Consider the following 57,671-nt stretch of genomic DNA (forward strand, 5'->3'; position numbering starts at 1 on the left):
ATGGGTGAAGTGCTGCTTTCACGCTACGAACTTTTCTTAAAAACAAAAGGAAAGATAAAAACCCACGCCACTACGAATCTAAATGCCGAGGAACTGGAAGAACGCTATGGTAATCGTGTTCGCAGCAGGATGCGGGAGCTCTTTAATTTGATTGCTTTTGATAAAGGGGCGGGTGATAAGAGGAAGTGAGTCAGCTTCGTAAACGTTTGTTCAGTAGTTTTTGTCGAATGTTTCTTATGCGACTAATCGAATCATAATCAAGGCCAAGCGAGGTGTTTAAAATTTTGTTATCGTTTATGTTTAATACATCCTCAATCCTTTCTTTTTTCTCAAATTTTCTTACATATCGTATAAATTCATTCGTGTCAATATCGATGTAAGGAAGTGGCAAGCCCTTAAATTCACTTGGTGTTAATTCAAGTACACCCCCTCCATAATATCTACCGTTTGTCTCAGAAAACAATAACGTTAGCGAATTATAAAAAGAAAAGATGAAACTGTCCAGGTTATATCCCTCATTCATCTCAATCTTGTAGGCGGAATCAGTCACAAAAGCCCGTGAAGTATTTTTCAAGATTTTCGGATATAAGTGACTTCTCTTAAAAAAAAGTCCTTTCGGTTTGGTTGCGATATTTGGTATAACGTACCAGTTATTTCTTGACTTACATTTGTATCTCTCAGGTATTTCAAGCTCTTTGCCGATTTCAAGATATTGCTTTAAGCTATCTGAAATTTCATCATCATCATTCAATTGTAATAATCTAGTAGGACGATTGGATCTTTCCAAATCCTGAAAGTCCTTTTCACCGAATACTACGCTGCCGTTTACAAAGAGACCCTTTTGAATAATCGGCTTAGTGTATTCTTCAAGATTAAATTTTGCCTCCGTTTCCTTATCAATAATGAAAAACTTGTTTGCCGCCGTAACGATACCAGGCTTTGATTCAGAATAGTGGCTGACTTGTTTAAGATTACTCTTGATATTTTCAAGAAATGTCACTTCATCCGATGATAGAAAATGATGGGTCCATTTGATTTTGGACTCAACTAAGATGTCGTTCCTTCTAAGGCCGAAGCTTTCATCCATTAGAACGGTCTGGTTTTCAATGTTAGCAAAGAACTCACCTTTGACTGTGTGTTTTTTGTATGCAAAAAGAACTATTGTGTCCTGACCTTTGCACTCAAACATTAAGTCATTGAATGTGAAAACTTCTATTCGGTCGAATGCTTTCTTTAGATATTCCCTTATTTCTTCGGCAAATTGGACTTGCAAGAGCTCCGATGGCAGCACGAAGGCTAGAACACCATTATTTTTTAATAATCCTATTGATTTGATTAGAAATGTAACCCAAATATTTTTAGATGTTGCCTCCGATAATTTAGCTTGTTCGTGTATTTGTCTGGACATTTCAATTTGATCATCAGACAAAAAGTTTTTCTTAATATAGGGCGGATTTCCTACGACCGCAGAGTATCGGTTTTTTGTATCGAATTCAAGAAAATCAATCTCTGTAAAACTAGAATTTCTTTTCTTCCATCTGTTTGCCGCTTTGCTCAATTCCTTATCGTTAATATCAATCGCATCTAACTTAATCGACAGATATTTGCAACATTTTAATGAATCAACAAATGCCCCGTCCCCCACACTAGGTTCAAATACGGAAATACGCTTTCTATCCTTAAAAAAGGACAAGACCCTCTTGGTGATAAAGTCTGCCAAGTACGAGGGTGTGTAGTAAGAGCCCGTATTTTTTTTACTGTAATCCAACTTCACTTAATTGTTGTGCATATTTTCTAAATGCCCTGTAACATTCTAATAGTTTATCCTTTAAATCTTCACCTGAATTTGGGTTTCCATCCAAAACTTGTTCTATTTCGTCAATAAGATTATTCATTTCCTCCATCTTCCAAATTATCTCGTGCTGTGGCTTATAGAGTTTTAATTCATTATAAATCCATTCGCCTAATCTAGTATCTGGCAGTATTCTACCTGTATCGGTTCTTTTAAACTGATTCGCATATTCCTCATCGCACGGGTCTATGAAACCCTCATCATTGACATTGTGGATTTTTTCGTCCATTGATGGCCATTTGGCTCTTTTAGCATTATTGCAAGATCGACAGGCATATACTAGGTTAAAATAATCTGTATCCTTGATTGTCTTTAAATACTTTTGTGGCACGAAATGGTCAATCTCAAACCAAACGAACCTCCAAGTATCAATACTGTTACAATAGCCACACCGGTCGAAATAATCTTTTCTTAAATCATCCCTGTGTTTACGATAATTGGACACCTCTTTGGTGATATTTCGCCTTTTGGGATGCTCATTGCGAAACACACTCATTCTTTACTTTGTTTTTTTAGTTCGTCCAATATTTCCCTGGTCTGAGCAACAAACGTATTCAGCTTTGTAATTGCCTCTTTTTCTACAAGATTTGCCGGCATTTCCTTTCCTTCAGGTTCTAATTCGTCCATCACAATGAAAAGCTTGGTCAATTCTTCTTCTTCGTTTGGTTCAAGTGAATCTTCGTTTCTCTTTCTCACAAGCTCTTCTATTCTGGTTTGTGTATTCGCTATCATTTCGTAGTATCTGTCGATGTTGGATTTGATTTTAACTTTGAGAATGGCCAATCGTTTTTCATTTTCGCCATCAAGAATATCTTTGCCATTGATAATATTGACATCTTCAGTATGATTTATGGCTTGCGGTTCGTGAGCGGTAAGCATTAACGCAGGAAAATATGGTTTATAGTCTCTTATGGCATCAATTACCTGATTGCCATTAAACTCAACTTCTCCCGTTTCATCCAATAGATAGTCTGTAATGACTCCATCCATCTCCTTTTCAAAAATCGTGCTTACAATGTCATCCAATGTGGTATTTACATCGGCCTTGATTTTGAGAATTTCAAAGTCGCTTTTGAAAGTATGGTAGAATTGATTTAGCCAACCATCATCTTCATCGATGTATGCAATTTTGTACTTCATTTTATTTATCTTTTCTAACCTGAAATTCAATTTTCAAAGTCAACCCATCTTCGATGTTCATTATGCTTACCGATGAATTGTTATAACCGTCGATTATAGATTGTACAATATATAGCCCAAGGCCGGTGCCTATAACTTCGCCCTTCTTGTCTTTCTTTGAAGATTCCAATAACTTGAAAATATCTTCAGGACTGTTTTTATATTGTTGGTCTAGACCTTTCCCATTATCTGAAAAAAGTATCTCGATTTTACTATCCAAACGTTTCCAACTTATCTCAATTAACTTTTTGCCTTTCTTTGACCCCTTAAGCGCATTCAAGGAATTGGATAAAAGGTTATTGAAGATTGAATCCATATCGACTTCAAAGGCCCTGATTACATTTTCATCATCCTTACTTCCATTTAGGGTGATAGATACGTTACGCTGTTCCAAAGCTTTTTTCCAGTTTGCTTTAAAGCTTTCAAAATATCTACCAAAATTAAGGTTGCTCCTTTCTCGTTTGTCACGGGTTAATGAGTTCAATGAGTATTCCAGCCAATGCTTCAATTTTGTATCCTCTTCCTGAATAAGCTTAATCATATAGAAAGGATTGTCGTCCTTATCGAGATGCTGTAAGTCTTTTTCATCAAGATGGGTAGCAAGTTCCTTTAATAAAAATGAGGTGCGAGGAATCAATCTGGACCTAAGACTTTTAACTTCGTGTGCGAAGGATGATATAATAAGGCCTACACTAGCAAAATTTCTTAATAGCCTGATTTCCTCATCTTTGTCATCAATTTCTTGGGAAAGGATTTTAATACCCTTGGCCAAAGACTTTTCTGTTTCAGTCGCACTATCCTTTGACGGCTCCCCAGGTTCTCCGTCTTCATCTCCCGAAGTCTTGTCCGAATCCTCCGGTTCTTGGTCACTTTCCGACTCACCGTCCCTTTGGCTTTGTTCTTCCTCTTCCTGCTCCTTATTTATCCTATCCGCTTCTTCTTTAGCCTTACGCTTTGCCTCTTCCTCGTCATTTCGTTTTTTGAAAAGTTCGGAAAGATGATACATAATCATATTTCTATCATTCTCAAAAAAACCGATAATCTCTATCAATAAATTTTTGAACAAATCGAATACGTCGTTCTCACGTATCCCTTCTCGTCCTGACTTATCCTGAAAACTTGCATTATGGATTCTAGAAATATTAATTGTTCCGGCAACCTGGTTGGGCCTAATACGATAGCCGCCCAATTTTTGTCCCGCTCCACCAGGGCTTTGAGCTTGTCGCTCACCTAGTTTCAACCAGTCTTCACCTTTTTCACCATAGGGCCTTATCCTAAAATCATCTCGAAAGATTTTTACGCCTCCAAATTTTTTAAGCCAAGCCCTTCGGTTTGAGCTGTTGAAACTTTTATATGGATATTTTTTAGTGTCACCTTCTTGTTTATCGTCGGAAATTGTATTTTTCAGAAAATAAAAGGTAAACGTAAACTTTCCTATCTGCTCGATTAAATTAGAATCTACATCTGAGGAAAACACCTCATTCAAAGTCGTCTTAATTTGAATGGTTTTGGCTTTTATATCTTCGAGTCGATATGGGAATTTTTGCATTTTCTCATATTCGAAGAGCTCGGTATATCTATTCGCTAGAACATCGACATCTAATTCGTTTCGAGTAATATCTACAATGAGTGATTTATCTTCATCATCAAGGTATTTAGCACTAACCTTATAATCAAAGTCATCGTAATATGCTCCTTTTACTTGCCCGAATTCCTCGGCATCGGACATAGAAAAAAAATGTAGCTCAAAGTCATTTTGCTCTTTTGGTGGCAAGAGCATTTCTAAATTTCCAAATAATCGTTGTAGCTGTTCAAACTCCCAATTATCATTTAGCTTCGAGATTTTAATAACCGTACCATTTTCAAAGGAATTGTGGGTTATGAGTTCGTCTATTCTATTGTTATTATTAAATTTATTAGTAAGCAACCCTTTTAAATCCAGTTCAGGTTTATCTATAAGGTCTGCGTTTACTTTTGAAACAACTGCACCAGCTTCATCGAAATCATTCCACTCAACTTTCCAGTAATGTCCCTTATTTGTTTCCTTAGAAATTGTATAAAGTTCTGTTGTTGTTCCCAATCTGTTCAGGGCAAAGCGTCCAATACCCTTTGCACCCGTTTTTACACGTCCTCCATCTGAGGTGTGGCTATAGAGTTTATCATCCGTCCCAATAGTCATCCATTGGTTAGTTATAATGCTTTGGGTCATTCCCACCCCATTATCTATAACATAAATATTGCTCTTGCCTCTATCTATTTTCTCATTTCCCTCTTCATCCTTTACATAAATCAAATCATAAACAGCGATACAGATTTTCGCATCGGCATCATAAGTGTTCTTAATCAGTTCAATTATGGCACCCTCGGCATTGGAAAAATTTTCCAAGCCAATAAGTTTAGCTGTTCTAGCCGATACTTTAAAAGGAATTTTAGCCATTATGCTATATTCTTCAATTTTACATTTTTAAAAATCTCATCAAAAACTTCTGATGGATCTGCATCTATTGCCAAAGCAATCAGATAGAGTTCCTCTGCGGTCAATCTAGCGTACTCCTTTAAACATAAATCGCTAAGCCTTGATGTTGATATATCCGTTCGTCTCGATATTTCGGCCTTATTGACTGATTTTTTGTTTAAAAACTTCCCAAGCTCTGTCATTTTCTTGTTCTTGAAATCTCAAATACAAATCTAATGAATTCGGATAACTGTCCTATTTGTTAGGATTTTTTCTTATTACTATTTTCTAAAAATCTAAGAATCAGTTTAAATAATTCGATTATTATACTTTTCATATTGCTGAATACTTCAATCCCCAACCCTCTCATAACTATTTATATTTTTATTTAAACATTCCCAAATCACCAGTGCCAATGCTTTCAGGGAATCAGGCTTTAAAAAATAACTGGTCTCATCACTATTACTCAAAAATCCCAATTCCAAAAGAACAGAAGGCATAAAGGCAGTCGTTTCCCGAAGCACTTGAAAATTGGCAAACTTTACACCGCGACTCTCAAAACCGAGCTTCTCATTTAATTCAGATTGCAACCGAAATGCCAGCCAAGTAGCTTCTTCCGAAAGCTTGGAATTTGGATTGGCAACAAAAACTTCAACACCACGTGCATTTGGATTAACTGAATGATTGCAATGCAAGGACAGAAACAAATCTGCTTTTATTACTTTGGCTAGTTTGGTTCTATCCGATAGCGAAATAAGCGTATCAGTATATTTAGTCAAATGAATATCCAATGGTGACCCTGACTTTTCATTAAGCTCAGAGATGGCTTTTGCTACATTCAGTACAACTTCCTTTTCGCGAACATTATTAATACCTATTGCCCCTGAATCTTTTCCACCGTGGCCAGGGTCAATAATAACGATCTTTTTTGCAACCAAATCCTGACCCAATAGAATGCAGCTTCTAAGTAGCAAAATCACAAAACTGACGTTTTTGAGCCACTTTTTCATTTTCAGTTTTTGGGTTTTCAACAGTTCCACTTCCTAATTTCATAGAATTTGATGCCATATAATAGCATCGAAAACCAAACGGTAACAAATAATATTTTATTCACAAATATTTGATTTTCAGTTATTTATATTCAAATATATGTAAATTTCAGATAACGAAAATGAACTAAAATTTTAATCCATTCCGTTATGAAAAAAACATATCATTTGGCAGGCGTTCTCTCGCTGTTATCCACTTCACTTTTTGCACAGATTGGAGGTATTGAAGATTCGGTCAACGATGTTTCCGATACCATCAGAGCCATTTTCCCAATCATCCTAGGGGTAATTTTCCTTATCGGCTTTCTATTTAATGCAGGACACTTTTTTGGTGAGAATGCCGACCTAAAAAAAGGGATTACCCGCGTGCTGGTGTTCGTCCTAATCGCAGGTGCGGTTGTGGGCATCTTCACCTATTTAATTGGTATTGTGGTATAAGATGAAGCGATACGAGGTCTATAGAAATATGCGAAAACGTGCGGTGATTTTTGGCTTGCCCATTTCACTATTTGCACTGATGATGGTTTCCATTTTGGCATCATTGCTCATTATCATCTTTTCGTTCAGTTTTTTGGTGATCATCGGACTGATGGTATTCAATGGTGGACTTTTCATTGCCCTAATCCGCATAGCCAACAACCCGCAGCTATTTCAATTGGCCAACCCCTTTCCTAGAATTATCAGCAGCAAAAGATATTCATCCATAGATTATGAATAAGCTAACCCTGTCGGCATATCATCCTATTGCAGATATTCAGGACAATATCATCTTCGCAAATAATGGCAATATCGTTCTCTGTTACAAAGGAGAACTTCCAGAAATCTACTCCCTTTCCGAAAAGGATTTCGAGGATATCCACGGTGCTTGGTTTCAGGCGCTAAAATCATTACCTGTTGGAACGGTGGTTCACAAGCAGGACATCTATTTAAAGAAATCATATTCCTCAGAACAACTCCCCAATAAATCGTTTTTGGAAAAGGCGACACATAATCATTTTAAAGGTCGAGGATACATCGATCACCAGTGCTATTTATTCTTCATTTTGACCAAAAACAAGGCCTTGAACAACTCCAAGTATGTAAATCCTTTTCGAAAGGTTTCCAAGGGAATTGTTCAGCAGATGGATGACAATATCAAAGTATTTATCAATGCCGTTAGCGATTCCATTTCCTTCATCAACAACAGTAGAAAGATGAAGTTTGATTTAGTTGAAGCGAAAGAAATACAACGGCTCACAATCAATTATTTCAATGGGTTTAATGAGGGGTGCGATACCGATATCCTTCTTGAAAGGAAAAACTTCACCATAGGCGACAATTATTTTGATGCCCTTGCCATAAATAATGAACTATGCTTCGGCGATAGTGTACAGAGTAGCAAGACCAATGAAAGGTTCACTTCGGACGATTTTGTTTTCCATCAAGGTTTTATTGATGGTTTGGGCCTTACGCTAAATGAAAACCATATCGTCAACCAGATTCTCTATCTCGATGACAAACAAAAGTGGCGAAAGCTACTGGACAAAAAAATTGAGGAACTGAACAAGAGCTCCAATTTCGGTTCCCAGAACAAAGTGGTGCTTGGAAAAATCCAGCATATTCTCGACCAGATAAATGCCGATGAAAATGCACGCATTATCCGAGGACACCTCAATATCATTTATTGGGCAAAAGATCCCAAGTCACTTGACAAGATCACCTCCCAGATTAAGACCGAGTTTAAGGAACTGGATATTATTCCCTATTATCCGAGAGGTGAGGAACGGAAGAATTATATCCTGAACAGTTATTGCTGTTTCTCTTCCAACTTCTCGAATGACGATCTGTACGTCACGGATTTGAAACACGCTCTATGCCTCTTCATCAACAATTCTAACTACAAGTCTGACGACACAGGGATTATCTTCAATGACCGAGAGCATAATATTCCAGTATTAAAGGATGTCTGGGACGAACGAAAGAAACGTATCAAGGCCCGTAACTTCGCTATTTTTGCGCCAACGGGAGAAGGAAAGTCCTTTTTGGCAAATAACATTCTGCGTCAATATTTCGAAAGTGGCGTTCGGCTCGTCATAATCGACTTAGGGGGATCCTATACGAAATTCGCAAAACTTTATCCTGGGAAATATACCATCCTACGGTATGAGAGTGGCAAGAACTTGGGCATCAATCCGTTCTTTATCAGTAACCAAAGTGATCTCACACCAGAACGGCTAGAAGACCTATCCATTTTCCTCTTTGAGCTATTCGTATCTGACTTAAAGGTGACCAAAGCGCAATCGGTTTCTATAAAGAAAATACTTCGCCATTACTACGACAGCACTTCCGAAAACCACTCACTTCAGGACTTCTACAGTTTTATAGAAAGCCATCAGAAAGAAATTCTGGGCCAACTCAAAATCCATCCCGACTACTTTGATATCACAAGTTTCCTGCACGTGATGTCTGAGTATGTCGGAGATGGTCTATATAGCTTTTTGTTTGAGACCAGTGAAGATCAAACCTATAAAATTGAAGACAAGAGGCTGATTGTGTTCGAGTTGGATGAAGTCAAGGATAATAAAGAGATTCTGTCAGTAATGCTCAAGCTTATAAAGTCCGCCATTCAACGGACGATTTGGCGCAATCGGGCCGAAAAGGGCATTATCCTATTCGATGAATTTGCAAAGCAATTGAAGTTTGAAAATGTATTGGAAAGCGTTGAGTTCTATTACCAGGCCATCCGCAAACAAAACGGTGCTATTGGGATTATCCTACAGTCCATCAACCAGCTGCCGAATACTTCAACATCCGCCAGCATTCTTGAGAATACACAAGTCATTTATAGCCTCAACAATGAGAAGGGCTATGATGAACTGGTCCAGCGACTCAACCTATCCAGTCACGACCTAAACCAACTAAAATCCATTAAGAACAACCTTTCCGGACCTCGTAAATACACTGAAATGTTCATCAAGATCGGGAAGGACAGCAACATCTTTCGCCTTGAGGTCCCAAAAGAGGTGTACGCCGCCTATTTGACGGATGGAAAGGAAAACGAGGATATAATGGAGCTATATGAAAAGTATAACGACATGGAAAAAGCAATAACTGAATATTCATCTAAAACCTAAAAACATGAAAACAAAGATCATCCTATTTGCAATGGCATTAACCTTCCTATTCCCCCTTCGCGCGATAAGTCAAGGGATGCCGGTTTACGACAATACCAACTTCATCAGTCTGGCCAAGTCCCTATTGGAATCAGCCAAGCAGACCACCCAACTCCTAAAGACCGTGGATTTTTTAAAACAACAAAAGGAAAACCTTGAGAAGGTGGCGGAAGTGGTCCAACAATTAAATGCGGTTCAGCAGATCGCACAAAATAATCAGCACCTATATAGCATCGTACAGAATGACCTATCGGATATTTTGAATTCTCCCTTTATCAAGGCAGAGGAAATCGATCTAATTACTGAATCCTTTACGAAGCTATTGGATAATTCGCTCGATACTGCAGCATACATAGACGAGATCCTATCAAGTGACTACCTGAGAATGACGGATGCCGAAAGAGCGGGTATTATCCGTGCCAAGGAAAAAGAGTCAAAGGAAATGATATCACAGGTAGAGATTAAGACAAAACGTTATCGTGATATTATTTCATTTCGAAAAATGCAGGACAAGGTAAACAACCGAGAAACCGATTATTAGAAATGACAGCAACGGTAATTTTAGGGATCGGGCTGGAATACGTTGACACCATCTTCCAAACCATTCAGGACAGCAGCTTTTCGCAATATACCATTGCGGGCATGAAAGTGTTGGCAGTGCTGTTCTTTTTGGTCAATATCCTTAAAAAATACAGTGAGGGCGTTGCAGAAAAAGATGGCTATACCTGGGGCCTGAGTCCAGGGGAACTCGTTAAGAATTTTGCTGTTGTTTTATTGGTAATTTTCTCCACTCAGGCCCTCGGTTTTTTCGATGGGATATTGGTCGCCATCGAAACCCAATATAGGGGCACCGCTCCTGCCCTTCTTCCATTGCAGCTTCAGGATTTCCCCCTGGAAGAGGAAGTCGGCCTACTGGATGCCGCAAGTATGGCAATGAGCTTGCTTTATGAGGCATTGGTTACCCCATTGTACGGTTTTAAGATCCTTGCCTTTGTTCTAAGTTTGATTCTCTGGATCCTAGATCTGTTTATATATCCTTTGTTCCTAGCGGAGCGGTTTTTCCTTTTAGGCATAATGCAAGCATTTTTTCCTTTGGTCATCAGTCTTGCTGTATTTGAAAAATTCAGGTCACTTGCCTATACATTCTTTAAGCTTTATGCTGCCGTGTACATGCTCGTACCCGCCTTCTTTTTGGTCAATGTTTTTATCAATGCCATCTACACCGAGATCAATACCAACTTTTGGACTACACTTTTCGGCACCGATCAGGGGCAGGGATTCTTTGCCCCGGTAGTCCAGTTGGGTTCCGTTGGATTCATTGTTTTCCTAAAGTTCAAGTTATATAGGCGAGCCACTTCCTTTACCCTTCGATTATTTACCAATTAATTTAAATAAGAATGAAAACCAAGTACAAGAATATTTATGATGTCTTAAGGCTAAATCGGTATATAGTTCTCGCCGTAGTTATGTGTGCCTTTTTATCGATAACATTTTCTGTCTGGACTTCCTATAGAACCAATAAAATCCTGTTGAATAGTGCCTTCGCCATTAACAACGATGGCAGTATCATCCCGTTAAAGCTGATAACCCAAAAGGAAAACTTCAAAGTGGAGGCCTTGGCACATTTAGAGCTTTTCCATAGGTACTTCTATAACATAGATGCCAGCAACTATGAAAGGAATATTGAGAAAGCCCTTTGGTTGGGAAACAGTTCGGTAGACAATCTATATCGGCAAAAAAAAGCAGACGGAGTGTATAACAGGCTATTACAATATTCCTTGGTACAGAAGGTGCTGACCATCACATCCGAGTTAACCGAAGGGAAGGATACCTATGGATTCAGGACTGTTACCATATTCGAAATAAATCGGGGAACCGTCGTGGACACCTACGAGCTTGTCTCAACTGGCAATCTTGTTATCGTGGATCGAAACTTCCCCAACAATCCCCATGGATTATTAATAACGGAATATTTTGAAAAAACCCTGAAAAAACTCGATTATGAAAATTGAAAAGAACAAGATTGTTTTCATATCTGTACTGCTGGTACTTTTCACTTTTATTATCTCCTACGCCGTAATGATGATGGGTGAGGAAGAAAATAAGAGCGACACCCTACATCAGACCTTAATACCGGAGTTGGATGAAAACCAAAAGGAATATGACTCCAAATTGGATGCTATCAATGATTTGAAGGAAGTACGGGAAAGTACCGCACCGAGTATCTATGACGAAAAGCTGTTGGACTCAACAGGATTGTACAACCCCAATTTGCCTGAACAGGAAAAAGAACGAATCGTGGATAGCATCTATAAGGCCAATAGAATTCATTATTCCGGGAAAAGTACGAGCCAGATCAATCGAAATCAGGTCCCAAAAAAACAGATTGTAAAAATTGATTCTTCCGAATCAAGAAGTGAACAGGGAATCAAAACCCAGGAAATAGGATTGGAACACCAGCTATTCTTTGCAGCCGCGCCGAAAGTGAACGAATCCAAACCCATTGGAAAAACGGATGAAACAATCCTTGTATTGGTAGATGGCGATCAGGTGGTAAAAGCCAATAGTCGCTTACGGATGCGATTGGCCCAAAACGCTAAAATCAATGGGAAGCTTATCCCCAAGAACACATCCATTTTCGGGTTTATCAGCTTTCAGCCCAATCGCGCCTTGATTGAAATTGAAAACATTAATCATCAACCGACAAAATTAAAGGCTTTCGATCTACAGGATGGTAGTGAAGGCATTTATGTAGAAAACAACTTCCGTGCAGAGGCTACTGACGAAATCGTGGATGATGTGGTCGATCAAGTCAATATCCCGAGCCTACCCCAAATAAGTGGCATCACTAAAGTATTCAGACGTAACAACCGAAAGGTAAAAATAACCGTAGTCAATAATTACCGCCTTATTTTAAAACCAAGATTATGAAGCTATATTTCACTTTAAGCTTAATGCTTCTCACTCTATCAATATCCAATGGTCAAAACGGGTTACCCCTCGATACCATTTATGCAAATGATACCAAAAATGTAGCATTGTTCTTTCCCGAACCTATTCGCCAAGGCATAACGGGTTCAGAAAACTTTGTATTTACCTTCAACCGGGAAAAGGAACAGCATTTAGGACTGCTTCAGGCAAAGCCTGGACAGGAAAGCAATCTATTAGTTATCAGTAATAACGGAGCGATTTTCTCATATATCATTAAATACTGCACTAAGCCTTTAAAGCTGAATTACTTTATTTCGGAATCCAACAGTATCGGGAACGAAAATAGGGTTAGTGAGGATGAACCTGAGATAGAAGATATTCCAAAACAACCACTCGGTAAGCATCAATATTATGAAAGGTTTTGCTCATATCTATTGAACAGGCAAGAGCACATCTCCCTAAGGAGAAAGCGAAAGTCGGGTATTGTGTTGCATCTAGGGAAAATCGTTTTTGATAAAGAGGAGCTTTATTTTGTGATTCAAATTGAGAACAATTCGTCTATGGACTATGATTTGAATTTCTTGGACATTTTCGTGGAAACTCGGAAAAAAGGTAAAAAGAAGTCTTTACAGCGTATTGACCCAGAACCGCTTTATTCGTATCAAGTGCCATCCAAAGTTCAGGAAGGAACACAAGTTTGGCTTGTTTACGTGTTGCCCAAGTTTTCAATATCCAATGAGCGTCGGGTGGTCTTGGAGCTGAATGAAAAGAATGGCGAACGTGATTTAAAACTTAAATTGTCTCATCGATATATAAACAATCCACATTAAAAAATCTCATCATAAATTATTTCTGAGTTATTGAAGTTTTTACAATATTCAAAGCATATCTTTCTTCAGAAAGTTCTCCTATATTTTTTGACACAAAACCATATTAACCAACTCAAAAGCCTGAATATCAACATTTAATTTGGATGTTGTTTAAAAAATGTTTTAATTTATATTCAAAGACGATTATACTCTCCCAATTTTTCTATTTAATAGTCTTATAGTTTCATTTTTTTGAAACGATTTTAAGCTAATATTTGCTATTACTCCCCTTTTCGTCAATTATAGGTTAGATTATTTATTTCTGTTATAGTCTTTTAAATGATAAATTCACTATTTATCGTAATTGAAAAGGGAATCAGTCTTACTGAGTTCTTAATCTCTTTTAGCATAGTTATGCTTATGCTAAGCTTTGTTGCGGAACGTGTCTCCAATTTTCTAAAACTTCATTTTCAGAATAAAACTATACGCATACCAGTTTTTAGAATATTTAAAACAAGAAATGGAAAATATCCATTTTGGTTAAAAGCAAAGCTTAAAGTACTTGCGCATAAGCAGCCCACTGAGAGACTAGAAAAAGAGCGTGAATATCGAGTACTTACCATAAATATAATCTGTGGATTAGGCATTGCCACATTTTCTAATGCAAATTTTTTCCAATTGGTAGAGCGTATATCTTCAATCCCAGATGCTTCAGATAATGTAAATCTTGCTATAATTACCGGTTGGAATATGGGACAGTTCACTCCTGGAAACTGGGAATTTATTGTTATGGGTGCGTTTGTCCTTTCATATGTGATTTGGTCCTTAAGTATTATCCTTTTTAATGACTTGATTGAATTGTCAGATAACGACAAGGTTAACAGCAGTAAAGTCCGGTATCCATTTTACATTGGGACACTGATACTTGGCCTGTTAATGCTTATTTCAAATTCAATGGGATGGGGTGAAATTTCTACAGTTTTCGAGCATGCCATGGGATTTATTATCACTGGTCTTTTTTTAAGCTTGGGCTCCAAATTTTGGCATGATTTGTTGGATACTTTGTTTAGCTTGAAAAAATCACAACAACATGTAAATACTAAAGCCACATATTTGGAAACCTATGAAGCCTCACAGGTGGAAACATTGGCAAACATATCTCAATTTGAAATTGCTTCCGAATTATTGAATCGATATCAGAAAGACCTAGAAAAAATAGATGGTGTTTTATCGGTAGGGCTAAATACTATCATAAATTCTACATCGGGGCTATATCAAAGGGTAATTGAGGTAGAGGTTGATAGTCCTATGGCCCAGAAAGAAGTTGAAAAAATTATGAATGAGGGGGTCTATACTCGAGACTTAAATAGATTTCACCTAAAAAACTACGTAAAAATAGTCGTGTCTGCTTATCTCAAGGCGTTAAGCTACAGTCTTAATAATGTATTGAAAGAAAAACCCATATTTCACGCAAAAAACGATGTCGAAAATTCTTATGGCACTTTTTATCTGGTCGAGGAGGACAATAAGGTTTATGCTATTAGCAATTTTCATGTATTTGCATCCAAAGCTGACTTATTAGACCACCATAATGGCCCCATAAAAAAGCTTCAAGATGTTGATATCACTTTAACCATAGGCAATAAAGAATTTAACGCAAGGATCACGGATTTTAGATTTAACCACAATGAAGATTTTGCCAAGGCTGAGATAGAGTCAGGCAATTCGGATGTATTAAAGGAGTACCACAAATTAATTGATAACGAATGGCTGATATCTCCTGAGGGGGACCTAAGAATTGTAGGGTCTTACACTAAAAAAATCCGATTTAGAAATAAATGGGAAAGCACTTATTGTGAGATAGATTTTGGAGAATTTAAAAAAGAAATGTGGCTATTCAAAATATTCGCTATGACTCCTGGACTACCAAATTTTGGAGATAGCGGTTCACTTATATTCTATAAAAACAATCCAGATGACCAGAAACTATCCTGCGGGATGTTGGTTGCAGTAAGTCAAAATTACGCCTACATGTACAAACTATAATATCCAACTATGAAAAATCTATTCTTCATCCTATTAACTGTATTTATTACAAAAGAATTCCAAGCACAAACAACCAATGATATTTTCATTAAGGATTCGACGATAACATCGTCGCATGGGGATTTTAATGGCCAGTATAAGGATGTAATACTACATGATAGCGATGATCCAAAAACATCTAAGGATGCAGAAAAAGCAACATTGGCTGATAAAATGATAATAGGCAAATGTACTGACTCGGATAGACCCGAAAAATGGGGAGATCTATATTTTGAAATCGATTGCGACCAGCATGTTGTAACAATCTCAGCTAAAAAGGATAAAAAGGAATACAAATTTTATTATTGCTCCAATGACTCCACATTTTATGGAAATCAGATAAAGTTTGAATCCGCATGCAAGCAATTAACTACAACCTCTAAAATTGGTAAATTCACTCTGATTTCTGAAATTCCATTTCCGACATTCGAATATAATACCAATGACTCAGAGGAGAATAAATTAGGCCGAAAACTATATATCGATGGCACCCCCTATCCTTTATCTAACTCTGTTACTAGATTGAAAAAAATAAAAAGGTTAAAAAATGGCACTCTTGAGGAAAAAATGGCTTTTGCATTACCCACCAAAGGCAGTCTAATGGTTTATCTTGAGAACTACAACATTAATGAATTAAAAAAAATAGAAGTAAATGTCGCAGGGAAAGAATACACATACAATACCGGGTTGGATCAAGTTTTTGGAAAAAAAACGACCACCCAAGCTGAAAATCAAAGTTCAAAAAATAATGACTATGGACATGCAGCGAACACGCCTGATGAATCCTTTCAAACAGATAGTGATATTAAAACGTATTTAAATACTGTACAAGATTATTACAATAAGAAAGAGGCACTCTCATTAAATGACATTAAATTATTGGAGGATTATAAAGCTCAATTATACCAGGTTTATTCCAACAATAGGAAATCAAATATATTGGCACCTCAAGAATTCCAGACCCTATCTGAAATTTTATCATGGTTTCCCAATTATATTGCGCTCAGCCCTATTCCATTGTCTATCGAGAACAAGGATGAAATCGACCTTAGCGTAGTAATCCAGCACGAGGGATCTCCTGAGAAAAGTTATAAAGTCGGAAGTTATTATACCACTCGTGGCCTAAGTGTAGATTTTGGAGGAACTTTATTTATAACCGGGCTCCGAAATAATAAGGTTTATCTACGCGAAACGGAAATGGATAGTCAACAAGAAATTCGTGCCACGCTAGAAGAAAACAACCAAATGTCCCTAGGTTATGGCCTCAATGGTGAGGTATCTTACCGTACTGGTGGAATTCTTCGACCAACTTTTAATATAGGTGCATTTGTTCCATTCGATGAAGAGATTACTGCTTTTGCCTCTACAGGTATAGGTTTTGGCCTATTCACTGAAAAAGTGAAGATTAGTTCATTTTTCGGTCTTGCTTTTGGAAAGGTAAATTCCATTAATGAAAAATATATTGATCAAGACTTAACGGACTTATCCAACATACTTACCAATTCTGATTATACTACAAAAGTGTGGGAGTCGGGTTGGGTTGTTGGTTTGGGCATAAGATTTTATTTCAAAGATAAAAATAGTACCGACAAATGAGATATTAGATGAGAATTTCAGAATTTATTTTGATAAGATATAACTCAATTAGATTCTAAATTGAACTTCCTGATATCAGCAATGTCCATTCTCTATAGCGATACCGCAAAAATTCAAAAGCACATTCAATGTTTACAATGGTAATAAAGAATGAGAGAGTTTGAAGATGCCAGAGATGCCATGGATTGTGCATCGTATTATTTGCAAGAAGCCCTTACCTATTTAAATGCTGGGTCAATTAAATTAATGTGTAGAAATAATCCTGTTGCACAGGAAGAGTTACGAAAACGTTCCTCCTCAAAATGTATTTTCTCTAAAAAGGAAATATCGTTTTTCCAACTGTCTTATACTGCGCTTCTGGAAATTCCTGGGATTATAGAGCAGTTTCCAAAGGAAACCAAAACATTTCAGAAAGATCTTGAAATAACCAAATCCCATTTAGAAGAGCTTGAAAATATTGATTACCAATCTTCTACTCCTGACCTCTTATTGCACAAATTCATCGAGCTATTTTTCTCCTTAAGAAAGTTGATACAATCCCATTTCTATTCACATGCTGGGCGCACGCGAAGAATCGCTTCACAAGTTTTTGAAAATATTTTTGCAGAAAGAGAGAAAATGTTGCGTCAAATATTTAACGAGGAAATTAAAGCGTTACCTTCTCCCGAATCCCGCTTCGACTGGAACATCATATCTATGGTTACATATTACAGAGATAGAAGAATAAGTAGATATTTAAAGCATAAAGAAAGAGAGGAAAATAAAAAGCCTTCCAACAAGTACAAAAGAAATAAACTTAAAGAAAAGCTATTATTATCGAAAAAAGCAATCGAAAATTGGAATTATGGTTTGTCCCTATCAAAAAAAGTAATTGGTTATTTTATCGGTTTTCTGTCACCATTCCTAGCAATTAGCTGGCTATTATCCACCATAAGCTTTACTTGGGAACTTATCGATTGTTTACCAAAGATTGAAAACTGGGACTCGGTTTATAATTTTCAAAAAAACTTACTTTTGGGATATCGCACTTATATTAGACCTATCCCTTCGCTTCCTCTCTCTGTCATGAATATAGATTTTCAAATATCAAATGCGACGAAAGATATAATTGTCGGGCTGACGCTCTCATATGGCGTAGCATCAAGGCGGACAAAATGGGAAATGGAAAAGTACATAACTGAGCCAGAAGATCAACTTCGTACACTATGGGGTTGGTTCATTAAAAGTCCTCTTAAAAATTACCGTTTAATTCCTCAGTTGACGAAAAAGGGTTGTGTTTTTGTAGCCTCTCTCTTTGATGTAATATTAGTTGCGATATATAAACCTTTAAGAAAGGTATATGAAAAGCCTTTATCAAGGTTGATGAAAGCAATTGTTAGAGAATATGAAGATGCTGGTTGCGATTTAAGATCGCGTTATGCATATACAAGCAGAAGATATGTTAGAACAGTATTTCTTTGGCTATTTATTTTTCCAAGTGTATTTGTTGCCAATATACTGCTATTAGTTTCAATTTGGGGCGTAGGCTTATTTTTTTGCATAAGCTAATCACTTTTTAATTTTTATTTTAAAATGATATTTTAATTGAATATCGACCTTGCCTCTGAGTAAATCCGCTCAAAATTAACTATTAAATCTACTTTAGAATACCTATTGGTTTCCAGCGGAAGTTTTCTTTGAATTTTAGATCGTTTAAAACGTACTTTTCTATCCTTCCCATCTGCAAAAGTCACAAATTCTCCCTGCCGAAGCCTAAAAAAGGCATCAGCCCTGCGTTTGGCAACTTCCCTTTCACCCTTTGTGATACGTGTATCCAAACGGAAGGGATCCTGGGCCTTACTGATGCTTTTCGTTGGTTGTTTTACCAGTTCAAAAAATCGTTCATAATATTTGGCGGTATCGGGATCATTGACCTTTCCAAAGAATTGATAGGAAAGGTTGCTAAGGATAGCCTTGCTCATCTTGTCCCCGTACATCATATCATTCTGTATTTTATCCTGCATAATATGGATGGTAGCGATATCATAGCTACGTAGGGTGGCAGGAATACGGTGCATGTTTAATAGACGGATGGTAGGTGCCTCTTCCATCAGTAAAAATGAGGGTTGTGAATTCCTAACGCTCATCTGTTTCGTTATCATGTGTACAATGGTTGCAATGATCGGGGAATAGGATGATTCATATTTAGGATTGTTAACTACGGATACTACTGCCGGATTACGTGGGTCATTTATATTCAACGGTACTTCATCCGCCGAAAGGGCCATAAAAATACGCCGTGTACTTATTCGCTTTAGGGCATTTGCCAGGGTACTCCTCACTCCTGCTGTCTGTCTTTCGGAATCAGTACCGCTAAGAAATGCATCGGCCATTGCTCGGGAGGTATTGTTCGTCTTCAGGAATGCAGCAAGGCTCTCCGTGTCGAGATACTGATAGACGGCGATAAGGTGCGGAAGGGTACAGAATTCAGGATAGGAAGACTTTAGTTTCCATATCAAACCACCGATCAATCCTTCCGCGGCATCATTAAAAAATTTGGTCGTACCGGTTGCACCGGACTCCCGCTGTTCCAAAAGGTTTTCAATTAATACCCTGGACACCTCATTTACGCTTTCCTCATTTTCCAGATATCTTGGTGCAATCGGGTTTACCCTATGAACGATTTTATCGAAAGAAATTATCTTGAATGGTATCTCGGAGTCCTCAAATAATGGATATGCCATCTCGGTAATCTCAAAGTCCTTGTAATCATGTATCACCCCACAAAAGCCGTATTTCCGGAAATGCTTCAAAAACCCATATACCACACTTTCTGTCTTCCCGCTACCTGCGGATCCAATTATGGAAACCCCACGCCTGATATTATCCAGTTTTATCCTCCCCTGCGCGGTCCGAAGGGATACCTTATATTGCTTTTGCAACCTATCGGGATCACCGGATCGAGGGATAAAAACAAACAGCAGAGTGCTCAGCAAAGAAAGCGGGCATATCAAATAAACTAGAACGCTTAAGGGCTGGAATACAAAGCAACTTACGATGGCAATAATAATTACCAAACATAGGTTAATAAAGAATGCCTTCGTTGAGAATCTATATATCAAGTAAAAAGTTACCGTACCGATAAGGTACATTGTTACAAGAATATATAGGCTTATAGGTTCCATTGTGAATGTTCATATTCCTATGGAACTTGATTTTATAGCTGTGTCCAGGCCTCGCCTTAGCCGTTTGAAGATCCGAAGTGCCAATTGCGCTTGGTTGGTCGGGATATTGGGCATAATGGGTGCTCCTGATTTTCCGATAAGCTTTAGCGCTGCTGAACGCTCATTTGGGGGCAGCTTCATCAAGGCTGCAAAATATAGGGATGGATTCCGTACAAATTCCTTTCTTGCTCGGTATGTTTCGGCATAGTTGCGCTTATAGCTAAATACGGTGTCAAAAGTTTTTTCTGCCCGTTCATAGAACTGATCCCGATCAAACCCACGCCTTACTATCTTACCGTGCATCTTAACTTCTGAGGATTTGTGCTTGCTTCCCGGGGAAAGACTGAAGGAATTCGAGGCATCCTTTCGACTAACAATGATGTGTATGTGGGATTGGCTTCCTGGTTTTTTCATTCCTTGGACAATACGCTTTCCGTCTTGCTGATGTGGGGCTTCCCGTTCGAGTCTTTCTATTTCCTTTTTCTTTTCCCGGATATCACCCTGTATGTATCCATTCTTAATATTTTGGATTTCATTTTTAAGGTTTAGTATCTTGGTGGCAAAAGGTTGGTTTTCCCTAATTTGTCTATCGGTTCCCTTAAAGTTCCGCTGGTGTTCAATCTTGGCAAAATAGACTATATCCCTCACCGAAACTTCGCGATCATTGATGGTACGGTTGAAGCATTTAGCATACTCCTTCATAAGAAGGCGTGTGTATTCCCTTAGTTGTTTACTCTCATTCTCCAATTTTTTCAATTCATATTTTGAGGGGTTAACCGTAATAGAATAGAATTTTGGCTCCGCTTTTTTGAGTTTTGCAGTGTTGCCGTCGATATTGGAAATCACCTCCTTAGCCGATATTTCATCGCCATATTGGTTAAAGAAATGCTCCATTTCGTCAACCTTCAGTCCTTCGTTTTCCTTCTCCAGGTATTCAACGAAACTTGCCGAGCTCTGGCTATAGGTCTTGCCTATCTTCTGTGGTGAAATGGTAATATACATGGTTCATATTTTTATTCATTGATATTTTTATTGGGGATAGTTCTGAGGGTTTTTTCCGGCATTTCTTTTTTCTAGGATGAGCGATTTATTTGTCACGGCATCCGCTTCGAACAGGGTTTGTAACATAGCGTTGGTCGGCTTGGTTTGGTTTTTCTCAATATCGCGAATGATGGCTATAACCGCATTGATCCGTTTTAGGATCTTTTTCTCGATGGTACGGCCCGTTGGTCCCAACCTTTCCTTTGGGGAGATCTCATTGTACAGGAAAAAATCGAGCATTGCTTCCATTGCTTCGGTGTGGGTACCAAAGTGTGCCCTCGAGAATTCCCGAAAGCGCCTGGCTGTTTCCTGTTTGATACTTATGGTCTGGAATGGCTCCATTTCATTTCGATTTATGGGTTTAGAGTAAATCAACCCTTGTTTTACTGACCTTTCGGTACCATTTCCGTTATATCGACCAAGAAGCAATTATATACATAGGTTTTAAAATATTGAAAATCAATTGTTTAAAAATAATCGTTATTGAATAACACCGCGGAGCGTGTTACCCTCTTGCTATTCATTTTTGTCCCGCGGGCGGGACCAAATTCCATACCTATAGCTCTGGGAGCTATAAGCAAGGCTTGGGATTTCAGTAAATAAAACAAAGTTGTTATTGGCTATCAGCGAAAGTCAAAAATTGGACAGCCATGTAAAATAATGGGTGCTGGTTCACAGCAGTTTAAAGATATGGAAAATTACCCTATTCATGAACCTACATAACAAAAAAAGCACTCGGTTTAGGAGTGCTTTTCAATTGTATGGGAATATTAGATCATTCCATTATCGGCAAAACTAAAGTAGTCCCCATCTGGTGTCAGGATCAAGTGGTCGAGGAGCTTGATATCGAAAAGATTCGAGGCATCCCGGATTTTTGATGTGATCCGCTTATCGTTCTCACTCGGCCTCAGCTTTCCACTGGGGTGGTTGTGGGACAGGATAATGGCGACGGATAGGGATTTCAGTACCACGGCAAAAAGAATCCGTAGGTCCACCAATGTCCCGGTGATGCCGCCCTGTGAGAGCTGGAAGATGCCCTTTACCTTATTGCTGTTGTTGAGCAGCACCACCTTAAAGGTTTCATAGATTCCGATGGTGTCCTTATCCCAATCCCCGAATATCAGTTCGGCTGCATCCTGGGAGTTCCCGATCTTCTGCCAAAGGTCGGACTTAAGCCCACCCTTATAGCTAATTCTGATTTCATTGACTTGTACCTTCATAGTTCCAGTATTAAAAGTTTGACAATCCCCTTCCTAGTTCAGCGTGAAATTTTAAGGGGTGTTTGTTTGGATTTCCCTACGTGCACCAGCACAATGGATAAAGTGGGTTTTGTCAAGACTTTTGGGAAACAAATCAGGAGTGTATGCGACGTGGTAAAACCGTGGCCCTTTCGTTGGGAAGGGCAATTGGTTTTCAAGGAAGTAGAGACCTTATTTTTTGTCAAAACCTGCTTGGTCTTGACAAGTTCCATTAGGGTGTTAGCAATTCCTTTGAAGCGAATCGTGAAATTGGCGTACCGGGGTTAAGCGTATAGAACGGTGAGTATCAAAGAAGAATTGGTTACACCGTTCCAGTTTTTCGATGTCCCGAAAAACGACAAGGGCTTTATCCATTATAAACCCCTTAAAATGTGTAAGACATCGATTCGGTTTTTAGGGATTTGACCGCGTCGAAAATCCTGTTAAGAAAACAGAAGTGATGGCTTTCCGATGAAAAGCAAACTTAATTCAATTTTGGCTCTGGAATGTAATATTGCTTCCCAGCCTTAGCGGTGAGGTGAGCGAAATGGAAAGTTGAAATTGGGAATTGTATCCAAGATCTTTGTAGTGAAGATCTTTTCCGGAAATGAAGTGATAGCCCGCATTTTTCAGCAGACGAGCATGGAATGTATGTAAAATGTGCTGAGTGTATTGAAAGTAATCGGAAGGAAGCTAAAATCTCAGCTCAAAAGGAAACGGAATAAATGAGTAGGGTCAGAAGCGATGGCTTCATGCCGTAGTCTTTTGATGAAAGTATTTTACGAGCTTAACTTTCGGCAATATGTATGATAATGAACCCTTTTAGCAACTTCAATTACCAGTCCAATCCTCTTATTCTTTTTTGTAATTGTGTAAGACGTTTTAGCATAGCATCCCAAGTTTTAGATTCGCCAACAAACATATTTTCTCGCATCACATCATAATCATTTTCGTAATCCGCAATTACTTTATCAGGTGGGACTATCTGAATTAAGCTAGGTTTATGATTGTTGTAATCTATACCTCTTAATGGCGAAAAGGCACTTCGATGTTCGGCAATATGGTAAAACAATTTTCCATTTTCAAGAGCTTTGTCTGCGTGGTCTGTATCCATCAACTTTTCCAAATCATAAAGATGACGGCTCAATCTATCAATTCTTATATTTTGCTTTTGCCATTCCTCGTGTAGCAAGAATATTTTTTCTAAAAAAGTTCTTTGCGGTTCAACAGTCCTCACATTAAAAGTTGGATTTGCAAAATCCGCCGACTCAAATTCTCTATCTACTATGGACTGTATAGGAACATCCTCACAGGGTTCACGAAGTGACCTGCAACTAATTTCCAAAAGCACCCTCGGCTCTATGTACTCGCTCTTTTTTGTCAACGGCTCATAGGTAATGTAAATTTGCAAAGGGTCAGTGTCAGAATCTTCAAAAGGTTCAATGCCTATCGAAGAAATAGATAACTTACTTTTCTCGATCGCTTCTGTTATATCGGTCAGTAGCTCTGTGCTTATAAATTTGGCACTTTTCTTTCTTAGTTTCTTTATTTGCGAACGGGACAAATCCCCTTCCATATTAAAATATGCACGGTCAATGGCCAAGTCTATATCTTCTGAAAATCGATTTATCAAATCATAGCCTTTGCTTAGCGAAGTACCACCTTTAAACACAAAGGCTTCTGCATACGGCAAGGAAAAAACGATGCGAAGCATTTCTGTGACCCACCAATCTTTTTCAACTGCAAATGCAGGAAGATTTGCCCTTACACCAGCTTGGGTAAATATTCTTGTTTTCTGTTCGTTGGTTAGGTTTATAAAATCACTCATAATAATACATTAATAAATCCCCGAAAATATCGGCTATCCAAGAAGGTGCCAGCTTCATATCTTGGTATATGTTCTCAGGGTCTTCTTTTTTTAGTTGATCTTTAATCTTGGCAATTTCTTCTTTGGTCACCTTTTCTTTTCCAATCTCTTTTAATGCCTGTATTGCAAGACCGCTCAATCTACCCTTGGCTGACAAATTTTTCGGGCTGGCCTTCTTAAATTTTATTTTTCGCTTGCCTATTGTAATGGTTCGTGGTGAACCATCTGTTAAAAAAACTGCATTCAGCGGAACTTGTGTTGAAAGTCCAAGTAAATTCAAAGCTTGTATTCCCGTTGGAATTATCCGAGCATTATCACGAAGTGCTATTTCCTCTGCAATGGTCTCTATGTCTGGATAGAGCACCCCTAATAATTCATCTCTTTCAGGATAGAGATATATACCACGTGCCATACGTTCCAAAAAACCCTCATTGGTAAGTCGCAATAGAGACTTCTTGGTATTTTCTACACCATACTTTATTTCAAAGTCTGATGGCATTACTATCCTCCCCTTTTTCCCAGCTTGGATTTCGTTTCTTATTTTTTCTTTTACTGACATCAATTTTTTTTTAATTTGTCCCAAATATATGCTTTTTTTGGGACAATTAAGACGCAAAAAACATAAAACAGTTAAGGCAAGATGCAGGGCTATCCCAACAGCAATTTGCTGAATATACAGGGTTTTCAGTTTCATATATCCAAAAATTCGAAGAAGGAAAAAGGGAAATGAAAAACAATCATTTGATACGTTTTTCTAAGGTTTTAGAATTGAAGCCATTCTATAGGAGTATTAAACCATTCACTTTATTATAATTTATAATCCAAATTTATGCTTAGGTAAGCTACTATTATTTAGTTGTAATTTCAAATTCCTCATATCATTGCTTATTTTTTCTTCTAGAACCCTCGCATATACCTGTGTTGTGGTAATCTTGGTGTGTCCAAGCATCTTTGAGACTGTTTCTATTGGAACCCCATTTGACAGGGTTACGGTTGTTGCGAATGTATGTCTTGCGGAATGAAAGGTAAGGTGCTTATGAATGCCTAACTGGTCTGCAATCTCCTTAATATATTGATTGATTTTTTGATTTGTAAACACTGGCAGCAACGAATCCGATACTGCGGGATGTTCTTTATAGAAGTCCAAAATATCCAAGGCCTTCGGTAGCAATGGAACTTTATAGGGTTGCCCATTCTTGCCCCTTGTCGAAAAAATCCAGTAATCCCCATCGATGCCACGGTGGATCTCGTTTTCAGTGAGATTCTTGACATCGGTGTAGGAGAGTCCGGTATAACAGCTAAATAAAAAAAGGTCCCTAACAATACTCCAACTCTCGTTTTGAATCTCTGCACCTTCCCACAACCTCAAATCCTCCCTTGAAAGGTATTCCTTCGTGTTTTTGATAAACTTGAGCTTGTATCGGCCAAAGGGATTCTTGTCAAGCCATTCAAGATCTAAGGCTAGGTTCATCAATTTTCGTAGGCGCTCCAGATGTTTCATAATACCGTTATTCGTCAATGATCTTGATTTTTGTAATGGTTCACCCTTGCGGAGAAACTGTTCAAAATCAATAATGAAGCTATAAGAAAGCTGTTTCAGAAATATATCGTTGGTTTTCAGCTTTTGGGAAAGAAACCTTTTGAGATAATTCTCCGTGGCATAATAGTTTTTTAAGGTTCCTGGTCGAAGCACTCCCACCATATTTTCGTTGTGATATTGTATCAGATCGAGTAAGGATTTGTGGTCGTCGTCATGCCCGACGAACCTAGCCTTTATAGTTTTCGCCGTAATAAGCTTATATTCAGACTGTAACTCCTTATGACAAGCAAGTAGTTTGGTATACACTTGATCCAAATAATCGTTCAATTCCTTCGCTTCATACGATTTTTGGGTACTTCTCTTGGATTTGGTATCCCAATAGGTAACCGAAGTAGACCTCTGTAAACTGATTTCTGAACGTTTTCCATCAACGGTAATTCGGGCATAGATTGGAGCAAATCCATCTTTTTCCTTCGCTAGATTTATCCAAAAATGGATACTGAAAGTTCTTGAATTCTGCATGATTACTGGTTTTAGGTGAAACTCGTGTTTTATGCAGAAAGTCAAATCGAAAAGTATGTCAACCCAGGTTGATACTACAATGTAGTGAAAAAATATCGTAAAAAACAGGTAACCGAATAGGTAACTTTTGAAACCAAAAAAAAGCTAATCAAATGAAATCAACAAAAATGAAAAATGCTGATAATCATAAGATTAGCTTTTGAAAGGTATCCACTGATACCCATTTCGTCGGGATGACAGGATTTGAACCTGCGACCCCACGCCCCCCAGGCGTGTGCGCTAACCGGGCTGCGCCACATCCCGAAAAATTGGAAGGCAAAAATACACATTGTATCACCATTTGCAAACTAATTGCAGCAATCAACTTTAAAATTGGGTAGGGTATTTCAAGTTGTAGCTGTTATATTTTTGAACACCTATTCTTATTCTCAAAAAAGTTGTACTTTTCAAAAAACTAAGGAATTACTGTGACAAAAACTGTGCATACCCTCTATGTCGGCACCATGGCCGCAATCGTTTTGGCCGTTTTCGCTTATCTCTCTTATACCGGTTATACCTATTATACAACTCCTTTGGAAGAACGCTTCTACCACCCAAGGCACGATTGGTTCAAGCCAAGCGGACTATATGGACAAGGGCTAGGAATTATAGGAACCTTTCTCATCCTTTTCGGAGTAAGCATCTATATCGCTCGAAAGCGCTATAATTTTATGTCGAAATACCTTAAATTGAAATATCTCCTAGAGTTTCACATCTTCCTATGTACACTTGGTCCCATTATGGTGTTGTTCCATACCGCCTTTAAATTTGGAGGTATTGTATCCATCGCATTCTGGAGCATGGTTGCCGTGGTGGCCAGTGGTGTCATCGGTCGGTTTATCTACATTCAAATACCAAGAACTATTGAAGGACGCGAACTGAGCCTACAAGAGGTGAAAGGGATGAAGACCAACCTAACCGGAATCCTCAGTTCAAAATATGACCTTGATGGCGGGCAAATACAATCTTTTTTAGACTATACCGATACCGAAAGTAGCAAAAAACCTTCCCTGCGTTCGCTCCGCAGCATGTTAGCGAAAGAAAGTGTTCCAAAGGAGGATCAAAAACAAGTATTGAAATTGGTTAAGGACGAGCGTAGGCTCAATAAACGAATTGGCCGATTAGAGTTGATGAAGCGCTTATTCAAATATTGGCACGTGGCACATATGCCGTTTGCCCTCATTATGCTAGTAATTGTGGTAATCCATGTGGGTGTTGCCATCGCCTTCGGATATCGTTGGATATTTTAAATATGAGTGAAGTAGTTTTAGAAGAAATCATCATTTACGGCATCGTAGCCCTATTTTGCCTAACTATTGTAATATTCTATCTTCGGAAGATAAAAACCACCTCCGAAACCACACGAAAAAAAGTTGAAACGGCGAAAGAGGAAGGGTTACATGAACCGGTTTCGCTTCATCCTTTTATCAACCTCAACACCTGTATAGGAAGTGCCGCCTGTGTTGCTGCCTGTCCCGAACAGGACATATTGGGCATAGTCGATGGAAAGGCTACCGTCATCAATGCATCGAACTGCGTCGGCCACGGGGCTTGTTTTCATGCCTGTCCCGTAGAAGCAATTTCCCTTCGTATCGGAACCGAAAAACGCGGTGTGGATCTTCCCCATATCAATGAAAATTTTGAAACCAATGTAAAGGGCATTTATATCGCTGGCGAATTGGGGGGAATGGGACTAATTAAAAACTCCGTAGAACAAGGCCAGCAGGCAGTTCAATATATGGTAAAGGCAAAAAAGCCCAAAAAAGAAGGGATTATCGATGTCGCAATAGTAGGAGCTGGCCCCGCTGGAATTTCCGCAACCCTTGAAGCAAAAAAGCAAGGATTAAAAAGCCTGACCTTCGAACAAGAATCGCTGGGTGGTACCGTTTTCACCTTTCCGCGCTCGAAGGTGGTTATGACCAACCCAATGGAATTGCCCTTACACGGAAAAGTAAAGCTCTACGATACTTCAAAAAAAGAATTGCTTTCCCTTTGGAAAAAAGTAATAAACGAACACGATTTAGAAATTAGGGAACAAACAAAAATAGAACAGGTAATTCCACAAGAAAACAAAACCTTCAAATTGATTACCAATAAAGGAGAAGAGCATTTCGCTAACAATGTGCTGCTTTCCATAGGAAGAAGGGGTAGCCCAAGAAAATTAGATGTCCCCGGTGAAGAATCCAAGAAGGTGGCATACAGACTCTTAGAACCCGAGCGTATCGCTAATGAAAAAATTTTGGTTGTCGGAGGTGGGGATTCTGCCATCGAAGCTGTTCTATTATTGAAAGACGAAAACGAGGTCATTCTTTCCTATCGAAAAGATAAGTTCTCTCGCTTGAAACCGAAGAACAAGGAAAAAATAAAACAGGCAGCCGAAAATGAAGAGATCAAGATTATTTACAGTTCGAATTGTGTGGCTATAAATGAAGATTCTGTTTTGTTGAAAGTAGAAGGTGAAGAAGATACACGCCAACTTAAAAATGATCGTGTATACATTTTCGCCGGTGGTGAAATGCCCACCAATTTTTTACAGAAAGCAGGGATCGAGATTACGAAGCGATTTGGATATATTTTGAAAAAACATAAGTGAAAAAGAAAAATTCATACCTTTAATACACCTAGCCTATAACATCCTGAAACGATTCATAGCAAATAGCATATTGTTTCTGGCCATGCTCAGCAACATGATACTACTCGGTCAAATATCACCGGGCGACCTAACGCAAGCCCATTCGCAACTGGAAGGCATCTCCAATTGTACTGAATGCCACGTACTTGGGGAGCGCGTATCGGATCAAAAGTGTTTAGCCTGCCACACAGAAATTCAAACGTTATTGCGCAGGGATGAAGGCTATCATGCCAACTCCTCTGTTCGCAACCAAAACTGTTTTGAGTGTCATAGCGAACACCACGGTCGGAAGTTCGATATGATTCGTTTCGATGAAAACAATTTCGACCACACCCTTGCCGGCTACGAATTAGAAGGCGCTCATGCTTCAGTCGACTGCCGCGAATGCCATAAACCAAGCAACATTCAAAATAGTGAATTGCGGAAGCGGGAGGACACCTTCTTAGGCCTGGACACAAAATGCCTTTCCTGCCACGACGATTACCATCAAGAAACCCTTACCAACGATTGTATGTCCTGCCATACTATGGAAGCATGGTCGCCAGCGCCCAAATTCGATCATAGCACCTCCAATTTTCCATTGCGAGGAGAACATATAAATGTGGATTGTAAGGAATGCCACCAAGAAACAACTCGAAATGGCGAACCCTTCACCTTATTCGAAGGAATTGCGTTTGAAGACTGTAAAGCATGTCACGACGATGTTCATAACGGTCAACTTCCCGGAACCTGTGCCAGTTGCCATACCGAAACATCCTTTTCAACATTTGCGGGAAGGGGGAGTTTCAACCACGCTGTTACCGGCTTCACCTTAAAAGGAAGTCATAAAAATATTGACTGTTTCAGCTGCCACAAAACGGTCTCTTCTCCTACCTCCGTATTTCAGGATAATATTAATATCGAAGAAACCAGCTGTATTTCATGCCATGAAGACCAACACGACGGAAAGTACGGCACCAATTGTAATAAATGTCATCAGGAAAGCAGTTTCCTAGCGTTACGCGACATGGACTTTTTCGACCATAGCACTACCGATTATCCCTTGGAAGGGCAACATGTTGGAGTAGATTGTCGGGAATGCCATGCCGAACGCTTCAGCAATCCGATCGATTTTTCGGCTTGCATGAATTGTCATGAGGATTATCACAATGGTGAATTTGCCGAGAATGGTGTTTCGCCAGACTGTAAAGAATGCCATTCTTTGGAAAAAGGTTTTGAGTATACCCTCTTCACTTTGGAAGATCACCAAAAATCTGATTTTCCTTTGGAAGGTGCCCATATAGCGACACCTTGTTTTGCTTGCCATGTAGATGAAGGTGAAGAACGCTGGTCGTTTGCCAATCTCGGAAATGATTGTATTGACTGCCACACCGATTTTCATGAAGGCTACTTAGCTTCAGAATTTTACCCACAACAAGACTGTGAAGCATGCCATATTAGCGATACTTGGGCGGCTGTTTCATTCGACCACACACGAACCGATTGGCCATTAACGGGAGCGCACCAAACCGTTAATTGTCGTGAGTGTCATTTTGAAATTGATAACGAAAAAACAGTTATTTCGCAGAATTTCAGTAATTTGAATACCGATTGCACCACTTGTCACGAAAATGTGCATGGAGATGACTTTGCCGTTAATGGCGTTACAGACTGTATGAGGTGTCATGTAACCAACAGTTGGATGCCTGAAAAATTTGACCATAGCAATACGCGTTTTCCCTTAGAAGGAAAACATGCTAGCCTAACCTGCAATGCGTGTCATGCTATAGAAAGTGCCACTGGTGAAACCGAAATCGTTTATCAACTAAACAAATTGGAATGCACAGACTGTCATCTATAATATTGGTATTCCTCTTAGGAACCGCACTCCTACTAGGGCAATCGCCGCACGGAGAAAATTTACAGATAGACTGTGCCCAATGCCATAATCCCGAGGGTTGGGAAATCGATTTTGAAACGCTTCAATTCGATCATGCTACTACTGATTTTGAACTGGAAGGTGCCCACGAATTGACCGACTGTGCATCATGTCATAGCGATTTGGTCTTTGAAAATGCGCCAAAGGATTGTATTTCTTGTCATTTAGATATTCATTCCCAAACCGTTGGAAACGATTGTATGCGTTGTCATGATACGCAATCATGGCTGGTTGATGAAATTCCAGAGCTTCATGAACAAAACGGATTCCCTTTAATCGGTGTACATGCCAATGTTAGTTGTGTTGAATGTCATACAGGCGATGTACGCATCATATTCAATAGAATTGGAAACGAATGTATCGAATGTCACCGTCAGGATTATTTGGCAACCCAGAATCCTAATCACGTGGCGGCTGGCTACAGCACCGATTGTACCGAATGCCATAACCCATTTGGGTTTGGTTGGGAAGCGGAAGGCATCAATCATGACTTCTTCCCACTAACGTTAGGGCACGATATTCAAGACTGTAATCAGTGTCATACCTCAGGAACGTTTTCCGGGCTTTCCCCTGAATGTGTGAATTGCCATTTGGACGACTTTAATCAAACCAGTAATCCAAATCATACCGCTACTGGCTTTTCTACCGATTGTATAGAGTGCCATACTACCGATCCGGGATGGATGCCTGCTACTTTCGACCACGATGACCAATTTTTCCCTATTTATAGCGGTGAACATGAAGGCGTTTGGAGCGATTGTGTGGAATGCCACCCCAATCCTAGTAATTATGCTGTTTTCACCTGTACCACCTGTCATACTGCAGGAGAAACAAACGACGAACACGAAGGTATCTCGGGTTATGTGTATGAAAGTACCGCCTGCCTTGCGTGTCATCCTACGGGTAATGAAAGCGAAGGCTTCGATCATTCCGCCACCAATTTTCCATTAATGGGCGGACATATGGGGGTGGATTGTATACAATGTCATGCCGATGGTTATCAAGGTACTCCTACCGATTGTGAGTCTTGCCACTTAACGGATTTTAACCAAACCACTAATCCAAATCATTCAGCCGCCAATTTTCCTACAGATTGCACGCAATGTCATACCGTGAATGCCTGGGAGCCTGCCGATTTTGATCATGATGGAATGTATTTCCCGATTTATAGCGGTGAACACCAAGGCGAATGGAACAACTGCATCGATTGTCATACCGATCCTAACAATTATTCAATTTTTGATTGCTTAAACTGTCATCCAGCAGGTGAAACAAATGACGACCACGAGGATGTACCCGATTATCAATATACTAGCAACGCCTGTTTCCAATGTCACCCCACAGGCGAAGAACTTTAAATATGAAGCGGTACCAACGCATCTTATCCATATTCCTACTGCTTTTCATTTGGCAGCAATCGAGGGCCCAGCAAACGCAACAGGGACAAGTTTCCTTTGTTACTTCGCAAAATGTATATGTGAAATTTGACAATACTGAAGTAATTAAGGTTGGTGATTCGCTTCGCATAGGAGCGGATAATAAGCCATGCTTATTGGTGGATGATAAATCGTCTACTTCAGCAGTCTGTACCGTTATTAATGATTGTACGGTCGCCAAAGGAGATGAAGTCGTACATACCACAAAGAAAAGTACCCAATCCAAAGATGTGGACGTTGTCGAAACACCCCAGCCCACTCGTCCGAAGCCAGTACGTTCAACTTCAGAGAACACAAATGAAACATCTGGCCCCTTTCAAGAGAAAATACGCGGCCGCATTTCTGCAAGCAGCTATAACCAGTTTTCGGATGTTCGGGAAGACAGACATCGTATTATGAGTCGGTTTTCGATGACAGCCGATAATATCGGCGATTCCCGCTTTTCTACTGAAGCCTATCTGAATTATCGAAACGTAATTTTACCCGAAGACAGCAATTTCACTGGAAGAACAAGTATGCTTAACATCTTCAACCTTTCAGTACGTTACGATATCGACACCACCTTTACAGCAACGCTAGGAAGAAAGATTAATCCAAAAGCTCCTTCTTTGGGTGCTAACGATGGCCTTCAATTGGAAAAATACTTCGGAAATTTTTATGTCGGTGCGATGGGCGGTTTCCGTCCCGACTTTTTCGATTTTGGGTTTAATTCCGACTTACTTCAATATGGCGGATATCTGGGAATTGAAACAAAAGGGGACGACACCTATTCGCAAACAACTGTTGGGGTGAAGCAGCAGACCAATAACGGTGCCACAGACAGGATGTACACCTATTTACAACACAATAGTTTTATTGGAGACTTAAATCTTTTCGGCTCTATGGAACTGGATTTATACGGAAATCAAGGAAGTGAAACGCGACTGACCAACATGTATGTTTCTGCGCGGTATCGCTTTAGCCGCGCGTTTGATTTGATGGTATCGTACGATACCCGAAAAAGAGTAATATTTTACGAAACTTTCAAAACAGAAATCGAGCAACTCTTGGATGATGATTTCGCCAGGCAAGGTGTTCGAATCCGGGCCAACATTCGTCCACTGAAATATGTACGCTTCGGGGGAAGCTACGCTACCCGGTTTCAGGAAAACGACCTAAATAAATCGGATAATATAAACGGCTATATCAGTTGGTCCAAAATTCCCGCAATCGACGGACGGTTCAACTTCAACTATAATCGAAACGAATCGAATTATTTGGAAAGTTCCATACTATCATTCCGCTATTCAAGAGAAATTATCGACCGTAAGCTTGACGGTGAATTATACTATCGAATGGCCGATTATACCTATGCTAGTTCCACACAGGAGCGACAACAAAGTTATTATGGCGCTAGTATTTCATGGAATATCTCACGAACGTGGCTATTTTCGATAAATGGTGAATTGTCGCAATTCGAAGAAGAAAACAATTACCGCTTCTATACACGTTTAATAAAGCGATTTTATAGCAAGTGAAAAAATAATATCTTTCCACAATGAAAAAAACAGTCCTTACCCTAGCCACATTAAGTATACTTTTCGCCTGTAATGACGGGCCAAAAGTTATTAGTGCCAAGGAAAAAGAAGTATCCAAAACGGCTAGCAATATCTTTTCAGAAGAAAATACAAATACGGAGACAACGCATAACCACACTACTGAACCCAACGAATCGGTATCTGATGGTATCCATAAAGTAACGGTAAAGGAAGTTTTACCCACCACAAAATATGTGTACTTGAATGTTTCTGAAAACGGAGAGACCTTTTGGATAGCCACTGCCAAGCAACCGATTGAAGTTGGAAAGACCTATTTCTATCGTGGCGGTTTGCTGAAAACCAATTTTGAGAGTAAGGAGCATAATCGTGTGTTCGACCGCATGATCCTAATTAATAATCTGGTACCAGAAGACCATGCAATGCATACTAATATGCAAGGTCAAGGAGATGTTACGCGTTCGCAAACCACTCCCGTTAAGGAAGATATTGAAATGCACGGTGAAAAGATTTCACAACAAAAAGGTTCTATGTCCATTGCCGATTTATTAAAAGAACCGAATCGCTATGAGGGCAAGGTCGTTCAACTATCCGGGAAAGTCGCTAAAGTGAACCCCAATATTATGAATCGCAATTGGATTCATCTACAAGATGGTACACAAGACGATTTTGATATGGTACTAACCAGCAAACAATTTGTACAGGAAGGAGAAACGGTTACAATGAAGGGAACCGTAGTTCTAAACCGCGATTTTGGCGCTGGCTATACCTACGATCTTATCATCGAGAATGCCGAAGTAGTGAAGTAATAAACTTTAGGATATTTCTACAAACTTTCGCTTTCGCCAAAAGGCTAGCAAGCTTATCACCACTAAAATTATAACAACAATATACACCCACGTCGGAATTGGGATGGGATCGCCCGTGGCATAACTATGCAAGCCCGAAAGGTAATAGTTCACTCCATAATAGGTCATGATTACCGAGGCCAATCCGAAGATGGTAGCCACATTATAGGCATATAATCCACGAAACTTAGGGATAAATCGCATGTGCAAGATAAAGGCATACACCAAAATGGTAACCAAGGCCCAGGTTTCCTTAGCATCCCATCCCCAATAGCGTCCCCAGGATTCGTTTGCCCAAACACCGCCCAGATAGGTGCCAATACTCATCATAAACAAACCGCCTATGAGGGTAAGCTCACTGATATACGACAATTCTTGAACGATTTGCTTTACTCGTTTTTTGTTCTTTTCTGTAATAAAGATCAGCAGTATCAAATTGATAATCCCGATGATCGCTCCAAGCATCAAGAAACCATAACTTCCCGCTTCCAATGAAACGTGAATCGTGAGCCAATACGATTTCAATACTGGAACCAAAGGTGTAATCTGAGGGTCTAAAAAGCTCAGCGTGGCCACAAAAAGAATTGTTCCTGCCAATACCATGGTTGCCGCCAAACCACCAAACGATTTTCGTGTAAACAGCACTCCCGCCAAGGTTGTGGTCCACGCAATGTAGATCATCGATTCGTACCCATTACTCCAAGGAGCGCGTCCAGAAACGTACCAACGCAGTCCTAATCCAAGTGTATGAAATAGAAAACCTAATGCCACAAGCCCGAAAAGGATATAGTAAATCTTTTTAAGCTTCCAATTCGGTTTAAAAACCGAAATAAACAGGAATACCAAGAACACGACGCCCAAGAGCATATAGTAGCCTGCAAGCCTGTTGAAGACGTTTAATTTATTCAGCCAAATTTCTGCCTTTAATTCAGAATCTGAAGGAATAACGCCTTGCCCTTCTTTCTTCTGATATGTTTTCAGCTCTTCAAGTAAATGCCCGGCATGTTCGTAATTTCCTGAAACGGTAGCTTGTTTTAGCGCTGTGCCATAAGCATTGAAAAATTTATCGGCTACCGTATTATGATTGTGACCATCGTTGCTACTATGACCATGATTGTTATACGCAACCCACGTATTGTTGGGATCGTTGGCAAGGGGAATGATTTTCAGCAAGCTTCCCGAAAACGCCATACTCAAAATATTGAGGCGTTCATCAATCTTCAACAATTCCTTCGCATAGGTACCTCGGTCGATAGGTTCCAAACCGTACACCCTACGAACCTCATCACGAAGTTTATATTGGCCTTTTGCATCAAAGAAATCCTTATACGAAGCAAAATCGTTGTTCACTCCTAATAACTTCTTCACATCTGGATGTTTCCCCAATTTTATTAATGGAACCTCATACCATTGTTCCTTGTTTACAAAAAGGCTGAGAAAGACTTGATCGGCATTCAGGCCGTCGACCGTTTCACTACGATGAATTTTACGTAATAATTCCCGAGACAAGGTATGCATCGGTTTCATTCGGCCTTTAAAGTCCTGAACGACTAAGGTGCTAAATGCTTCGGCATGATCTTCAGCGACAGCATGGTCTACGTGCGAATGTTGGGCCGAAACTGAAGAAAAGGTCAACATGAGGAGCAACGGTATTAAAAAGGTGCCCCGTTTGTTTCTAAGGTTTCCAATTTTCTTCCGAAGGGAATAAAAACGCGTATTCTTACTGAATAACGTCCATATCATACCTAAGGTCAGCAATGCATATCCGATATAGGAAATCAGTGTCCCCCAAAAATCGCTATTGACACTTAAATACGTTCCTTTTTCATCTTTATCGAAAGACGATTGAAAGAACCGATAGCCACCGTAGTTCAAGATGTTGTTCATATAAATGCGATAGTCCATATCGACGCCTTCCGCCGGATCGCGTAAGGTCACTTCACTGGCATAGGAAGAAGCGCTGTTGGTTCCGGGATATTTTTCAAGAATGAATTCATTCAATCGAATGGCAAACGGCACGGACACCTCTCTGGCTCCGTATGATATGGTTACCCGCATATCATCGAATGGAATGGTCGTAGGTCGACCGGGAATTCCTTTATTGCCATATACCAAGGTTTGCTTCGTTTCCTTATTTGCCGTAACTGCAACTTCAACCGCGGTCGTACTTTGATTTTCAACTTTGGGTTTTTCTGAAGATAACTCAAGTATTGCGTTCGGCTGAAACTGAGCAAATACAAAACTGCTGCTTCCGTCCGAATATAACGAACGAAGTTTTAAGGGGTAGTATTCACCAGTCGGTTCCAGCGTTGACCGTTCTTGGGTTGCCATTACGGTTTGACTAAGTGGTTTGTCATGCTGAAGGAAGATGCCTTCTGAAGAATAGCGAATATTTACCGCACCATCTATGGGTGTTTCCTTGAAGTTGAAAAGCACATTTCGAATGCGACGGACCTGCCCTTGCTCTATGAAGTATTCTTCCCGACCATTCATACCTCCCATCACTATTTGAAGTATAGGTTTTCCATCGGATGAAGGCACTAAGGATTGTATTGGATTCGGAATGAAATCGGTTACCGCTATGTCTATTTGGGTTCCATCGATAAGGTAGCTTTCCTCGAAATCGTTATTACCTATACTTGCAAACAATACCGGCTCCTCAAATTCGTAGGTTTCACCATCCTTTTGTACTGAAAATTTTAAAAAGGTTTCAGCACTCAAAAACGTATTAGCCGCATCGTTTTCGCGAATGTGCATCACCCCTTCAAACCCAAAATAACGGGTAACCCCCGCGCCCAATAGAATGATAATAATGGAGGCGTGAAATAACAGCAGCGCCCATTTTTTTTGCTGCACCATTCGGTACCGAATGATATTAACGAAAATAGTGGCTGCAAATAAGAAGAGTAATAGTTCAAACCACCACGTTTGGTACACCACCTTTTGGGCGGCACTCGTTCCGTAATCGTTTTCAATAAAGGTAGCTACCGCAATAGCGATAGCAAAAAGAATAAAATAAAGACCCGCAGCTCGCGTATCAAAAAAACGGAGTAGCACGGACTTCATTTTCGAAAAAAGGTGCTTCATAGGATTTGGCAAAAATTGCTGCCGTAATTTAAGGAAATATAGTTTTCAATCCTTATAACAGCCTTCAAAACAATTACCCTACCCTATTTTCAATTTTAAATTTTACAATTTTTATAGAGGAATATTGCCGTGTTTTCGTTTTGGTCCTTCTACATTCTTTGTTTCCAGCATCGCAAAAGCCTTCATCAGTTTTCGTCTAGAATCCTTAGGTTGGATAACCTCATCGATAAACCCGCGTTGCGCAGCTTTAAAAGGATTCGCAAAGGCTTCTGCATATTCGGCTTCCTTTTCGGAAAGCTTGAGTTCTGGATCTTCTGCAGCAGCGATCTCCCTTCTAAAGATAATTTCACTGGCACCTTTCGCACCCATAACCGCAATTTCAGCCGTCGGCCACGCAAAATTCATATCGGCACCAATATGCTTACTGTTCATCACGTCATAGGCACCTCCATAGGCTTTTCGTGTAATAAGGGTAACTCTCGGCACGGTTGCTTCACTTAAGGCATACAGCAATTTGGCACCATTCAGAATAATTCCGTTCCATTCCTGATCGGTTCCCGGTAAGAATCCTGGCACATCTACCAACACCAATAACGGAATATTGAAGGCATCACAGAAACGCACAAATCGTGCTCCTTTCTTACTGCTATCAACGTCCAAAACGCCCGCCAAACTCATCGGTTGATTGGCGACAATTCCGATACTTCTTCCCCCTAAACGGGCAAACCCAACAATAATATTATCGGCGTAATCTTTATGAACTTCAAAAAAACTTTCCTCGTCAATAATCCCAGAAATCACCGAATGCATGTCATACGGTTTGTTTGAGCTGTCCGGTACAACCGCTTCCAGTTCTTCGCGCAGTTCTTCACTCAACTCATACGGAAGCATTTCAGGTTTGGACTGATTGTTTTGTGGAAGATAGCTCAACAATTGTTTCACCTGTTCCAAACATACAATATCATTACTAGCGGTGAAATGCGTCACCCCACTTTTAGTCGCATGGGTCCGTGCGCCCCCTAATTCCTCTGAAGTAACATTCTCATTTGTAACGGTCTTCACTACATTCGGACCCGTAACAAACATATAACTGCTATCCTGAACCATTAAGGTGAAGTCGGTCATGGCCGGCGAATATACCGCACCCCCGGCGCAGGGTCCCATAATAGCTGAAATTTGTGGCACTACGCCTGAAGCCTGCACATTTCTGTAGAAAATATCGGCATAACCACCCAAACTACGAACGCCTTCCTGAATTCGGGCGCCTCCTGAATCGTTTAAGCCAATAACAGGAGCTCCAACGCGCATGGCGTGATCCATAATCTTACAGATCTTTTCTGCATGCGTTTCTGAAAGCGAACCTCCAAATACGGTAAAATCCTGAGCGAAGACGTATACTAATCGCTCGTCGATGGTTCCGTAACCGGTAACCACGCCATCGCCATAGAATTTCTGTGTATCCATTCCGAACTCTGTTGTCCGGTGGGTTACGAGGATTCCCATTTCTTCGAAGGAACCTTCATCCAATAGATATTCGATGCGTTCCCGTGCGGTTAATTTCTTCTTTTCGTGTTGTTTATCGATGCGCTTTTGACCGCCGCCCAATTTTGCTTGGGCAATCTTCTCTTGTAATTGTTTGTTGGTGTCGCTCATAATATTTCCTGCGAAGACAGGAATCGTTTTAAGGATTAACAAATTTTTTATCTATGCTTTGGAACGCGTAACTTTTCTACATCCTTCAAATACTCTTGTATTGCAATAGTTGCAGCGATTTCTGCTTCCGCTTTACGCTCCCCCTTCAATTTTTCTTCCGAATAGTAATTTTTTACGAAATGTGTGTCGAAGTCGCCAGACTGAAAGGCTTCATGATCCATCACAAAGGCTCCAAACGGCAACGTAGTCGCTACGCCTTCCACTTCATACTGATCGATGGCTTCCTTCATCCGTTGAATGGCTTCCATACGGTCTTTCCCATAGGTAATCAATTTTGAAAGCATTGGATCGTACTGAATGGGCACTTCCATTCCTTCCAAAAAGCCATCGTCTACCCGAATGTTATTGCCAGAGGGCGGACGGTACACGTCCAAGGTTCCAACGCTCGGCATAAAATTGTCTAGTGAATCTTCAGCATATACACGAAGTTCCATGGCGTGACCCGTAATGGTCAGATCTTCTTGTTTGAAGGATAGTTCGGCTCCTTCCGCTACCTTAATTTGTTGTTCCACCAAATCGATACCGGTAATCCATTCCGTAACGGGATGCTCTACCTGCAACCGAGTATTCATCTCAAGAAAGTAGAAATTATGTTTTTCATCCAAAAGGAACTCGACTGTGCCAGCGCCGATATAATCGCAAGATTTAGCCACATTTACGGCTGCTTCCCCCATTTCCTGGCGTAATTTAGGTGACAATACTGAAGAAGGTGCTTCCTCGACTACTTTTTGGTGGCGTCGCTGAATACTGCATTCGCGTTCAAAAAGGTGCACTACATTTCCATGGGTGTCGGCCAGTACTTGAATTTCGATATGGCGTGGAGAGCCCACGTATTTTTCGATAAAGACAGAACCATCGCCAAAGGCAGATTTAGCCTCGCTGATGGCGCGTTTCATCTGTTCTTCCAGTTCGCTTTCCTTTTCAACCACACGCATTCCCTTACCACCGCCACCGGCAGATGCTTTGATCAAAATTGGGAATCCAATATCCTTCGCAATTTGTTTTGCTTTCTCGGTGTCTGTAATCGCTTCATCAATACCGGGTACCATTGGCACATCATACTTCTTTACGGTTTCCTTGGCGGCCAATTTACTTCCCATCACACTGATGGCATGGGCTTTGGGTCCGATAAAAATCAATCCGGCTTTCGCAACCGCTTCAGAAAAATCGGCATTTTCACTTAAGAAACCGTAACCAGGGTGAATAGCGTCCACACCAAGTTTTTTAGCCGTTTCGATGATCGTATCTCCTTTTAAATACGATTCTGAAGATGGTGCTGGTCCGATACATACGGCTTCATCTGCAAAGGTAACATGGGGTGCATGCCGATCGACTTCCGAAAACACGGCCACCGTTTTAATGCCCATATTTCGTGCTGTTTTCATAACACGTAGGGCGATTTCACCTCTATTCGCTACAAGTATTTTCTTTATTTTCATCAGTCTTCCAGTTCAATTAGCAATGCATTTTTATCGACCGTATCGCCATTGGCAATATGAACCGCTTTCACGGTTGCATTCTTCGAGGCTGTTAGGGCGTTTTCCATTTTCATGGCTTCCAAGACGCAGAGTGTATCACCTTCCGAAACGGAATCGCCTTCGGAAATGTTCACTTCAAGAATAACGCCTGGCATAGGCGCATGGATTTCATTTTCAACGGCATCGCTACCGAGTGAAAGTCCCATTTCTTCAATAAGCGCGTCCAATTCACTTTCAATAGAAACGGTATATCTATTACCATTCACCTTAATGGTATACGTCCTTGTGTGAAAATCGCTCGCAACGATTTCCGCAGCAACGGAGGTATTATCTTTTAAAATGTGGGTTTTGGAATTGTGTTGTGTGATGCTATCTAAGCTGTCGATTTCAGATTGTTTCATCGTAAATTCGAAGGAGTCGTTTACGATGGCTTTGTAGGTTTTCTCCATAAAAAAAGCGTTTCGGTAAAGATACGGGTTTGCAACAAAGCTGTCAACCCCTTTCCTTTCAGAAAACTTTATGAAAGCAGTAGTTGAAAAATTTCAGAAAAAAGCATAAGTTATTCGGAAGCTAACATTCGAAAAACAGAAACATGGCAGGACACAGTAAATGGTCGAACATAAAACACCGCAAAGGCGCTCAGGATAAAAAGCGCGCGAAGCAATTCACCCGCGTCATCAAGGAAATAAACGTCGCCATCAAGGAAAATAACCAAAACGGCGACCCAGAAACCAATCCGGCGCTTCGGAATGCCATTCAGAATGCGAAAGGTGTAAACATGCCGAAGGACACCATTCAACGGGCGATCAAAAAAGCTACGGGTGCCGATGCCGATAGTTACGAAAAGATGTCGTTTGAAGGCTACGGCCCACACGGAATTGCCATTTTTGTGGAATGCACTACCGATAACACCAATAGAACCGTCGCATCGGTACGATCAATTTTCACCAAACATGATGGCAGTTTGGGCACCAATGGTTCGCTGGAATTCTTATTTGACCGAAAAGGTGTTTTCACATTGAAGAAGGAACATTTAGATCTCGATTTTGAAACCTTGCAATTGGAATTGATAGAAGCTGGAGCGACACGGTTCGAGAATGAAGAAGATTTTTTCACCATTTATACCGACTTCACCGACTTCGGAAATATGTCGGATAAATTAGACGCGCAAAATATCGAGCCGCACAATTCTGAACTACAGCGCATTCCGCAAAACACGATTGAACTTCCCTTGAACGAAGCAAAAGATATCGTGAACCTCATCGATGCTTTTGAAGACGACGACGATGTACAGGATGTGTTTCACAATTTGAAGATGACCGACGAATTGGAAGCTGCTTTGGAAGAAGATTCCTAAAATCTTTTCATTTTTTAAAACCATGCTGCTCAAGATTACGTACCTATAGTTGAAAGATATTCCTATCGCTTATGCTATGAAAGGGATATACCCTTATACCCCGCAAAAGCCCTTGATCGATCGGTCTTGGGCTTTTTATTATTCTTGGAATTCAGTATCTTTTCCTAAAATTTCCAGCTATGAAAAGAATTGCAGTTTCTCTGCTATGTCTCAGCTTTTTCATTTCCTGTGCCCAACGGACAAAAAAGAATGATGTAGCTATTCAAACCGACGATACACGAACGTACGATACCCAACGCATTGTGGATAACCTCGATAATCCTTGGGGAATGACATGGTTGCCGGAAGGAAGTATGCTTATTACTGAAAAGGATGGACGACTGATTCACTTTAAGGATGGCACCAAATCGGAAATTCAAAATGTTCCGGAAGTGTACAATCGCGGACAAGGTGGATTGTTGGACATAACGCTTCACCCAAACTATAAAAACAACGGCTGGATCTATATTACTTATAGCAGTACCGAAGGCGAAGGCAATGGTGGAAATACCAAACTGATTCGCGCCAAGCTTGAAAATGGAGCCCTTACAAATATTGAAGATTTATATAAAGCGATGCCGAACAGCACAAGAGGTCAGCACTTTGGCTCTCGAATTGAATTTGATACCGATGGCTATCTCTATTTTTCTGTCGGTGAAAGAGGAAATCGCGATGTGAATCCGCAAGACCTTACTCGCGATGGTGGAAAAGTATATCGCCTACATGATGATGGTCGCATTCCCGAGGATAATCCGTTTGTAGGTGAAGCGAACGTTCGGGAAGCGATCTATTCCTACGGACATCGAAACCCACAAGGAATGGCACGTCACCCCGAAACCGGAGCCATTTGGGTGCATGAGCACGGACCAAAAGGTGGAGATGAAATCAATATTATTGAGAAGGGCGCGAACTACGGTTGGCCCGAAGTGACCTACGGCGTAAATTATAGCGGAACGGAAATCACCGATCAGACCTCCAAACCGGGAATGACGCAACCTATTTATTATTGGGTACCTTCGATTGCTCCTTGCGGAATGGATTTCGTAACGGGCGATCGCTATCCAGAATGGAAAGGCCATTTATTGGTCGGTTCCCTAAAGTTCAATTATGTTGAATTGGTGAAGTTGAACGGTTCGGAAGTGACAGGGCGTGAAAAAATTGCCCAAGATATCGGACGCGTTCGAAACGTTCGAATGGGACCCGATGATTATATGTACATCGCAGTTGAAGGCGATGGCATTTATAAAGTGGTTCCGAAAAAATAGCATTTAAAATGCTTGATGTCGAACATACTATTGTCACCTTGAACTGTCACCCTGAGCTTGTCGAAGGGTAGTCGAAGCATCGAAGGGCTGTCGAAGAGCAATTGAAAAAGCACGAAGTCAACTTAAATACTTTACAGAAAACCTAAACCATGACAAACTACATTCTCATCCTTTCACTATTCATCGCACTAGCATCTTGTAAAAACGATAAGAAGAATACTTCAGAAAACATTAAAATCGGTACAACGGAAAGCACCAAAAAAACACAGCAAACCCCGTTGGAAGAAAGCATGGAACGTGGCGGTATGGTGTATACCGATTTCTGTATGCAATGCCATTTGGCGAACGGACAAGGCATTCCCGGGAATTTTCCTCCTTTGGCAAATAGTAGTTGGCTTCGTGATAAGCGGACCGAGAGCATCCGAGCCGTAAAATACGGTCAGAAAGGTAAAATCGTCGTGAATGGGAAAACCTACGATGGTATTATGGTTCCAATGGGCCTATCCGACCAAGAAGTAGCCGATGTCATGAATTATGTCATGAACCGTTGGGGTAACTCACAGGATAAAATGGTAACCGAAGAAGAGGTTGCGAAGGTGGAGAAAGAATAGTTTCAAAGTAGCAGAGTAGCAGAATAGCAAAGTGGCACAGAATTCAGAATTCAGAATTGAGAATTGAGAATGTAAAGTTATGAATTAGTGTTTGGTGTTCCCTCCTTCGGCGGGCTAGGGGTGTTGGGTGTTGGGTGTTTAAAATATTACCTCCTACCTCCTACTTCCTACCTCCTACCTCCTACCTCCTACCTCCTACTCCCCGCCCGAACGTACCTACCCGAATGAGGTCAGGCGGGCGTTCGGTACGGGCGGGCTACCTCCTACTTCCTACTCCCAACTCCCTTTTCACAGTTCATAGCCTGCCTGCCGGCTAGGCAGGTTCACCAATCACCGATCACTAGAAATTGCATACAGCTTATAGCATACAGCCTATCGCAACAACATTTTCCCTACCTTTGCAAGAAACCTTACATTTCATGCTTATCATCGGTATTGCTGGCGGAACGGGAAGCGGAAAAACAACTGTAGTCGACCAAATCGTGGCGGAACTTCCGAAGGAAGAAGTTTGCATCATTTCACAAGATTCGTATTACAAGGATCTTAGTCACTTACCCTACGAAGAACGGGTGAAGATCAACTTCGATCATCCGAACAGCATCGACTTCGATTTGTTGGTATCGCACCTAGAGGAATTACGTAAGGGAAATGCCATCGAACAGCCGGTGTATAGCTTTAAGGACCATAACCGGACGGGCGAAACGGAAACCACACACCCAAGGGAAGTCATCATCGTGGAAGGTATCTTAATCCTTACACATCCTGAGATTCGAAAGCTTTTTGATATCAAGATATATGTGCATGCCGATAGCGACGAGCGATTAATTCGAAGATTGAAGCGCGATATCGCCGAACGGGGCCGCGACCTCGAAGAGGTGCTCGGTCGCTACCAAAACACATTAAAACCGATGCATCAGCAATTTATTGAGCCGACGAAAGAATACGCTGATATTATTATTCCGACCAATCGATACAATACTGTGGCTGTAGACGTTATAAGAAGTATCATTCATCAAAAACTGGTAGCACAACAATGAATCTGAAGAACCTCCAAAATAAGCGATGGTTTAAGATAGCAACAAATACGTATGTGCTTATTCTGTTGGTATTCGTGATTTGGATGTTGTTTTTCGACACGAATTCCTTTTTGATTCATAAGGAATTGGACGACGATATTGAAGCCCTTGAGGAAAACAAGGAATATTATCAGTCTGAAATCGAAAAGGACAAACGCTTTATGGAAAAGATGAAGGATAGCGACCAAGTAGAACGGTTTGCGCGTGAAAAATACTATCTTAAGAAAGAAGGTGAAGATATCTATATTATAGAACACGCCGATAGCGTGAAAAAAGACAATGAGAATGAATAATTTATTTGACGATTTTCCGCCCGTTTCAGCTAAGGAATGGAAACAGAAAATTCAGGTCGACCTGAAGGGTGGCGATTATAATGAAGCCTTGCTCTGGCGTTCCCTGGAGGGCATCGACGTAAAACCGTTTTACCATCCCGACGATTTCGAACAGTCCTTCCCTCCTATTCCCGGTCAGCCGAAAACGTGGTCGGTTACCCAAGCTGTCTTTATAGATGATGAAAAAATAGCGAACGAACTAGCCATCGATTCAATTAATCGCGGAGCTGAAGCATTGTATTTTTCTTCAACCGAATCTTTCGATATTGAAAAAACGTTTCAAAATCTGCCGTTTGAGGAAATCACGATTTATCTTAATCTAGAGTTTCTTTCAGAGGAGTTTTATAAAAAGTTAATCGACTTCTTCACCCAAAAAAAAGCAACTGTATATTACAACATCGACCTTATCGGTAATCTGGGAAGAAGTGGTAATTGGTATCATTCCTTAAAGGAGGATCACCAGATTTTGGACACTCTTAGTTCCCAATACGCTAAGCACCATTTATTGAGTGTAGATACGGAAACCTATCAAAATGCTGGCGCCAACATCGTACAGCAAGTTGCCTATGCACTTGCCCATGCCAACGAATACCTGAATCATTATTCAGAAAAAGAGTGGCTTCCTGAAACTAAGTTGACCTTTAAAATGGCAATGGGATCGAATTATTTCTTTGAGATCGCCAAAATCAGAGCGCTTCGAAAAGTATATGCTGTTTTAGCAAAGGAATATGGTGCTAAAGAGGAATGCCATATTTTGGCAACGCCATCGCGTCGGAACAAAACCCTTTACGATTATAACGTGAACATTCTCCGTACCACAACAGAGTGTATGTCGGCCGTATTAGGTGGTGCCGATGCCGTTTGCAATCAGCCATACGATACCCTATACCATAAAAGCAACGAATTTGGGGAGCGAATTTCCCGTAACCAATTGTTGGTATTGAAGGAAGAAAGCTATTTCGATACGGTTAGCAATCCGTCTGACGGAACCTACTATATTGAAAGTTTGACTTCTTCAATAGCGGAAAAAGCACTAGCACTGTTTAAGGATATTGAAAAAGGAGGCGGCTTCCTTTCACAATTGAAGGAAGGAAAAATTCAACAGAAAATAAAGGAAAGTGCCGCCAAGGAACAACAATTATTTGAGGAAGGAACCTTGAAATTACTCGGAACCAATTATCATCCGAACAAACAAGATCGGATGAAAGATGACCTAGAACTCTATCCTTTCTTAAAAACAGACAAACGAAAAACGCTGCTGGAACCCATTCTTCCAAAGCGCCTAGCCGAAAAATTGGAACAAGAACGATTAGAGACTGAAGAGCAATGAGCGGCATTTCACTACAAATAATCCTCGCCATCATTTTTGCACTGTTGGGTATCGGCCTAATCCGAACCGGAATAAATGGTGTGATGGTTAAAAAGAAATGGAACCGCTATTTGGTAATCGCCGTAGGCTTTTTGTTTATCGCCTTTATGATTTTTATGATAATTAGAAGTTTTTTATTGAATGTTTAAAGTAACAAATACGATTGTTCTAGGCCTCTGTGGTTTGTGTCTCGTATTCTGTATGCAGATGGGAAGCGAAGTAGTAAATTGGATGGAGGTGAAGAATTCCGACGAAGCATTCGGGACCTACCATTTTTTGGAGCAAAATGGTGCCGAAGTTTACTTGCCCGATGAATTTCAGGCCTATTCCACAGCGAATTATCAAAAAGTGTTGGACTCTGTATTGTCGGAAGAAGCTTTCATGAATGAAACTAGAAGAATTAATAGTCTACAGGAAATGGATGGTGGCCTTTACCTTTTCTTCGACAAAACAACCGGAAGCACGTGTACTGTCAATACCATGCCATACAGCCCAATGACAAGACAAGACGCAAAATATTTGTTGGGCATGATTCGAATGAATAACGAGCGAGCGCTTGCAGACACTCCGTATACCTATGAAAAACTTTCGGCAAAATACAACGGGCATCCAGAAAAATATGTTTTCAAAAGTCTAAATAAAATTAGTGATGCCACCGATAATTTCAAGTGGTTTAACTCAACCTTTATTGTGACGGCCAATAACAAAACCATTCTGCTTCAACTCTCAACCCCCTTTGAAGCTTATTTTTCACCTTTCATTGAAAAAACCAAGATGTAATGAAGCGAAAAGACATTCAACATATAACCCTTCAAACGGAAACATCTTCGGAACGACAGAAAAAAGAGAAAACTTATGCTACTTCCGAAGGCATCGATATTAAGCGGACCTATTCGGCTTCCGATGTAGATGACCTTACGCATTTGAAGTATGCTGCCGGCATCCCTCCGTATCTTCGCGGTCCCTACTCTACCATGTATGTCCGCAGACCGTGGACCATCCGGCAATATGCTGGGTTTTCTACTGCCGAGGAAAGCAATGCTTTCTACCGACGAAATTTAGCCGCCGGGCAAAAAGGATTGTCGGTTGCCTTCGACCTTGCCACGCACCGAGGTTACGACAGCGATCACGAACGGGTTTTTGGTGATGTTGGAAAAGCAGGGGTTGCCATCGACAGTGTGGAGGATATGAAAATTCTCTTCGATCAGATTCCATTGGAAGAAATGAGCGTATCGATGACCATGAACGGAGCCGTTTTACCCATTATGGCATTTTACATTGTTGCCGCTGAAGAGCAAGGGGTGAAACCAGAACAGCTTAAAGGAACCATCCAAAACGATATTTTGAAGGAGTTTATGGTGCGAAATACGTATATCTATCCACCTACGCCTTCTATGAAGATTATCAGTGACATCTTTGAATTCACCTCGCAAAACATGCCGAAATTTAATAGTATTTCCATTTCGGGCTATCATATGCAGGAAGCAGGTGCTACTTGCGATATCGAATTGGCCTATACCTTGGCCGATGGTTTGGAGTACATCCGAACCGGGATTGAAGCGGGCATGGACATCGATAGTTTTGCACCACGGCTTTCCTTCTTTTGGGCGATTGGAATGAACCATTTTATGGAAATCGCAAAAATGCGAGCTGCAAGAATGCTTTGGGCAAAGTTGGTGAAACAATTCAATCCAAAGAATCCAAAGTCACTATCGCTAAGAACCCATTGTCAGACCAGTGGATGGAGCCTAACGGAACAGGATCCGTTTAACAACGTAGCCAGAACCTGTATCGAAGCCGCCGCCGCTGCCTTCGGGGGTACACAGTCGCTACACACGAACGCTTTAGATGAAGCAATCGCACTACCGACCGACTTTTCGGCGCGGATTGCGCGGAACACCCAGATTTACCTACAGGAAGAAACGAAAATCACCAAAACGGTCGATCCATGGGCAGGAAGTTATTATGTGGAAACCCTGACGCAGGAGATTGCCGATAAAGCATGGGCGTTGATTGAGGAGGTCGAAGAACTAGGTGGCATGACCAAAGCGATTGAAAAGGGCATCCCAAAGCTACGCATCGAAGAAGCTGCTGCGCGAAAGCAGGCCAAAATCGATAGTGGTCGCGATATTATTGTAGGGACGAACAAATACCGTTTGGAAAAGGAAGACCCTATCGATATTTTGGATGTCGATAATCAGAAAGTACGGACATCACAAATCGAGCGATTGGAGCGCATCAAGAAAGCGCGTAATACCGAACAGGTAAATGCGGCCCTAAAAAAACTGACGCAGTCTGCCGAATCGGGTGATGGAAATTTACTAGCTTTAGCCGTCGATGCGGCACGAGAGCGTGCGACTTTAGGTGAAATTTCGGATGCTTTGGAAGAAGTATTCGGTCGCTATAAGGCAAATATTCAATCCGTATCAGGAGTATACAGCAAGGAAGTGAAACAAGATCCATCATTTGCAAAGGCAAGGGAAATGGCCGATCAGTTTGCAGAACTGGAAGGCAGGAGGCCAAGAATCATGATTGCCAAAATGGGTCAGGATGGTCACGATCGTGGTGCAAAAGTTGTTGCTACTGGCTATGCCGATGTGGGCTTCGATGTGGATATTGGCCCTTTATTCCAAACACCTGCCGAAGCGGCAAAACAAGCGGTTGAAAATGATGTCCATATTTTAGGTGTTTCGTCCTTGGCCGCTGGTCATAAGACCTTGGTCCCGCAGGTTGTAACCGAACTTGAAAAACTAGGTCGTGAGGATATTATGGTAATCGTTGGCGGTGTCATTCCTTCCCAAGATTATCAATTCTTGTTCGATGCTGGGGCAGTGGCTGTGTATGGACCAGGAACTAAAATTAGTCAGGCGGCAATCGAATTACTTCAAATATTGATCGATTCTGTTTCTGAATAGTGAACTATATCATCCAAACTGAGCGTCTCGGACTACGCAATTGGCACTCTTCCGACCTTGAAGCTTTTGTGAAAATGGGGCAGGATACTGAAGTAATGAAGCATTTTCCATCCCTACTTTCACCATCGGAAACCGAACAACTTATGAATCGATTTTCAACACATTTTTACGAGAAGGGATATACCTATTTTGCCGTAGATGAACTTTCCACAGGAAAATTCATCGGATTTACAGGCCTGATGTACCAAACCTTTGAAAGCGACTTCACACCTTCAGTCGATATCGGGTGGCGCTTCAAACGCGAAGCCTGGGGAAAGGGATATGCTACCGAAGCGGCAAAAGCCTGTTTGGAATTTGGCTTCAACAAATGTAAACTAGCCGAAATCTATTCCCATACTCCCGTTCAGAACAAACCTTCAGAAAAAGTGATGCAGCGCATCGGGATGGAATACATCAAAACCTTTCTTCACCCAAAACTCGATAAGGATAGTCCGTTAAACCCTTGTGTACTTTATCGAAGTATTCCGCATGGCAGATAGACAAATATCTGCTATGCATGCATAATAAAAATGTTGCTTTTCCGTATTTTTACATGACACTAAAAAAAAGCTATGGATACTTCAGCAAAAATGCTTCGTGATGATGCCCTTAAGGGTAAAACAATAGTTGTTACCGGTGGTGGTAGCGGACTAGGAAAATCGATGACTACCTACTTCTTGGAATTAGGTGCCAATGTCGTCATTACCTCCCGAAATATCGAAAAACTCGAAAAGGTAAAAGATGAATTGGAATCGTTAACCGGTGGAAAGGTCCATCCCGTGCAATGCGATGTTCGTCATTACGACCAAGTTGAAAATATGGTAAAGGAGTCGGTTGAAGCATTTGGCTCTGTAGATGTGCTTTTGAACAACGCAGCCGGAAATTTTATCTCTCCTACGGAGCGACTGAGTGCCAACGCTTTCGATACCATTATTGATATCGTGCTAAAAGGAACCAAAAACTGCACGCTGGCTTTTGGAAAGCATTGGATTGATGTTGAGGAAAAAAATAAAACGGTTCTAAATATTGTTACTACCTACGCGTACACAGGTTCCGCTTATGTAGTGCCCAGTGCCTGCGCAAAGGCCGGAGTGTTGGCTATGACACGTTCCTTGGCTGTGGAATGGGCAAAATACGGCATGCGCTTTAATGCGATCGCACCCGGACCTTTTCCAACCAAAGGAGCTTGGGACCGACTGCTACCTGGCGATTTAAAGGAAAAGTTCGATTTAGCTAAGAAAGTACCGTTAAAGCGTGTTGGCGACCATCAGGAATTGGCCAATTTAGCCGCTTATTTGGTATCCGATTTTTCAGCCTATATGAATGGCGAGGTCGTTACTATCGATGGTGGCGAATGGTTAAAAGGCGCCGGTCAAATGAATTTATTGGAGCAAGTACCCGAGGAAATGTGGGATATGCTCGAACAGATGATCCGTGCCAAAAAAGGAAAGTAATTGCATATCCCACATTTGGGTGGGTGGCAAAAGTGACAAAAGACCTTTTCCAGTTAGGCATAGGCTTTTGGAAGTTTTGCCGTTACACAACCACAAAATATGATCCGTGCCAAAAAAGAATAAGAAATTGCATATCCCTCATTTGGGTGGGTGGCAAAAGTGACAAAAGACCCTTTTTAGCAAGCCATGGGCTTTTGGAGCTTTTGCCGGTACACAACCACACAGTATGATCCGTGCCAAAAAAGGAAAGTAATTGCATATCCCACATTTGGGTGGGTGGCAAAAGTGACAAAAGACCTTTTTTAGCGAGACATGGGCTTTTGGAGCTTTTGCCGTTATGCAACCAATCAAAGATGATTCTTGCCGAATAAGCAAAGCCATAACCCTCAATTAGTTGAAAATCCCTGAATTTGTTCACTTCCTGTTAACAAAAAGGGTTTCTATTCCATAGAATTAATCGTATTTTTAGCCGGTAAACCATAACAGACTTAATGGGTAAAATAATAGCCATTGCAAATCAAAAGGGAGGTGTAGGAAAGACCACAACCTCAGTTAATTTGGCAGCTTCTTTAGGTGTTTTGGAGAAAAAGGTGTTGCTTATCGATGCCGATCCCCAGGCGAATGCCACTTCAGGATTGGGGATTGATGTAGAGGAAGTCGAAAAAGGCACCTATCAAATCCTAGAGCATACCATTTCCGCGAAGGAAGCGATTATGTCGACCAATTCTCCGAATCTCGATGTAATTCCCGCACATATCGACCTTGTCGCAATTGAAATTGAATTAGTCGACCAAGACAAACGCGAAAGCATGTTGAAGACTGCTATCGGCGATCTTCGGAAAGATTACGACTATATCTTAATAGACTGTGCTCCGTCGCTAGGGCTTTTAACGTTGAATGCCCTTACCGCGGCCGATTCGGTCATTATTCCGATTCAATGTGAATATTTCGCCTTGGAAGGCTTGGGCAAACTGCTGAATACCATTAAAAGCGTTCAGAAAATCCATAACAATAAATTAGATATTGAAGGGTTGTTGCTAACGATGTATGATAAACGGCTTCGCCTTTCCAATCAGGTGGTAGATGAAGTGAAGAAGCATTTTGATGAAATGGTGTTTAAGACAATCATTATGCGAAATGTGCGTTTAAGTGAAGCCCCGAGTTATGGTGAAAGTATTATTAGCTACGACGCGGGTAGTAAAGGTGCCAACAATTACTTGAGCTTGGCCCAAGAACTAATTGAAAAAAACGGATAAGGATTTATGGCGAAAGCAACGAAGAAACAAGCACTGGGTCGTGGACTCTCTGCTCTATTGAAAGACCCTTCCAACGATATAAAGTCTGTCGACGATAAGAATGCCGATAAGGTAGTCGGCAACATCGTCGAACTGGAATTGGAGTATATCGACATGAACCCATTCCAGCCACGGACAAGCTTCAACGAGGAAACGCTTCGTGAATTGGCCTCCTCTATCAAGGAATTGGGTGTTATCCAACCTATTACGGTGCGTAAGCTCGGTTTCAATAAGTATCAGCTGGTAAGTGGTGAACGCCGCTACCGCGCTTCAAAATTAATCGGTTTAGAGACCATTCCAGCTTATATCCGGATTGCCAACGACCAAGAATCGTTGGAAATGGCCTTGGTGGAAAATATTCAGCGTCAAGACCTGGATCCGATTGAAATCGCTCTCTCCTACCAACGCCTAATCGACGAAATTGAAATCACTCAAGACGAATTGAGCGACCGAGTAGGCAAAAATCGTTCGACCATTTCAAACTACCTTCGATTGCTGAAACTAGACCCAATCATCCAAACCGGAATGCGGGACGGTTTCATTTCTATGGGACACGGACGTGCGCTGATCAACATTGAGGATACAGATACGCAATTGGAGATTTACGAAAAGATCCTTGGTAAAAAACTATCCGTCCGCGATACCGAAGCGATGGTTCGTGACCTAAAGTCGCCTGAAACGAAAAAAGAAAAGACCAAAAAATCGGTTCCGACCTTCGCCAAAAAAGCCCGTCGCGAATTGGAAGACTGGCTAGAAAGCAAGGTGGAAGTAAAAGTTTCGAAATCGGGTAAAGGTAGCCTAGTCGTTCCCTTCAATAATAAAGAAGAGTTAGAGCGATTGATGAAACGTATGAAAAGTGAGTAGCTGGGGCCGACATATTTTCCTAATCCTTTTTCTTGTTCCCTTTTCCCTCTTGGCGCAAACCGACAGCCTTTCCGTTTCGGAAGAGCGAGAGGTTATCGTGGTAAAGGATACCATTCCCGGACCAGAAGAATACAATCCGTTGGCGCCGTCGAAGGCAGCGTTTTATTCCGCAGTGCTTCCCGGATTGGGGCAAGCTTACAATAAGAAATATTGGAAAATTCCTATCATCTATGCTGGAATCGCTGGTGGTATCTATTTCTATATTCGAAACAATGATGATTACAATCGCTTTCGCGATGCCTATAAGCGACGTTTAGCTGGCTTTACCGACGATGAATTTTATGGCGATGGCGAAACGCCAATAATCAGCAACGATAGATTGATAAATGCTCAACGAACCGCACAAAAGAATAAGGACGTTAGTATAATTGTGGCCATTGCTTTTTATGCCGCCAATATCATTGATGCGAATGTCGACGCCCACCTTCAACAATATAACGTGACAGAGGATTTGTCCGTTTCCCCGAATTTTGAGTATAATCCGATGAATGCCAATACCCAATACGGCGTTTCACTTAAATGGAAATTATAATGAAGCTTGCGATACTAGGCTACGGAAAAATGGGAAAAACGATTGAGCGCTTAGCGACCGATAAGGGACATATCATCGTTTATAAAAGTACAAGCGACACACATGAGGGAAATCTTTCAGAAGCCGATGCTGCCATAGAGTTTTCAGTTCCAGAAGCTGCAGTTGGCAACATTACAAAAGCCCTTGAAGCCGATATTCCGGTCGTTTCAGGAACTACTGGATGGCTAGATAAGTACGAGGAAGTGACAAACTTCTGCAAAAAACGTAACGGAAGTTTCCTGTATGCGTCAAACTTCAGTGTTGGGGTGAATCTCTTCTTCGGAATAAACGAATATGCCGCAAAGCTGATGGCGGATTGGGAAGAATATGATGTATCGGTGAAGGAAATTCATCATACACAGAAGAAAGATGCCCCTAGCGGAACGGCGATTTCAATTGCTGAGGATATTTTGAAGCATTCCAAAGCCAAAAAGAAATGGGAACTGGAGGATGAAGGAGAAGACATCCTCACAATTTCCGCAGCCCGTGAAGGCGACGTAAAGGGAACACATATCGTGACCTATTCATCCGAAATCGATACTATTTCCCTAAAACATGAAGCCCATACCCGCGATGGTTTTGCAAAAGGTGCTATTTTAGCGGCCGAATACATTCACAACAAACAAGGTATCTTTACAATGAAAGATGTGTTGGGATTAAAATGATACACTAGAAAAGACAGTGTTCTTTTCACAAAAAAATATATATGAGCTGGACAGGTTGGTTATTATTCATCCTAATCGTACAGGTAATCCATTTTCTAGGAACCTGGAAATTATACATAAAAGCAGGTCGACAAGCATGGGAAGCAGCCGTTCCCATCTACAATTCGATTATCTTGATGAAGATCATCAATCGACCATCGTGGTGGACCATCCTTTTATTCATTCCTATCGTAAACCTGATCATGTTTCCTGTGGTTTGGGTAGAAACGATCCGTAGTTTTGGTAGAAACAGTACCGCCGATACGGTTTTGGTGCTGCTCACCTGTGGTCTTTACATCTACTACATCAACTATACCCAAGACGTTACCTATATCGAGGATCGCAGTTTAAAGCCGCGCACCTCAGCGGGAGAATGGGTCAGTAGCATTTTGTTCGCTGTAGTAGCGGCAACTATTGTACACACTTATTTCATGCAGCCGTTTACCATTCCGACTTCCTCTTTGGAAAAGACCTTGTTGGTAGGTGATTTTCTTTTTGTAAGCAAATACCACTATGGTGCAAGAACGCCGATGACACCAGTGGCGTTCCCAATGGTTCATGATACGATTCCAATCCTTAAGACACGTTCATATTTAAAGAATCCACAGATTCCATATTTCCGCTTTCCTGGGTTTCAGGAAATAGAACGCAACGATATCGTGGTCTTTAATTGGCCGGTTGATACCTTGGTGAATATTTACAATCCATATGGCGAAGTATATGATAAACCATTGGATAAAAAATCGAACTACGTAAAGCGCTGTGTAGGCTTACCAGGCGATTCACTGGAAGTACGCGATGGTTATGTATACATCAATGGTAAGCAAAACGAATTGCCAGATCGTTCCAAGCTGCAGTTTTCCTACGCTTTTAAAACGAAGGGGAAAATCAATCCGAATATTTTCAAGCAATACGATATTACCGACGGTATCGGTTACGACGATCAAATGAAAGCTTATGTGCTGCCTGCTGTTTCGGATGAAGCCTTGGCAATGTTGAAGCGCAATCCGAACATTACCGAAGTGGTTCCCTACAAAGCGGAAAAAGGGGCATTCGATGCGAACACTTTCCCTCGCGATGACCGATACCCTTGGAATTCCGATCATTTTGGTCCGATTTATATTCCAAAAGAAGGCGCTACGGTTGACATTACCCCTAAATCGCTTCCGCTCTATCGCAGAATTATCGAAGTGTACGAAGGCTCAGAAATGGGCATCGAGAACAAAATTTCGCTGTCTGGCAATCAAGTCCTTTTAAACGGAGAACCTTTGACCCAATACACGTTCAAACAAAACTACTATTGGATGATGGGGGACAATCGTAACAATTCGCAAGATGCGCGAATGTGGGGCTACGTTCCGTTTAGCCATGTCGTGGGGAAACCGGTCTTTATCTGGATGAGCTGGGATAGCAGTGCACAAGGGCTCGGCAACAAAATCCGTTGGGAGCGCGTGTTTACAACCGTTGGTGGCAGTGGCGAACACGTATCCTATTTTAAGTACTTCCTCATTTTGTTAGTGGGATGGTTTGCCTTCGACTTTTTTAGAAAAAGAAGAAAGAAGAATAAAAAGTAGTGGATACCATTTTATTGCATCCTGCTTATTTTCCTTCCGTGGCGCAAATGGTTGCGGTGGTTCACTGCAAGCAGCTCGTTTTTGAAGCGGAAGATAATTACCAAAAGCAAACTTATAGGACCCGAGCGTATATTGCCCATAGCAACGGAAAACTATTATTGAATGTTCCGATTCAGCATACGGGCGATCGACAAAGAACCAAGGAAGTTTTGGTGGAAGACAGCTTTCCCTGGCAATCGCAACACTGGAAATCGCTTCAGGCAGCCTATCGTACTTCTCCCTTTTTCGAGTTTTATGAAGACGATTTGAAAGTGCTCTTTGAAAGAAAGGTGGAAACCCTTTGGGAACACAACCTAACAATATTTGAAACCCTCTGCGACCTGATTGGGATTGAAAAGGACTATAGCACCACCGATGAGTACTTTAAGGATCCAACGCAACAAGATCTGCGATACCTAAGCGATGCGAAGACAGAACGCAATTTCGAATTAGAACCGTATATTCAAGTGTTTCAGGAAAGGCACGGGTTTTTGGAGAATCTTTCAGTATTGGACCTACTCTTCAACCAAGGGCCGAATACGCTTCATTATTTGGAATCGCAAGACATCCCCTTCAAGCCCTAAGGTTGAAGCTCGATAATCGTAAAGGCATTTTCCATTGGATTCAATTCCTCTAGCAACATTGGAACCAATTCTTCGCCATATTTTAAGTAGAATTCCGATACGTTTTTCACGCGTTCTTGCAAATTCTCCTTTGGAAACAAGTCATCCTGCAATTTCGTCAATCGCTCCAACTCATCTGCCAACTTACGCTTTTGCGCTTTCATCAATCTTTTTTCAAGATTATCCAACCCATTTAGCTGCTTCTTTTCTTGTGCGGCTACTGCCCCGATGAAAGAGGCATCCGTTTTTTCGGCCAACGTATATAAGTCTTTAAACTGT

The 57,671-nt window shown here is 40.8% G+C and carries 54 protein-coding genes and 1 tRNA gene (2 of these 55 cut by a window edge); 36 read left to right on the plus strand and 19 right to left on the minus strand.

Features of this window, described 5'->3' with window-relative positions; translation table 11 throughout:
* Positions 1–189 carry the end of a P-loop NTPase family protein gene (locus I4Q58_RS14160; RefSeq protein ID WP_203296561.1) on the plus strand. It extends 474 nt beyond the left edge of the window, so only the last 189 of its 663 coding nucleotides appear in the window; the start codon falls outside the window, past its left edge; its stop codon occupies positions 187–189.
* Between the two features lies 1 nt (position 190).
* Here the strand turns inward: I4Q58_RS14160 and I4Q58_RS14165 are convergent, their stop codons facing one another.
* The 6 genes from I4Q58_RS14165 to I4Q58_RS14190 all read right to left on the minus strand — a co-directional run bounded on the left by I4Q58_RS14165 (position 191) and on the right by I4Q58_RS14190 (position 6,496).
* Entirely contained in the window at positions 191–1,720 is a 1,530-nt protein-coding gene (locus I4Q58_RS14165) for an Eco57I restriction-modification methylase domain-containing protein (RefSeq protein WP_236002943.1), read from the minus strand.
* A 34-nt stretch (positions 1,721–1,754) separates the two neighbouring features.
* Entirely contained in the window at positions 1,755–2,348 is a 594-nt protein-coding gene (locus I4Q58_RS14170) for an HNH endonuclease (RefSeq protein ID WP_203296563.1), read from the minus strand.
* Positions 2,345–2,992 carry a hypothetical protein gene (locus I4Q58_RS14175; protein WP_203296564.1) on the minus strand — a complete coding sequence of 216 codons (648 nt, stop codon included), beginning with the start codon at positions 2,990–2,992 and terminating at the stop codon, positions 2,345–2,347. Before I4Q58_RS14175 ends, I4Q58_RS14170 begins: the two co-directional genes overlap by 4 nt.
* Position 2,993: 1 nt before the next feature.
* A complete protein-coding gene (locus tag I4Q58_RS14180; RefSeq protein ID WP_203296565.1) occupies positions 2,994–5,468 on the minus strand; it encodes an ATP-binding protein in 2,475 nt (824 codons plus the stop codon).
* Positions 5,468–5,689, minus strand: a complete 222-nt coding sequence (locus I4Q58_RS14185; RefSeq protein WP_203296566.1) for a helix-turn-helix domain-containing protein — start codon at positions 5,687–5,689, stop codon at positions 5,468–5,470. The genes I4Q58_RS14180 and I4Q58_RS14185 overlap by 1 nt, the downstream gene beginning before the upstream one ends.
* A gap of 147 nt (positions 5,690–5,836) precedes the next feature.
* On the minus strand, positions 5,837–6,496 hold the full coding sequence (locus I4Q58_RS14190) for an N-acetylmuramoyl-L-alanine amidase family protein (protein WP_203296567.1): 660 nt from the start codon (positions 6,494–6,496) through the stop codon (positions 5,837–5,839).
* Positions 6,497–6,685: 189 nt separating this feature from the next.
* Between I4Q58_RS14190 and I4Q58_RS14195 the strand changes: the two genes are divergently transcribed.
* The 11 genes from I4Q58_RS14195 to I4Q58_RS14245 all read left to right on the plus strand — a co-directional run bounded on the left by I4Q58_RS14195 (position 6,686) and on the right by I4Q58_RS14245 (position 18,656).
* Positions 6,686–6,973: a hypothetical protein gene (locus I4Q58_RS14195; protein ID WP_203296568.1), complete on the plus strand. Its 288-nt coding sequence runs from the start codon at positions 6,686–6,688 to the stop codon at positions 6,971–6,973.
* Position 6,974: 1 nt separating this feature from the next.
* Positions 6,975–7,253 (plus strand): hypothetical protein, encoded by a 279-nt coding sequence (locus tag I4Q58_RS14200; RefSeq protein WP_203296569.1) that lies wholly within the window; start codon positions 6,975–6,977, stop codon positions 7,251–7,253.
* Complete coding sequence (locus tag I4Q58_RS14205) at positions 7,246–9,648, plus strand: TraG family conjugative transposon ATPase (protein ID WP_203296570.1); 2,403 nt, start codon at positions 7,246–7,248, stop codon at positions 9,646–9,648. Before I4Q58_RS14200 ends, I4Q58_RS14205 begins: the two co-directional genes overlap by 8 nt.
* A gap of 4 nt (positions 9,649–9,652) precedes the next feature.
* Complete coding sequence (locus I4Q58_RS14210; RefSeq protein ID WP_203296571.1) at positions 9,653–10,228, plus strand: conjugal transfer protein; 576 nt, start codon at positions 9,653–9,655, stop codon at positions 10,226–10,228.
* Positions 10,229–10,230: 2 nt separating this feature from the next.
* A complete protein-coding gene (locus tag I4Q58_RS14215; RefSeq protein WP_203296572.1) occupies positions 10,231–11,073 on the plus strand; it encodes a hypothetical protein in 843 nt (280 codons plus the stop codon).
* Between the two features lie 11 nt (positions 11,074–11,084).
* Positions 11,085–11,699, plus strand: a complete 615-nt coding sequence (locus I4Q58_RS14220) for a conjugal transfer protein TraK (protein ID WP_203296573.1) — start codon at positions 11,085–11,087, stop codon at positions 11,697–11,699.
* Positions 11,689–12,618 carry a conjugative transposon protein TraM gene (traM, locus tag I4Q58_RS14225; RefSeq protein WP_203296574.1) on the plus strand — a complete coding sequence of 310 codons (930 nt, stop codon included), beginning with the start codon at positions 11,689–11,691 and terminating at the stop codon, positions 12,616–12,618. Before I4Q58_RS14220 ends, traM begins: the two co-directional genes overlap by 11 nt.
* On the plus strand, positions 12,615–13,448 hold the full coding sequence (locus I4Q58_RS14230) for a DUF4138 domain-containing protein (protein WP_203296575.1): 834 nt from the start codon (positions 12,615–12,617) through the stop codon (positions 13,446–13,448). The genes traM and I4Q58_RS14230 overlap by 4 nt, the downstream gene beginning before the upstream one ends.
* Positions 13,449–13,766: 318 nt before the next feature.
* Positions 13,767–15,473, plus strand: a complete 1,707-nt coding sequence (locus tag I4Q58_RS14235) for a hypothetical protein (protein ID WP_203296576.1) — start codon at positions 13,767–13,769, stop codon at positions 15,471–15,473.
* Between the two features lie 9 nt (positions 15,474–15,482).
* Positions 15,483–17,108: a hypothetical protein gene (locus I4Q58_RS14240; RefSeq protein WP_203296577.1), complete on the plus strand. Its 1,626-nt coding sequence runs from the start codon at positions 15,483–15,485 to the stop codon at positions 17,106–17,108.
* 150 nt (positions 17,109–17,258) lie between these two features.
* On the plus strand, positions 17,259–18,656 hold the full coding sequence (locus tag I4Q58_RS14245) for a hypothetical protein (RefSeq protein WP_203296578.1): 1,398 nt from the start codon (positions 17,259–17,261) through the stop codon (positions 18,654–18,656).
* A gap of 32 nt (positions 18,657–18,688) precedes the next feature.
* On the opposite strand, the gene I4Q58_RS14250 is transcribed toward I4Q58_RS14245, so the two are convergent.
* The 6 genes from I4Q58_RS14250 to I4Q58_RS14275 form a co-directional block, all read right to left on the minus strand.
* Positions 18,689–20,272, minus strand: coding sequence for a type IV secretory system conjugative DNA transfer family protein (locus tag I4Q58_RS14250; RefSeq protein WP_203296579.1), 1,584 nt, complete (start codon positions 20,270–20,272; stop codon positions 18,689–18,691).
* A 9-nt stretch (positions 20,273–20,281) separates the two neighbouring features.
* Positions 20,282–21,313: a MobB family relaxase gene (gene mobB / locus I4Q58_RS14255; protein ID WP_203296580.1), complete on the minus strand. Its 1,032-nt coding sequence runs from the start codon at positions 21,311–21,313 to the stop codon at positions 20,282–20,284.
* A 27-nt stretch (positions 21,314–21,340) separates the two neighbouring features.
* Positions 21,341–21,694, minus strand: a complete 354-nt coding sequence (locus I4Q58_RS14260; RefSeq protein WP_203296581.1) for a BfmA/BtgA family mobilization protein — start codon at positions 21,692–21,694, stop codon at positions 21,341–21,343.
* Positions 21,695–22,122: 428 nt separating this feature from the next.
* Positions 22,123–22,572, minus strand: coding sequence for a JAB domain-containing protein (locus tag I4Q58_RS14265; RefSeq protein WP_203296582.1), 450 nt, complete (start codon positions 22,570–22,572; stop codon positions 22,123–22,125).
* 853 nt (positions 22,573–23,425) lie between these two features.
* The gene (locus I4Q58_RS14270) at positions 23,426–24,418 is read right to left on the minus strand and encodes a nucleotidyl transferase AbiEii/AbiGii toxin family protein (protein WP_203296583.1); all 993 of its coding nucleotides are present in this window, start codon (positions 24,416–24,418) and stop codon (positions 23,426–23,428) included.
* Positions 24,411–25,151 (minus strand): DUF6088 family protein, encoded by a 741-nt coding sequence (locus tag I4Q58_RS14275; protein ID WP_236002944.1) that lies wholly within the window; start codon positions 25,149–25,151, stop codon positions 24,411–24,413. Before I4Q58_RS14275 ends, I4Q58_RS14270 begins: the two co-directional genes overlap by 8 nt.
* On the opposite strand from I4Q58_RS14275, the gene I4Q58_RS15765 reads away from it, so the two are divergent.
* Entirely contained in the window at positions 25,079–25,270 is a 192-nt protein-coding gene (locus I4Q58_RS15765; protein ID WP_203296658.1) for a helix-turn-helix domain-containing protein, read from the plus strand. The two genes, I4Q58_RS14275 and I4Q58_RS15765, sit on opposite strands and share 73 nt — an antisense overlap.
* Before the next feature lies 1 nt (position 25,271).
* On the opposite strand, the gene I4Q58_RS14285 is transcribed toward I4Q58_RS15765, so the two are convergent.
* Both I4Q58_RS14285 and I4Q58_RS14290 read right to left on the minus strand, forming a co-directional pair.
* Positions 25,272–26,519, minus strand: a complete 1,248-nt coding sequence (locus tag I4Q58_RS14285; RefSeq protein WP_203296584.1) for a site-specific integrase — start codon at positions 26,517–26,519, stop codon at positions 25,272–25,274.
* Positions 26,520–26,747: 228 nt separating this feature from the next.
* Positions 26,748–26,822, minus strand: a tRNA-Pro gene (locus tag I4Q58_RS14290).
* Positions 26,823–26,986: 164 nt separating this feature from the next.
* Here I4Q58_RS14290 and I4Q58_RS14295 point away from each other — a divergent pair.
* The 6 genes from I4Q58_RS14295 (at position 26,987) to I4Q58_RS14320 (ending at position 34,888) form a co-directional block, all read left to right on the plus strand.
* Positions 26,987–27,808, plus strand: a complete 822-nt coding sequence (locus I4Q58_RS14295) for a hypothetical protein (RefSeq protein WP_317194071.1) — start codon at positions 26,987–26,989, stop codon at positions 27,806–27,808.
* A 2-nt stretch (positions 27,809–27,810) separates the two neighbouring features.
* On the plus strand, positions 27,811–29,151 hold the full coding sequence (locus I4Q58_RS14300) for an NAD(P)-binding domain-containing protein (protein ID WP_203296585.1): 1,341 nt from the start codon (positions 27,811–27,813) through the stop codon (positions 29,149–29,151).
* Between the two features lie 94 nt (positions 29,152–29,245).
* Positions 29,246–31,030, plus strand: a complete 1,785-nt coding sequence (locus tag I4Q58_RS14305) for a cytochrome c3 family protein (RefSeq protein WP_203296586.1) — start codon at positions 29,246–29,248, stop codon at positions 31,028–31,030.
* The gene (locus I4Q58_RS14310; protein WP_203296587.1) at positions 31,009–32,466 is read left to right on the plus strand and encodes a cytochrome c3 family protein; all 1,458 of its coding nucleotides are present in this window, start codon (positions 31,009–31,011) and stop codon (positions 32,464–32,466) included. Before I4Q58_RS14305 ends, I4Q58_RS14310 begins: the two co-directional genes overlap by 22 nt.
* Before the next feature lie 2 nt (positions 32,467–32,468).
* Positions 32,469–34,061: a hypothetical protein gene (locus I4Q58_RS14315; protein WP_203296588.1), complete on the plus strand. Its 1,593-nt coding sequence runs from the start codon at positions 32,469–32,471 to the stop codon at positions 34,059–34,061.
* 20 nt (positions 34,062–34,081) lie between these two features.
* Positions 34,082–34,888 (plus strand): hypothetical protein, encoded by an 807-nt coding sequence (locus tag I4Q58_RS14320; protein ID WP_203296589.1) that lies wholly within the window; start codon positions 34,082–34,084, stop codon positions 34,886–34,888.
* Between the two features lie 6 nt (positions 34,889–34,894).
* Here the strand turns inward: I4Q58_RS14320 and ccsA are convergent, their stop codons facing one another.
* From ccsA to I4Q58_RS14340, 4 genes are all read right to left on the minus strand, one after another.
* Entirely contained in the window at positions 34,895–38,014 is a 3,120-nt protein-coding gene (gene ccsA, locus I4Q58_RS14325) for a cytochrome c biogenesis protein (RefSeq protein ID WP_203296590.1), read from the minus strand.
* Between the two features lie 111 nt (positions 38,015–38,125).
* Entirely contained in the window at positions 38,126–39,667 is a 1,542-nt protein-coding gene (locus tag I4Q58_RS14330; RefSeq protein ID WP_203296660.1) for an acyl-CoA carboxylase subunit beta, read from the minus strand.
* Between the two features lie 47 nt (positions 39,668–39,714).
* Positions 39,715–41,160: an acetyl-CoA carboxylase biotin carboxylase subunit gene (gene accC / locus I4Q58_RS14335; RefSeq protein WP_203296661.1), complete on the minus strand. Its 1,446-nt coding sequence runs from the start codon at positions 41,158–41,160 to the stop codon at positions 39,715–39,717.
* A gap of 5 nt (positions 41,161–41,165) precedes the next feature.
* Positions 41,166–41,654, minus strand: coding sequence for an acetyl-CoA carboxylase biotin carboxyl carrier protein subunit (locus I4Q58_RS14340; RefSeq protein ID WP_203296591.1), 489 nt, complete (start codon positions 41,652–41,654; stop codon positions 41,166–41,168).
* Between the two features lie 143 nt (positions 41,655–41,797).
* Between I4Q58_RS14340 and I4Q58_RS14345 the strand changes: the two genes are divergently transcribed.
* From I4Q58_RS14345 to I4Q58_RS14425, 17 genes are all read left to right on the plus strand, one after another.
* The gene (locus tag I4Q58_RS14345) at positions 41,798–42,562 is read left to right on the plus strand and encodes a YebC/PmpR family DNA-binding transcriptional regulator (RefSeq protein ID WP_203296592.1); all 765 of its coding nucleotides are present in this window, start codon (positions 41,798–41,800) and stop codon (positions 42,560–42,562) included.
* 179 nt (positions 42,563–42,741) lie between these two features.
* Positions 42,742–43,866, plus strand: a complete 1,125-nt coding sequence (locus I4Q58_RS14350; protein ID WP_203296593.1) for a PQQ-dependent sugar dehydrogenase — start codon at positions 42,742–42,744, stop codon at positions 43,864–43,866.
* 149 nt (positions 43,867–44,015) lie between these two features.
* A complete protein-coding gene (locus I4Q58_RS14355) occupies positions 44,016–44,477 on the plus strand; it encodes a c-type cytochrome (protein WP_203296594.1) in 462 nt (153 codons plus the stop codon).
* Positions 44,478–44,896: 419 nt separating this feature from the next.
* A complete protein-coding gene (gene udk / locus I4Q58_RS14360; protein ID WP_203296595.1) occupies positions 44,897–45,514 on the plus strand; it encodes a uridine kinase in 618 nt (205 codons plus the stop codon).
* Positions 45,511–45,846: an FtsB family cell division protein gene (locus tag I4Q58_RS14365; protein WP_203296596.1), complete on the plus strand. Its 336-nt coding sequence runs from the start codon at positions 45,511–45,513 to the stop codon at positions 45,844–45,846. The genes udk and I4Q58_RS14365 overlap by 4 nt, the downstream gene beginning before the upstream one ends.
* Complete coding sequence (locus tag I4Q58_RS14370) at positions 45,839–47,215, plus strand: methylmalonyl-CoA mutase subunit beta (protein WP_203296597.1); 1,377 nt, start codon at positions 45,839–45,841, stop codon at positions 47,213–47,215. Before I4Q58_RS14365 ends, I4Q58_RS14370 begins: the two co-directional genes overlap by 8 nt.
* On the plus strand, positions 47,212–47,403 hold the full coding sequence (locus tag I4Q58_RS14375) for a hypothetical protein (RefSeq protein WP_203296598.1): 192 nt from the start codon (positions 47,212–47,214) through the stop codon (positions 47,401–47,403). The genes I4Q58_RS14370 and I4Q58_RS14375 overlap by 4 nt, the downstream gene beginning before the upstream one ends.
* Positions 47,396–48,034 carry a hypothetical protein gene (locus I4Q58_RS14380; RefSeq protein WP_203296599.1) on the plus strand — a complete coding sequence of 213 codons (639 nt, stop codon included), beginning with the start codon at positions 47,396–47,398 and terminating at the stop codon, positions 48,032–48,034. Before I4Q58_RS14375 ends, I4Q58_RS14380 begins: the two co-directional genes overlap by 8 nt.
* Positions 48,034–50,169 (plus strand): methylmalonyl-CoA mutase, encoded by a 2,136-nt coding sequence (scpA, locus tag I4Q58_RS14385; RefSeq protein WP_203296600.1) that lies wholly within the window; start codon positions 48,034–48,036, stop codon positions 50,167–50,169. Before I4Q58_RS14380 ends, scpA begins: the two co-directional genes overlap by 1 nt.
* Positions 50,169–50,708 carry a GNAT family N-acetyltransferase gene (locus I4Q58_RS14390; protein WP_203296601.1) on the plus strand — a complete coding sequence of 180 codons (540 nt, stop codon included), beginning with the start codon at positions 50,169–50,171 and terminating at the stop codon, positions 50,706–50,708. The genes scpA and I4Q58_RS14390 overlap by 1 nt, the downstream gene beginning before the upstream one ends.
* 72 nt (positions 50,709–50,780) lie before the next feature.
* Positions 50,781–51,662, plus strand: coding sequence for an SDR family oxidoreductase (locus I4Q58_RS14395; protein ID WP_203296602.1), 882 nt, complete (start codon positions 50,781–50,783; stop codon positions 51,660–51,662).
* A 491-nt stretch (positions 51,663–52,153) separates the two neighbouring features.
* Positions 52,154–52,918, plus strand: coding sequence for a ParA family protein (locus I4Q58_RS14400; RefSeq protein WP_203296603.1), 765 nt, complete (start codon positions 52,154–52,156; stop codon positions 52,916–52,918).
* A 6-nt stretch (positions 52,919–52,924) separates the two neighbouring features.
* Entirely contained in the window at positions 52,925–53,821 is an 897-nt protein-coding gene (locus I4Q58_RS14405) for a ParB/RepB/Spo0J family partition protein (RefSeq protein ID WP_203296604.1), read from the plus strand.
* Positions 53,814–54,413 carry a DUF5683 domain-containing protein gene (locus I4Q58_RS14410; RefSeq protein ID WP_203296605.1) on the plus strand — a complete coding sequence of 200 codons (600 nt, stop codon included), beginning with the start codon at positions 53,814–53,816 and terminating at the stop codon, positions 54,411–54,413. The genes I4Q58_RS14405 and I4Q58_RS14410 overlap by 8 nt, the downstream gene beginning before the upstream one ends.
* Positions 54,413–55,117 (plus strand): 4-hydroxy-tetrahydrodipicolinate reductase, encoded by a 705-nt coding sequence (gene dapB / locus I4Q58_RS14415; protein WP_203296606.1) that lies wholly within the window; start codon positions 54,413–54,415, stop codon positions 55,115–55,117. The genes I4Q58_RS14410 and dapB overlap by 1 nt, the downstream gene beginning before the upstream one ends.
* A 41-nt stretch (positions 55,118–55,158) precedes the next feature.
* Complete coding sequence (gene lepB / locus I4Q58_RS14420; RefSeq protein ID WP_203296607.1) at positions 55,159–56,730, plus strand: signal peptidase I; 1,572 nt, start codon at positions 55,159–55,161, stop codon at positions 56,728–56,730.
* On the plus strand, positions 56,730–57,353 hold the full coding sequence (locus I4Q58_RS14425; protein WP_203296608.1) for a WbqC family protein: 624 nt from the start codon (positions 56,730–56,732) through the stop codon (positions 57,351–57,353). Before lepB ends, I4Q58_RS14425 begins: the two co-directional genes overlap by 1 nt.
* On the opposite strand, the gene bshC is transcribed toward I4Q58_RS14425, so the two are convergent.
* Positions 57,350–57,671 carry the 3' portion of a bacillithiol biosynthesis cysteine-adding enzyme BshC gene (gene bshC, locus I4Q58_RS14430; RefSeq protein WP_203296609.1) on the minus strand. The gene runs 1,283 nt beyond the window's last position, so 322 of the gene's 1,605 nt are visible here — the last part of the coding sequence; the start codon falls outside the window, past its right edge — the gene reads right to left on this strand; the stop codon is at positions 57,350–57,352. The two genes, I4Q58_RS14425 and bshC, sit on opposite strands and share 4 nt — an antisense overlap.

Origin of the sequence: Luteirhabdus pelagi, assembly GCF_016827595.1 — a bacterium.
GTDB classification, from domain to species: Bacteria; Bacteroidota; Bacteroidia; order Flavobacteriales; family Flavobacteriaceae; genus Luteirhabdus; species Luteirhabdus pelagi.

Coding starts and splice junctions, on each gene's coding strand:
- I4Q58_RS14170 (WP_203296563.1), bottom strand. CDS start 2,348: ATGAGTGTGTTTCGCAATGAGCATCCCAAAAGGCGAAATATCACCAAA.
- I4Q58_RS14175 (WP_203296564.1), bottom strand. CDS start 2,992: ATGAAGTACAAAATTGCATACATCGATGAAGATGATGGTTGGCTAAAT.
- I4Q58_RS14180 (WP_203296565.1), bottom strand. CDS start 5,468: ATGGCTAAAATTCCTTTTAAAGTATCGGCTAGAACAGCTAAACTTATT.
- I4Q58_RS14185 (WP_203296566.1), bottom strand. CDS start 5,689: ATGACAGAGCTTGGGAAGTTTTTAAACAAAAAATCAGTCAATAAGGCC.
- I4Q58_RS14190 (WP_203296567.1), bottom strand. CDS start 6,496: ATGAAAAAGTGGCTCAAAAACGTCAGTTTTGTGATTTTGCTACTTAGA.
- I4Q58_RS14195 (WP_203296568.1), top strand. CDS start 6,686: ATGAAAAAAACATATCATTTGGCAGGCGTTCTCTCGCTGTTATCCACT.
- I4Q58_RS14200 (WP_203296569.1), top strand. CDS start 6,975: ATGAAGCGATACGAGGTCTATAGAAATATGCGAAAACGTGCGGTGATT.
- I4Q58_RS14205 (WP_203296570.1), top strand. CDS start 7,246: ATGAATAAGCTAACCCTGTCGGCATATCATCCTATTGCAGATATTCAG.
- I4Q58_RS14210 (WP_203296571.1), top strand. CDS start 9,653: ATGAAAACAAAGATCATCCTATTTGCAATGGCATTAACCTTCCTATTC.
- I4Q58_RS14215 (WP_203296572.1), top strand. CDS start 10,231: ATGACAGCAACGGTAATTTTAGGGATCGGGCTGGAATACGTTGACACC.
- I4Q58_RS14220 (WP_203296573.1), top strand. CDS start 11,085: ATGAAAACCAAGTACAAGAATATTTATGATGTCTTAAGGCTAAATCGG.
- traM (WP_203296574.1), top strand. CDS start 11,689: ATGAAAATTGAAAAGAACAAGATTGTTTTCATATCTGTACTGCTGGTA.
- I4Q58_RS14230 (WP_203296575.1), top strand. CDS start 12,615: ATGAAGCTATATTTCACTTTAAGCTTAATGCTTCTCACTCTATCAATA.
- I4Q58_RS14235 (WP_203296576.1), top strand. CDS start 13,767: ATGATAAATTCACTATTTATCGTAATTGAAAAGGGAATCAGTCTTACT.
- I4Q58_RS14240 (WP_203296577.1), top strand. CDS start 15,483: ATGAAAAATCTATTCTTCATCCTATTAACTGTATTTATTACAAAAGAA.
- I4Q58_RS14245 (WP_203296578.1), top strand. CDS start 17,259: ATGAGAGAGTTTGAAGATGCCAGAGATGCCATGGATTGTGCATCGTAT.
- I4Q58_RS14250 (WP_203296579.1), bottom strand. CDS start 20,272: ATGGAACCTATAAGCCTATATATTCTTGTAACAATGTACCTTATCGGT.
- mobB (WP_203296580.1), bottom strand. CDS start 21,313: ATGTATATTACCATTTCACCACAGAAGATAGGCAAGACCTATAGCCAG.
- I4Q58_RS14260 (WP_203296581.1), bottom strand. CDS start 21,694: ATGGAGCCATTCCAGACCATAAGTATCAAACAGGAAACAGCCAGGCGC.
- I4Q58_RS14265 (WP_203296582.1), bottom strand. CDS start 22,572: ATGAAGGTACAAGTCAATGAAATCAGAATTAGCTATAAGGGTGGGCTT.
- I4Q58_RS14270 (WP_203296583.1), bottom strand. CDS start 24,418: ATGAGTGATTTTATAAACCTAACCAACGAACAGAAAACAAGAATATTT.
- I4Q58_RS14275 (WP_236002944.1), bottom strand. CDS start 25,151: ATGAAACTGAAAACCCTGTATATTCAGCAAATTGCTGTTGGGATAGCC.
- I4Q58_RS14285 (WP_203296584.1), bottom strand. CDS start 26,519: ATGCAGAATTCAAGAACTTTCAGTATCCATTTTTGGATAAATCTAGCG.
- I4Q58_RS14300 (WP_203296585.1), top strand. CDS start 27,811: ATGAGTGAAGTAGTTTTAGAAGAAATCATCATTTACGGCATCGTAGCC.
- I4Q58_RS14305 (WP_203296586.1), top strand. CDS start 29,246: ATGATACTACTCGGTCAAATATCACCGGGCGACCTAACGCAAGCCCAT.
- I4Q58_RS14310 (WP_203296587.1), top strand. CDS start 31,009: ATGCACAGACTGTCATCTATAATATTGGTATTCCTCTTAGGAACCGCA.
- I4Q58_RS14315 (WP_203296588.1), top strand. CDS start 32,469: ATGAAGCGGTACCAACGCATCTTATCCATATTCCTACTGCTTTTCATT.
- I4Q58_RS14320 (WP_203296589.1), top strand. CDS start 34,082: ATGAAAAAAACAGTCCTTACCCTAGCCACATTAAGTATACTTTTCGCC.
- ccsA (WP_203296590.1), bottom strand. CDS start 38,014: ATGAAGCACCTTTTTTCGAAAATGAAGTCCGTGCTACTCCGTTTTTTT.
- I4Q58_RS14330 (WP_203296660.1), bottom strand. CDS start 39,667: ATGAGCGACACCAACAAACAATTACAAGAGAAGATTGCCCAAGCAAAA.
- I4Q58_RS14340 (WP_203296591.1), bottom strand. CDS start 41,654: ATGGAGAAAACCTACAAAGCCATCGTAAACGACTCCTTCGAATTTACG.
- I4Q58_RS14345 (WP_203296592.1), top strand. CDS start 41,798: ATGGCAGGACACAGTAAATGGTCGAACATAAAACACCGCAAAGGCGCT.
- I4Q58_RS14350 (WP_203296593.1), top strand. CDS start 42,742: ATGAAAAGAATTGCAGTTTCTCTGCTATGTCTCAGCTTTTTCATTTCC.
- I4Q58_RS14355 (WP_203296594.1), top strand. CDS start 44,016: ATGACAAACTACATTCTCATCCTTTCACTATTCATCGCACTAGCATCT.
- udk (WP_203296595.1), top strand. CDS start 44,897: ATGCTTATCATCGGTATTGCTGGCGGAACGGGAAGCGGAAAAACAACT.
- I4Q58_RS14365 (WP_203296596.1), top strand. CDS start 45,511: ATGAATCTGAAGAACCTCCAAAATAAGCGATGGTTTAAGATAGCAACA.
- I4Q58_RS14370 (WP_203296597.1), top strand. CDS start 45,839: ATGAATAATTTATTTGACGATTTTCCGCCCGTTTCAGCTAAGGAATGG.
- I4Q58_RS14375 (WP_203296598.1), top strand. CDS start 47,212: ATGAGCGGCATTTCACTACAAATAATCCTCGCCATCATTTTTGCACTG.
- I4Q58_RS14380 (WP_203296599.1), top strand. CDS start 47,396: ATGTTTAAAGTAACAAATACGATTGTTCTAGGCCTCTGTGGTTTGTGT.
- scpA (WP_203296600.1), top strand. CDS start 48,034: ATGAAGCGAAAAGACATTCAACATATAACCCTTCAAACGGAAACATCT.
- I4Q58_RS14395 (WP_203296602.1), top strand. CDS start 50,781: ATGGATACTTCAGCAAAAATGCTTCGTGATGATGCCCTTAAGGGTAAA.
- I4Q58_RS14400 (WP_203296603.1), top strand. CDS start 52,154: ATGGGTAAAATAATAGCCATTGCAAATCAAAAGGGAGGTGTAGGAAAG.
- I4Q58_RS14405 (WP_203296604.1), top strand. CDS start 52,925: ATGGCGAAAGCAACGAAGAAACAAGCACTGGGTCGTGGACTCTCTGCT.
- dapB (WP_203296606.1), top strand. CDS start 54,413: ATGAAGCTTGCGATACTAGGCTACGGAAAAATGGGAAAAACGATTGAG.
- lepB (WP_203296607.1), top strand. CDS start 55,159: ATGAGCTGGACAGGTTGGTTATTATTCATCCTAATCGTACAGGTAATC.